At 46.7% G+C, this 40,466-nt stretch carries 38 protein-coding genes, 2 tRNA genes and 3 pseudogenes (1 of these 43 only partly in view); 20 read left to right on the top strand and 23 right to left on the bottom strand.

Annotated features, from left to right (window positions below; translation table 11 throughout):
* The 10 genes and pseudogenes from A3842_RS10090 to A3842_RS10045 all read right to left on the bottom strand — a co-directional run.
* Window positions 1–362, bottom strand: a pseudogene (locus A3842_RS10090) (hypothetical protein); the annotation flags it as partial.
* Entirely contained in the window at window positions 349–588 is a 240-nt protein-coding gene (locus tag A3842_RS10085) for a hypothetical protein (protein WP_074101262.1), read from the bottom strand. The pseudogene A3842_RS10090 and the gene A3842_RS10085, both read right to left, overlap by 14 nt.
* 715 nt (window positions 589–1,303) lie before the next feature.
* Window positions 1,304–1,807, bottom strand: a complete 504-nt coding sequence (locus A3842_RS10080; protein ID WP_074101260.1) for a hypothetical protein — start codon at window positions 1,805–1,807, stop codon at window positions 1,304–1,306.
* On the bottom strand, window positions 1,794–2,015 hold the full coding sequence (locus A3842_RS10075; RefSeq protein ID WP_074101258.1) for a DNA replication complex GINS family protein: 222 nt from the start codon (window positions 2,013–2,015) through the stop codon (window positions 1,794–1,796). The genes A3842_RS10080 and A3842_RS10075 overlap by 14 nt, the downstream gene beginning before the upstream one ends.
* Window positions 2,016–2,113: 98 nt before the next feature.
* Window positions 2,114–2,305 carry a hypothetical protein gene (locus A3842_RS10070; RefSeq protein WP_074101257.1) on the bottom strand — a complete coding sequence of 64 codons (192 nt, stop codon included), beginning with the start codon at window positions 2,303–2,305 and terminating at the stop codon, window positions 2,114–2,116.
* 82 nt (window positions 2,306–2,387) lie between these two features.
* Window positions 2,388–2,795: a hypothetical protein gene (locus tag A3842_RS10065; RefSeq protein WP_074101255.1), complete on the bottom strand. Its 408-nt coding sequence runs from the start codon at window positions 2,793–2,795 to the stop codon at window positions 2,388–2,390.
* 232 nt (window positions 2,796–3,027) lie between these two features.
* A complete protein-coding gene (locus A3842_RS10060; RefSeq protein ID WP_256701642.1) occupies window positions 3,028–3,264 on the bottom strand; it encodes a hypothetical protein in 237 nt (78 codons plus the stop codon).
* Complete coding sequence (locus A3842_RS10055) at window positions 3,264–4,019, bottom strand: TNT domain-containing protein (protein WP_218618671.1); 756 nt, start codon at window positions 4,017–4,019, stop codon at window positions 3,264–3,266. The genes A3842_RS10060 and A3842_RS10055 overlap by 1 nt, the downstream gene beginning before the upstream one ends.
* 413 nt (window positions 4,020–4,432) lie before the next feature.
* Window positions 4,433–5,236, bottom strand: a pseudogene (locus A3842_RS10050) (IS256 family transposase); the annotation flags it as partial.
* A gap of 598 nt (window positions 5,237–5,834) precedes the next feature.
* Window positions 5,835–6,227 (bottom strand): MerR family transcriptional regulator, encoded by a 393-nt coding sequence (locus tag A3842_RS10045; RefSeq protein ID WP_074101252.1) that lies wholly within the window; start codon window positions 6,225–6,227, stop codon window positions 5,835–5,837.
* 90 nt (window positions 6,228–6,317) lie between these two features.
* On the opposite strand from A3842_RS10045, the gene A3842_RS10040 reads away from it, so the two are divergent.
* From A3842_RS10040 to A3842_RS10020, 4 genes are all read left to right on the top strand, one after another.
* A complete protein-coding gene (locus A3842_RS10040; RefSeq protein ID WP_083609545.1) occupies window positions 6,318–7,154 on the top strand; it encodes an oxidoreductase in 837 nt (278 codons plus the stop codon).
* A 636-nt stretch (window positions 7,155–7,790) separates the two neighbouring features.
* The gene (locus A3842_RS10035; protein WP_074101249.1) at window positions 7,791–8,801 is read left to right on the top strand and encodes a zinc-dependent alcohol dehydrogenase family protein; all 1,011 of its coding nucleotides are present in this window, start codon (window positions 7,791–7,793) and stop codon (window positions 8,799–8,801) included.
* Window positions 8,802–9,040: 239 nt separating this feature from the next.
* The gene (locus A3842_RS10025; RefSeq protein ID WP_074086324.1) at window positions 9,041–9,829 is read left to right on the top strand and encodes an SDR family oxidoreductase; all 789 of its coding nucleotides are present in this window, start codon (window positions 9,041–9,043) and stop codon (window positions 9,827–9,829) included.
* A gap of 134 nt (window positions 9,830–9,963) precedes the next feature.
* Window positions 9,964–10,036, top strand: a tRNA-Lys gene (locus A3842_RS10020).
* Between the two features lie 221 nt (window positions 10,037–10,257).
* Here the strand turns inward: A3842_RS10020 and A3842_RS33285 are convergent.
* The 8 genes and pseudogenes from A3842_RS33285 to A3842_RS09980 all read right to left on the bottom strand — a co-directional run.
* Window positions 10,258–10,392: pseudogene (locus A3842_RS33285) on the bottom strand (transcriptional regulator); the annotation flags it as partial.
* A 180-nt stretch (window positions 10,393–10,572) separates the two neighbouring features.
* A complete protein-coding gene (locus tag A3842_RS10010) occupies window positions 10,573–11,880 on the bottom strand; it encodes a TerD family protein (protein WP_074101247.1) in 1,308 nt (435 codons plus the stop codon).
* 54 nt (window positions 11,881–11,934) lie between these two features.
* Window positions 11,935–12,501 carry a hypothetical protein gene (locus A3842_RS10005; protein ID WP_074101246.1) on the bottom strand — a complete coding sequence of 189 codons (567 nt, stop codon included), beginning with the start codon at window positions 12,499–12,501 and terminating at the stop codon, window positions 11,935–11,937.
* A 105-nt stretch (window positions 12,502–12,606) separates the two neighbouring features.
* On the bottom strand, window positions 12,607–13,095 hold the full coding sequence (locus A3842_RS10000) for a GNAT family N-acetyltransferase (RefSeq protein ID WP_074101244.1): 489 nt from the start codon (window positions 13,093–13,095) through the stop codon (window positions 12,607–12,609).
* Window positions 13,096–13,098: 3 nt separating this feature from the next.
* A complete protein-coding gene (locus tag A3842_RS09995; protein ID WP_074101243.1) occupies window positions 13,099–14,097 on the bottom strand; it encodes an ABC transporter ATP-binding protein in 999 nt (332 codons plus the stop codon).
* Window positions 14,094–14,876, bottom strand: a complete 783-nt coding sequence (locus A3842_RS09990) for an ABC transporter permease (RefSeq protein ID WP_074101241.1) — start codon at window positions 14,874–14,876, stop codon at window positions 14,094–14,096. The genes A3842_RS09995 and A3842_RS09990 overlap by 4 nt, the downstream gene beginning before the upstream one ends.
* Window positions 14,877–14,904: 28 nt before the next feature.
* Window positions 14,905–15,723 carry an ABC transporter permease gene (locus A3842_RS09985; protein WP_074101240.1) on the bottom strand — a complete coding sequence of 273 codons (819 nt, stop codon included), beginning with the start codon at window positions 15,721–15,723 and terminating at the stop codon, window positions 14,905–14,907.
* On the bottom strand, window positions 15,723–16,913 hold the full coding sequence (locus A3842_RS09980) for a serine hydrolase domain-containing protein (protein WP_074101239.1): 1,191 nt from the start codon (window positions 16,911–16,913) through the stop codon (window positions 15,723–15,725). The genes A3842_RS09985 and A3842_RS09980 overlap by 1 nt, the downstream gene beginning before the upstream one ends.
* Before the next feature lie 213 nt (window positions 16,914–17,126).
* On the opposite strand from A3842_RS09980, the gene A3842_RS09975 reads away from it, so the two are divergent.
* Both A3842_RS09975 and A3842_RS09970 read left to right on the top strand, forming a co-directional pair.
* Window positions 17,127–18,062, top strand: coding sequence for a helix-turn-helix domain-containing protein (locus tag A3842_RS09975; RefSeq protein WP_083609544.1), 936 nt, complete (start codon window positions 17,127–17,129; stop codon window positions 18,060–18,062).
* Window positions 18,063–18,187: 125 nt separating this feature from the next.
* Window positions 18,188–18,622: a VOC family protein gene (locus A3842_RS09970; RefSeq protein ID WP_178382034.1), complete on the top strand. Its 435-nt coding sequence runs from the start codon at window positions 18,188–18,190 to the stop codon at window positions 18,620–18,622.
* A gap of 150 nt (window positions 18,623–18,772) precedes the next feature.
* Here the strand turns inward: A3842_RS09970 and A3842_RS09965 are convergent, their stop codons facing one another.
* Complete coding sequence (locus A3842_RS09965; protein ID WP_074101238.1) at window positions 18,773–19,141, bottom strand: VOC family protein; 369 nt, start codon at window positions 19,139–19,141, stop codon at window positions 18,773–18,775.
* Window positions 19,142–19,345: 204 nt separating this feature from the next.
* Between A3842_RS09965 and A3842_RS09960 the strand changes: the two genes are divergently transcribed.
* Window positions 19,346–20,215 carry a LysR family transcriptional regulator gene (locus A3842_RS09960; RefSeq protein WP_074101237.1) on the top strand — a complete coding sequence of 290 codons (870 nt, stop codon included), beginning with the start codon at window positions 19,346–19,348 and terminating at the stop codon, window positions 20,213–20,215.
* A gap of 130 nt (window positions 20,216–20,345) precedes the next feature.
* Window positions 20,346–21,005 carry a type 1 glutamine amidotransferase domain-containing protein gene (locus A3842_RS09955; protein ID WP_074101236.1) on the top strand — a complete coding sequence of 220 codons (660 nt, stop codon included), beginning with the start codon at window positions 20,346–20,348 and terminating at the stop codon, window positions 21,003–21,005.
* Window positions 21,006–21,089: 84 nt separating this feature from the next.
* Here the strand turns inward: A3842_RS09955 and A3842_RS09950 are convergent, their stop codons facing one another.
* Window positions 21,090–21,977: a fructose bisphosphate aldolase gene (locus tag A3842_RS09950; RefSeq protein WP_074086336.1), complete on the bottom strand. Its 888-nt coding sequence runs from the start codon at window positions 21,975–21,977 to the stop codon at window positions 21,090–21,092.
* A 132-nt stretch (window positions 21,978–22,109) separates the two neighbouring features.
* On the opposite strand from A3842_RS09950, the gene pyk reads away from it, so the two are divergent.
* The 6 genes from pyk (at window position 22,110) to A3842_RS09920 (ending at window position 30,056) form a co-directional block, all read left to right on the top strand.
* On the top strand, window positions 22,110–23,219 hold the full coding sequence (gene pyk / locus A3842_RS09945; protein ID WP_074086337.1) for a pyruvate kinase: 1,110 nt from the start codon (window positions 22,110–22,112) through the stop codon (window positions 23,217–23,219).
* A gap of 195 nt (window positions 23,220–23,414) precedes the next feature.
* Window positions 23,415–25,490 carry a serine hydrolase domain-containing protein gene (locus A3842_RS09940; RefSeq protein ID WP_143186231.1) on the top strand — a complete coding sequence of 692 codons (2,076 nt, stop codon included), beginning with the start codon at window positions 23,415–23,417 and terminating at the stop codon, window positions 25,488–25,490.
* 46 nt (window positions 25,491–25,536) lie between these two features.
* Complete coding sequence (locus A3842_RS09935) at window positions 25,537–26,220, top strand: response regulator transcription factor (RefSeq protein ID WP_074101235.1); 684 nt, start codon at window positions 25,537–25,539, stop codon at window positions 26,218–26,220.
* Window positions 26,217–27,287: a sensor histidine kinase gene (locus A3842_RS09930; protein ID WP_083609542.1), complete on the top strand. Its 1,071-nt coding sequence runs from the start codon at window positions 26,217–26,219 to the stop codon at window positions 27,285–27,287. Before A3842_RS09935 ends, A3842_RS09930 begins: the two co-directional genes overlap by 4 nt.
* 86 nt (window positions 27,288–27,373) lie before the next feature.
* Window positions 27,374–28,159, top strand: coding sequence for an ABC transporter ATP-binding protein (locus tag A3842_RS09925; protein ID WP_074101234.1), 786 nt, complete (start codon window positions 27,374–27,376; stop codon window positions 28,157–28,159).
* A complete protein-coding gene (locus A3842_RS09920; RefSeq protein ID WP_256701639.1) occupies window positions 28,143–30,056 on the top strand; it encodes an ABC transporter permease in 1,914 nt (637 codons plus the stop codon). The genes A3842_RS09925 and A3842_RS09920 overlap by 17 nt, the downstream gene beginning before the upstream one ends.
* Window positions 30,057–30,073: 17 nt before the next feature.
* Here the strand turns inward: A3842_RS09920 and A3842_RS09915 are convergent, their stop codons facing one another.
* Window positions 30,074–30,964 (bottom strand): helix-turn-helix domain-containing protein, encoded by an 891-nt coding sequence (locus A3842_RS09915; RefSeq protein WP_074101233.1) that lies wholly within the window; start codon window positions 30,962–30,964, stop codon window positions 30,074–30,076.
* 145 nt (window positions 30,965–31,109) lie between these two features.
* Here A3842_RS09915 and A3842_RS09910 point away from each other — a divergent pair, with 145 nt between their 5' ends.
* From A3842_RS09910 to A3842_RS09900, 3 genes are all read left to right on the top strand, one after another.
* Window positions 31,110–32,024 (top strand): nucleotidyltransferase, encoded by a 915-nt coding sequence (locus tag A3842_RS09910; protein WP_074101232.1) that lies wholly within the window; start codon window positions 31,110–31,112, stop codon window positions 32,022–32,024.
* Between the two features lie 27 nt (window positions 32,025–32,051).
* The gene (gene uvrA / locus A3842_RS09905) at window positions 32,052–34,919 is read left to right on the top strand and encodes an excinuclease ABC subunit UvrA (RefSeq protein WP_074101231.1); all 2,868 of its coding nucleotides are present in this window, start codon (window positions 32,052–32,054) and stop codon (window positions 34,917–34,919) included.
* Window positions 34,920–35,138: 219 nt separating this feature from the next.
* A tRNA-Lys gene (locus A3842_RS09900) sits at window positions 35,139–35,211 on the top strand.
* A 220-nt stretch (window positions 35,212–35,431) separates the two neighbouring features.
* Here the strand turns inward: A3842_RS09900 and A3842_RS09895 are convergent.
* Both A3842_RS09895 and A3842_RS09890 read right to left on the bottom strand, forming a co-directional pair.
* Window positions 35,432–36,199, bottom strand: a complete 768-nt coding sequence (locus tag A3842_RS09895; RefSeq protein WP_074101230.1) for an ABC transporter ATP-binding protein — start codon at window positions 36,197–36,199, stop codon at window positions 35,432–35,434.
* The gene (locus A3842_RS09890; protein WP_074101266.1) at window positions 36,199–37,305 is read right to left on the bottom strand and encodes a FecCD family ABC transporter permease; all 1,107 of its coding nucleotides are present in this window, start codon (window positions 37,303–37,305) and stop codon (window positions 36,199–36,201) included. Before A3842_RS09890 ends, A3842_RS09895 begins: the two co-directional genes overlap by 1 nt.
* 196 nt (window positions 37,306–37,501) lie before the next feature.
* Here A3842_RS09890 and A3842_RS09885 point away from each other — a divergent pair, with 196 nt between their 5' ends.
* The 3 genes from A3842_RS09885 to A3842_RS09875 all read left to right on the top strand — a co-directional run.
* Complete coding sequence (locus tag A3842_RS09885; protein WP_074086344.1) at window positions 37,502–38,569, top strand: ABC transporter substrate-binding protein; 1,068 nt, start codon at window positions 37,502–37,504, stop codon at window positions 38,567–38,569.
* 372 nt (window positions 38,570–38,941) lie between these two features.
* Window positions 38,942–39,997 (top strand): LLM class flavin-dependent oxidoreductase, encoded by a 1,056-nt coding sequence (locus A3842_RS09880; protein ID WP_074086345.1) that lies wholly within the window; start codon window positions 38,942–38,944, stop codon window positions 39,995–39,997.
* A 62-nt stretch (window positions 39,998–40,059) separates the two neighbouring features.
* Window positions 40,060–40,466 carry the 5' end (the start) of an SMI1/KNR4 family protein gene (locus tag A3842_RS09875; RefSeq protein ID WP_074086346.1) on the top strand. Its footprint extends 874 nt past the window's final position, so only the first 407 of its 1,281 coding nucleotides appear in the window; its start codon is at window positions 40,060–40,062; its stop codon lies beyond the right edge, outside the window.

Here is a 40,466-nt window from a genome sequence, read left to right as displayed (position 1 = left end):
TTAATATTTCGAATTATAGGGCCTAAATACATCTCGACTCTTATAATATCATTTAAATTTCTTTCAATATTGGTTATATTGTATATTACTTTCTCGACATCCCCTTCCACCTTAGTATCGTTACCGAACATCTCACCAAGTGATGAGTAATTGGGTTGTCCCCTTCTAAATATTTCAACCAATCCTATAACTAACTCCTGAAAAGAACTTTCTGAAAATTTAACTTTTAACAATTCCCACGAGTTATCAACCATCCAACTCATATCATCGGGATCATTATCACTATCGTCCAATATCCCAATAACTCCAGGTTTTCTATAAAGAAATCTCGCATTAATGCTTTCGTCATTATTTATAAACATTAAACTGCCCTCTAATTTTTTCCGCCATTTTACTATATAGTATATCCCATACTACCTCTGTGTTACCTTCTTTAAATAATGCTTGAGCCACAGGGTTACTAGAAAGTTCTCTTTGTGTTTGTTTTAAAATATTCTCTACATCAAGCGGATTGATATTCCACCCACCTGTTCCTCGCTTAAGACTAAACGTTACCCCATTTGGAGTCACAGCCCTTATTTCTGCCATATCGAAATTTGCTTTAGCTTCGATTTCCGCTAATCATTAGATCTCCCGCACTAGCAATAACGGTATTGATTCCCACAGCCGCTATTCGCTCACCCAGGCTTTACTTTCCATCATCCCTGAAATCATTGAACGCGTCCATTGCTTCGCCCACGGTCCCGCTGATGGCTCCCGCTACCACCTACTTTATTAAGGTGGGTGAGAAGTTCCCCACTGCACCTGCGGTTTTTCCGTACAGATTATCCGTTGGGTAAACATAATCTTCCGGTTTCGGTCCCATGGTCCAATCCGTGATTGTCCATGCCATTCCATACGATGCCGTTTCGATTACATTCACCAGGATATTACTTCCGCCTTCGAGTATATTGGCAAGCGTCTGTTTTCAGACACCAATTCGCCGTATCTACATGAAGACGAAAATAGCGAAAAACAGTTCAATCATGGTGGTATCTAACCATAATCGACCTGTTATATGTAACGCTTTAGCGTAAATTGGGTTTTACTAATCAAGCATTTACGTACGTACAAAGGAAATCAAGAAATCTTGTAGCGGTATTACATGGGTTAAGTGTGCTATTGGTTGTATCATGGGTTCAATCGGCACTGGGTAGCCCACAACCGCCCATACCTTTGATAAAATTTTATAACATTCTATGTATCTACTAATACATAAGAAACCACAACACGGCGATTAACTCGCATTGTGGATTACTTTTACTTAATAACTTTTAAGTATTAATTTAAAATCACTATCAATAATCACAAACTCATTGCTAACATTAACAATTAAATCAGAATAACTCTGCTGTAATCTGCGTTTGAGTTCATTCATTTGAGGCAATACTTGTACATATATATAAATTTCTGTGATTTTGTGGCTATCAGGAACAAGAAACATTGTAACATTAGTAATGTCGTTTTCCTTCCGATTCACCTGATTAACACTGTAGATAATCTTATTCTTGTCTTCAACTCTCTTTTTTTCAATGCCAAATAAGCTACCTAAATTGATGTAATTGGGACTCCCTTCTCTAAATATAGAGACTAGATCAACTAACAAACCATCGAGAGGCTTTTCAAAGAAATCTTTTTGTAGTGCGTCCCATTCATGATCAATAAAAGTAAACCAATTAGGGCTTACCGATGAAATATCAATCATCCCAGGCTTTGATTGTTCGTATAAATCTCTTTTCAAGCCGATTTCATCATTATTTGAAAACACTATAGATTCCCCCGATTTTATTAGCTATTTTTTCCATCAACATATCGTTTACTTTAGCATACCCTTCTTCTCTATAAATTCGCATTATTTCAGGATTATTCCTAAATGAATTTTGAATGTCTGCAAAAATATCCCTTACATCGTTATATGGGACACTCCAACCGTTTGGTCTCCTTTTCATACTAACCGCATGATCTTGCTGCCACATTGTAAACCCAATCTATATTTTTGCATGGGTTGCTGGTTGAATGATTGTTTTAAACGTCACTAAGTAGTTCAATCAATATTGAAAAATGTAACAATAGTTTACTCGGCACAACCATCATCTAGCGCATCCAAAGTTTCATCACTTATATCTAGTGGTTCCTGTTCATCCCAAGCAACATCTGCAATTATAATAGAACTACCATTTATATATATATATCCTTCCCTTCTGTAGAAAAAGCCACCTCTTTCATATAGCTTTATTGCCGGCTCAAACAAATCCTTGTTATCCATAGCAACATAGTTTCCTTTTCTCCAAGACTGCCCCAATCTATTACGGAAATACGTTTAATCGCCTGGTTTAAATATCCCACATTCATTCTCCTTTTTCTTTTTCTAGTTGTTTTTCTATTTTACCTTGTTCTTTAAGATTATAGCTAAACGCCCCATCAAACTCACCTTTAGGTTGAGGATCAGCTGAGTCGTGTGCTTCTGGAGGCTTAGAACCAAAGGAATTCGAGTAGGGATTGTATGCCCCAGGATTTTTATATGGATATCCTTGATTCATAAGTTTAATTTCCGTAAGCTCATGTTTAATCATTTGTTGAAACCACTCTTTTTGTGATTGTGTTAATTCTTTCTCTTTTTGTGCTTGCTTCCATGCGTAACCAAAATAAGCATCTGAAGTAAATTGCCATACTCTATAGCTTTCCGCTATTCGCTCACCCAGGCTTTGCTTTCCATCATCCCTGAAATCATTGAACGCGTCCATCGCTTCGCCCACGGTCCGCTGATGGCTCCCGCTACCACCAACTTCATTAAGGTGGGTGAGAAGTTCCCCACTGCACCTGAGGTTTTTACACTGTTCAAATACTTTAGCGGTAGGCCTATGCTGATGAGGTTCCCCGCCAATTGTCCTGCATTCTTTCCATACGGATTATCCGTCGGGTCAACATAGTAGCCTTCGGTTTCGGTCCCATGGTCCAATCCGTAATTGTCCCTGCCATTCCATTCCCTTAAGTTATTTTAAAATTGCGTTTAATCCATGTTAGAAAATAATCACAAGCTTCTCCTTCATTATCAAATAATTTCGTTCCAGATTTAGAACCCCTCTCACTGTAATAAGTCTCCCACTTTCCATCACTCTCATTAATACAAAATGCTTCATTGGGTAATCCACCATTTAATAAATATGCATCGTTTGGAATGTTAATCTCTAAAAGCTTTTTCTCTAGTTCATTTAATGTCATCATCAGTTAAAAACCTCCTTCAAATAGCCTTCATCAATCAATTCTTGAATCGTCGTATACAGTTTAAACTGTATACCTTCGCCAGTTTCATCAAACCACGGACCAATTGTTCCTTCGAGAGCGTCTATTTCCTTCATAACTTCGTACACATGGTAAGGCTTAGAATATGTACCATGAGTTAAAGACCTCATTTCATATGAAATATACTCTGGTGAAACAAAACTTCCGCTTTCAAAACCATATCTATCAATTCTTGTACCTATTTTTAAAGTTGCTTTATTAAGAACGCCATCGAATCCATCATTTTCAGGCCACTTAATGTCTCCAGTTAATTGGTCATAATATTTTGGATTATCAAAGACCTCTTTGTAATTTATGCACAACTCATCTGATGGTCTATACCTCCATTTTCCCAATTTTAACCTATCAGCATCAGATATAACTTTACCTGTCCTTTCAATATGGGGTTCTTCTACCTCCTTTAGTTTAACTTCGATTTCTGCTTCGGGTTTTTCTGCCACCTCAACCTTTTCCACCTTGATATCCGGCAGCTTCCCTCGCACAAATCTCATCGTACTGGCAGCCACTTTACTTCCTGCTGTAATCATTAGATCTTCCGCACCAGCAATAACGGTATTGAATCCCACAGCACCTGCGGTTTTTACACTTTTCAAATACTTCAACGGTAGGCCTATGCTGATGAGGTTCCCCGCCAATTTGCCCTGCATTCTTTCTGTAAGGATTATCCTTCGGGTCAACATAGCCTTCCGGTTTCGGTCCCATGGTCCAATCCGTAATTGTCCCTGCCATTTCATACGATGCCGTATCGATTGCATTCACCAGGATATTGCTTCCGCCTTCGAGTATATTGGCAAGCGTCTGGTTTCCGGCACCACTTCGCAACATCTACAAGAAGACGAAAATAACGAAAAACAGTTCAATCATGGTTGTATCTGACCATAATCGACCTGTTTCTTGTAACGGAATAGCGTTATTCAGGGTATAAAATTAAAGCATTGATGTCAGTTCAAGTAAAACTTAAATCCAGTCTGCTTAGGCTTAGCCGCTAGACTTACTCAGCACTGGATGGGCTAGGGTCTGTCAATAATTTTGTGTAAACTCTTTTAAGCATATTTCCCCTGAGGGGGAAGTCGCGAATCTAACGCAAATGTTAACCGACTCGGTCGGGGAAAAAAACCGAAAATTGGAGCAGCATTTGGCCCAGTTTAGGACACTTCCCGTCCATTTCCGGGTGACATCGACGATGACCAGATAGAGCAGCAGTGCTTCATCCGTAGGAAAGATGCTTTTACCCTTAGTTACTTTACGAAGCTGGCGGTAGTAACTCTCGATCATATTTGTGGTTTAGATCAGTTTACGGATCTCAGGCGGGTACTTGAATAAGGTAGCGAGCTCGTCACAATTTGTTCGCTATGAACGGCTAATCAGTGGATACTTTGTTCCCCAAACTTCCTCGAAACGATCGAGTTCAAGTAAGGCGCCTTTCTCGGTAGGTGCCTTGTAAATAGGCTTTAAGTCGGCAGTTACTTTCTTAATGTCCTTGTACGAAACGTACCGTGTAGAACTGCGAATTTGGTGGAAAATACACTTCTGGATTTCGTTTTAAGGATAGCAGGCGGCAATCGCTTGAGAGAACCCGGACAGGTTGTTTATACAGATTATGAGAATGTCCCCTACCCCGAATTTTTCAGCTCATTCAGCACGTTAAGCCAGAACTTGGAGGACTCATTCTCACCAATCTACATACCCAGCACGTCTTTGTTTTCGTCCAGATCGATGCCAATGACCATGTAGGCGGCCTTGTTGATAATGGCCCCGTCTTGCTTGACCTTGAAGTGAATCGCTTCCAAATAGACGACGATGTAGCCGCCTTGTAAAAGATGGTTTTGCCATTCTTTAATGAGAGGCACAATCTTATCATATTGGAAATGAGCGTAGGAGAGACCTCAATACCCTACATCTGCCCCTTCAGACAGGTCTTTTTAAGGCGTTCTGTGCATCTTGCGCGGTCACCAGATTTGTTGTCTTAATGAATTCCCAAAGTTGTTGTTTTGACCAAAGTCCCATGTGTTCTCCCCAACCTCTCTCTTACTTCCATTTTAGTGGGTTTGAGAGTTTACACAATATATTTTACAGACTCTTTTCATTTCCGGACCGTTTGGTAGCTCATTGAATTTAAAAATGCTTATTCCATCTGTGGGGATCTTCATGCTTATTCACCAAACATTAATTAAATCGAACGACAGCCGTTGAATAGCATATTCATTTAGGATTCTTAATAAAAAGCTTACAACAACATTAACCATCTCTATGCTCAGAGCGATGAGGTCAGGGGTTCGAGCCCCTGAGAGTCCATCCTAAAGAAACGGCAGAAATGCCGTTTCTTTGCTTTTTCGGGAAGCGGGAGGATGAAGCAGAAGTGGGGAACACAGATCTGTTTAAAACCACTGGTCTACTTCTTCTTAGAATAGAACGTTCATTATTTCACAAAACGTTTGTTTCATGAACAGTTGAGACAATTCATTTTTCACATCACTTTTGTCTTTCAACTTTCATATGTGAGGATTCCAAATTATATTTTCTTCACCCTCCTTAATAGCTTGTTGATAATAATTAACTTTTTTTCGTAGCAACATAATTTGTTGTGTGACTTCTTGAAGGTAATCTTCTGCCAATAATTGTTGATCTCTTATGATGTTATAGCGTTCTTCCACGGTATCTGATCCCTGTTCGCATAAATCGATGTATTGTTTGATATTCTCAAGCGACATACCTGTCATGCGCAGTGCTTTGACCATTTCAACATATTCCACGTCCTTTGAGGAAAAAAGACGTACATTCTGATGATTTCTGATTATATTTGGAAATAGCTCTTTTTTAGCATAGAACCTTACCGTATGGGGAGATAACCCTGTGAAATTTGCTACCTCATTAATAGTGTACATGATATGCTCCTTTCTCTTGACTGAGAGTAACTCTCAGGTTGTATATTTATCATAACTTATAAATGCTTGATAGAGAAAGGATAATGATTGGTGGAAAATAAGGTATGGTTTGTTACGGGAGCTTCGACTGGACTAGGGAAAGCCATAGTTTTAGAGCTAATAGCTAAAAAGTGCAAAGTTGTAGCAACATCGCGTAATCCGCTAGACATAGAACATTACCTGCCTGGCGCACAGGACAATGACAATCTTTTGGTTTTACCGTTAGACGTCACAAACAGTCAGCACATTAAAAGTGTTGTTGAAGCAACCAAGCAAAAGTTTGGCGGAATTGATGTTCTTGTTAATAACGCAGGTTATGCCTACTTCTCACCTGTTGAAAATGCTGATGATCAGCAAATTGAAAATATGTTTGCTGTTAATTTCTGGGGAGTCAAGCACATGATAGATCATGTGCTACCAATTATGAGAGAGCAAAAGAGCGGAACTATTTTAAATATATCTTCTCTAGGCGGTTTACGTGCATTTGCAGGTTTCGGATACTATCATGCCACTAAGTTCGCTTTAGAAGGCTTTTCCGAAAGTTTAAGTCAAGAAGTTAAGCCTCTAGGAATTAATATTTCCTTGGTAGAACCAGGGGATTTTAACACGGATTTTGCAAGCAGATCTGCAACTGAAAATGTAAATATTATAGAAGCATATCAAGCAACGGCAGGTGAAAATATCAAAAACCTTAGAGAATTATCTGGACACCAGCCGGGAGACCCTAACAAAGCTGCCAAGGTAATATATGATCTGGTGAATCGTGGTGATGTTCCTTTGCGAATTCTTTTAGGGAGTGATGCCTATCAGCGGGCAATGGAAAAGTTAACGGGAATGCAAAAATTATTTTCGACCTACCATGATATAACAATTAGCACCGATTATTAAAAGTAATGGGGGATTTCCTAAAGCCATGAATGGCTGATTGGAATATCCTCTTTTTTTGACAGGATTGACGTAAGCGCTTGGTGTGGACGCTCCGCGAACGGACCGGTGTTCCAATCGTTGATATGAACGAGACTGTCAAACGCAATTAAAAATTTAGCATATGCTGTGCTGGATCAGCAGCTTACGGCGTTCTCTTGAATTCGTTAGTGAGGAGCTTGCATCCGTCCAGATACAACTGCTGTGCAAGCCTTCTTTATTGACAAACAAGCTGTAATTGAATTTTGTTGAGCAATTCATTATTGGTTGCCGCAGCATCAACAACGAGCTTGTGGAGATTTTCAGTATTTTGCATGCGAACTTCTTGGTAGGTTTTCAACTTTCGTGTGTTCGTATTGGAGGAGGCATCTTAGCAGGAATTGTATACAGTTGTCCTTCACTAGTCTATAAAACGATGGAGGCTCAAAGATCATATTGACTTTCTAAAATCGGGTGGGTACAATGATACCGATAGGAAACATCGTTACCGTAAATGCGTGGTACTTAACTTTCATAAGAATCGAAAATTACTTCTGAGCAACGGTAACGGTGTTTCTATATTATAACATAGTAATTTTATCTTGCAGGGAGGAAAATATGATGAAAGCTATACAACTGACAAACGGCTTCGGCTTTGAGGAATTAACCATGACGGAACTCGACAAACCAACGCCAGGTCCTAAGGAGGTGCTGATCCGTATGAGGGCAGCTTCTCTCAATTATCGGGATTTAGTGGTCCTCGGCGGATTAATGCCGATCGAAGTCAAATTTCCCTTCATTCCATTATCAGACGGAGCGGGAGAAATTGTAGCCATTGGCCCAGAAGTAACCAGATTTCAGGTCGGACAACGAGTAGCAGGTAATTTTCAACAGCGCTTCATTGGCGGCAACCCAAGACCAGGGGTGTTAGAAGAAAGTCTGGGAGGTCCGTTGAATGGAGTAGCGGCCGAGTATGTCGTGCTACATGAAGACGGAGTCGTCCCTATTCCCGATCACCTCACTTATGAGGAGGCCTCCACCCTGCCGATCGCGGCATTAACCGCATGGAGCATGCTAATCGAATACGGTGGTTTGCAAGCGGGTGATACTGTGCTGCTGCAAGGAACAGGCGGTGTCTCCATCTTCGGGCTACAATTCTCGCTTATGGCCGGAGCACGAGTCATCATCACGTCGAGCAGCAACGACAAGCTGGAACGAGCAAAAGCTCTTGGCGCATGGCAAACGATCAACTATTCGGAGGTTCCTGATTGGGATAAGGCAGCGTTAGAGTTGACTGGCGGCGTCGACCATGTTCTGGATGTTGGAGGAGCGGCAACGATGGGGAAATCCATAAATGCACTTCGTACAGGTGGGACCGTGAGTATGGTCGGGTTCTTATCGGGCTTGACCATTGCGGAATACGATGTCTCCAGTATCTTGCATAAAGCCGCAACGGTGCGCGGCAGTCAAGTCGGCAACCGGGATCACTTTGAAAAGATGAATCGAGCGATTGCCCATCATCGTTTACATCCCGTCATCGACTGTGTATTCCCTCTAGATCGAATTGGAGAAGCATTCGCGCTCTTGGCTGAAGGAAAGCAATATTTTGGTAAAATCGTAGTCCAAATCTAAAGTCTCTCAAAAATGACATTGGAGGCGCAAGCTCACCGGCGAAGCATGGGCTTGCTGGGGAGTTCAGTCCGCAGGGAGAGTTTATCGGAAGCTAGCATGATCAGGAAGGCAAACTGTATGGCGTAACTACGGCTACAAGCCATAATGGATATTTATATATAGGAACGGCACCCGGAGGCAGCAAGGGCGTTCATCGTGTGCTTTTAACAAAATAAGGTTGGAATCTGGGAGGGTGCGAAATGAATCTGGATGATTTGGAGCTATCTTGGAATGAGAAGGAGAGTCTGTCCGGCAAAGTGGCCTTGGTGACAGGCGCTAGCAGCGGAATCGGGGCATCGATCGCCAGAAAACTGGTAAAGCACGGCGCCCATGTGACTGTAGTGGCACGTCGACGGGATCGATTGGATGAGCTGGTACAGGAATTGCAAAAAGAGGGATTGTACGAGGTTATGGCGGTACCTGCTGATATTCAAAAGGCTGAAGAAGTACAGCATGTGGTCAATGAAACGATTAATCGCTGGGGCCGTCTTGATATTATAGTTGCCAATGCCGGATTCGGGTATCGAAGTCCTTTGGTAGAAGTGGATCTGGAAAGATGGGAGGAGCTGTACAGGACGAATGTACACGGTCTAATGTTGACGCTGCACTACGGGCTTCCGCCAATGCTGGGTCAGGGCAAGGGAGATGTCATCATCATCTCCTCCATTGCCGGCAAGGAAGTGATTGCCGGAGGAGGTCCATACAGCGCTACCAAATACGGCGTTAACGCCATAGCGTCTGCATTACGTTTGGAGACAATCGATCAGGGGATTCGCGTTACGACGATTCAGCCCGGGGCGGTGGCAACGGAATTTTCTCAGGTGGCCGGGTATTCCGAGGATGAAATACGCGCGTTTGCTTCGAAAGTCCTGCCGTTACATCCCGATGATGTTGCTGAGGCGGCACTCTATGCATTGGAGCAGCCTGAGCATGTCAGCATTCCGGAACTAACCATCATGCCCTCAAGGCAAGCCCAGCGGTTCAAATAAAACGATGCCCAAGTAGTAACAAAAGGTCCGTCCAGATTTGGCAACGGATCTTTTGTTTTTCCTACGCCGATGATTTTATCCAGAAGCTCCCGTGCGACTGCGATACCCTATTGAACGAGGGTGCTGAATCACATGGACTCTTAGCTCAGATGGTAGAGCAGGAGACTCTTAATCTATTTGTCCAGGGTTCGAGCCCCTGAGAGTCCATCACAGAAAATAACGGCAGAGATGCCGTAATTTTGCAGTTTCGGGAAGCGGGATGGTTATGCAGTGAATGGAGTGGAGTGGGGAGATTACAGACCTGCAACCGTCAATGACAATCGTCAACGGCAACCGCCCACTATTGCCGCCCACTGCTACAGGCAATTGCTACCGTCCAATGCGGACGCTCAATAATGGAACTGACACCGCCAACCCCAACCCCACGCGAACCATACCGTGCGGAGGAACTCAACTGTTCCGTGACCTAAGCCTTTGCCAAGTAATTCTCTGCGCCTGTGGTTGCTCTCATTCTCGAGATTGCTTCTTAACCATTCCCCGTACTGCTGCTCAAATCGCGACATACCGAACTCCTTCTTAATTCATAAACCCCAATTTAATGTATCCCACAAAAAAACCGCCTCAAAACAATACCTCCCGAAGTATTATTCAGGCAGGCATTGTATGAGAGCGGCGTGTGCTTCACAACCTACGTCTTGTAACGCGAACAATTTTATGAATTCAATCTAAAATGAAAAGAGTCACTATTTGCTGCCGGCTTCCCATCTCAGATTCCAGTTATAATACTGATCCAATTCCTGGTGCCCGGCGAAATATTCTACGAGTCTCTCCACGCTGAAGGTCTCATCCTTCTGATTACGGATCATAGCGATGGCACACATCCCCTTATGATTGTTATGCTCATCCAGCCGGACCTCGATTTCTGGTCCGCCTTGCTGCTTAATGGTTACAATGGCGTCAGCCTCAGACCAGTTCGTGATGCCTTCATAGATAAAAGCAAAGATCACAATTCTGCTGATTTCGGAAAGGTAATGGCCATTGATCCGCAGATTCTCGCCCGTGGCTATGGATCCGGTGCGGTCATCCCCGTCCAGGGAGATGTAAGGCGGCCTGTTCAAGCTTCCGAAGGATTCACCGAGTGCTTGGACAGAGCCCTTAATGCCATTTTTTAATTCAAACAGACAACCAAGGTCAAGGTCGATTCCTTTACTTCCGAACCATCCCGATGATTTTTTTTGATACCAGTTGAGATTGATCAGGATCTCGCCCAGGGATTCAGTCCCTTTCTGGAGATTGATCACCTCCCCGCGTTTCTTAAGCAGGATGGTATTGAGATTTAAAGGAGCGGCTGAAGGTGATGCTGGTGAAGAGGGGGGCAAATGGCCCGCCGTCTTAGGCCGTGACCGCAGCTCTGGGAGAGAGGGGGGGGACTGCTGCGATTGAATTACTGGGCTGACGGGTTGAACTGACGGGAGGATGTTGTTGACCTGTATCCCATAACTTTTACATAAGGCAGCTAAGCCTCCTGCATATCCGGAACCCACAGCGCTGAATTTCCATTCATTATGATATCTATAGATTTCTCCTACAACAATGGCGGTCTCTACCGAAAAGGCTTTACCAAGCTTGTAGCGCAAAAGTTCCATTCCATCAGCAGCGTTGACGATCCGTAAATACACATCGCCCAATAGCGAGAAGTTTTGCAGCCGTTTCTCACCTTCATATATCGTTAGTGCAAATGCAATCCGTTCGTAGTCTGCAGGGATTTGACTGAGCTCGACAGCGATCTGTGTGTTATCGGCTAACCCCGAGCAGACTCTTTGATCGGACGGCAATATAGCTACGGATTGGTTCGAAGTAGAAGGATTACCATAATAAATAAGGTCCTCATCTTTAGAGACAGTCTGGGACGACGTAAGCAAAAACACAGAAAAATCAACCTCAACCTCAGATCTTGTATTGTGCCAGCCCATTCCTACTATAATACGGGTAAGGAGTGGATCGTCTTTTGTTAAGTTGCATTTTTGTCCCTTTATTAGCTCAAATGTCATTAGAACCAGCCTTTCAAAAGATTAGTAGAACCTGGACAAAACCTGGAGAGGTTATTATCTGCCGCGTCTTCCGGCGTCGAGATTCGGACCATTCAGACTGGATAACATATCCAAGGACTGTTCGTAAATACGGACAATATCCTGTACCTTTTGGAATTCAGGATCCGAGGGACCCAAATTGTCCATGAACATCCGCTGCAGGATTTCTCTATAAAAGGAGATGCGACTTCCGATAAGGCTACATTCGTAATCAATGACCTCTTCAACCGAGTGCTGCTGAACAAATTCCATCAGGTCATCAGCCGGGTTATCGTTATCGTAAGGCTCCCGCTCATTGCGTGCGGCAATCGGAGTGTTCACATTATCAAGGTTAACCGTGGAACGTATATCGGTGAAGAGAATACCTTCTTTCGCCAGCATGACCTGAAAAGGCTTGTGCTTGAACAACTCTTGTGCGACAAGAGCACACATCGCCTGATTCCTCAGGAGGATACCGTCAAAGGGGTGAAGAACCCATCCTCTGTCATCCCGATACAGGCTGAACGTGAAGTATTCGCCTCCATACTCATATTTCAGATTGATATTCGTCTCTGAAGTAAGCTCATATTGAAATGCATCCATTCAAAATTCCGCCTCCTGCTTCTTCTATGTGATTATATTAGCATAGCAGAATATGGGAAATCTTGGGAGAGAGGATTAGTAATTTAGTAATGACAAACACTATTCTCACTTTACAAAATATACATAATCTATGCGTTCACCCGCAATATTTGCAACATTATGATTCTCTCTTTTTTGATCTTTTACGAATCCGACACGCTCATACATTCGTTGAGCTGGGATTAGGTCATCATTCGTGAATAAAATAATTTTTCTCACATCATGTTGGAGAATTCTATTGACCGCTTCTTGAAGCTGCATGTTACCATAACCTTTGCCTTTATGTTTTGACGTAATGCAATTATGGCCAATTTCCGCATACTCAGGCATATTTCTCGGGTCCCATGAAACAAATCCGATAGCTTCATCATTTAGTGTTGTGATAAGCCCATATTTATCAGCAATTTCTAAATGGTCAAAGAAAAAGTTATCAAAATCCTGCCAATCAGATGTACAGCTTTGTTCATATCTGCGATCAAATGAGTACGCATCTGTCAATAATTCAAAGAGTATTCCCCGGCTAAAGTCGCTCACTTTTTTAAATTCAACACTCATGGTCTAATAACCCCCTGCATTCTCATAAATATTCATAACCACCTGCTGGATCGGGAGCTCCTTGACCGAAATGTCGGAGAACCGGTGCTTCCGGGAGATATCTTCTAGGAAATCGCTGATTGAGATATAGGCCGTATCCACTTCAAGCGTAATTTGAAAATCGGAAGGCCTATCGATTACCTTGGTATAGGCATTGTCGAAGACGGTGCCCTGTACGGACTCCGAAAAAGTAAAACTGACCCGTTTCTTCTCACCCAGGAAAAGCTTCAACCGCTGAAGCGAATCATCAAAAACCTTCTCTCCGTGGTTAATGACTATGACCCGGTGCGCGAGCTCCTCCACATCCTCAAGATCATGAGTGGTCAGGATACATGTCATATTCTGCTTTTTGTTCATCTGGTGAACGAATTCGCGGATTTTGACCTTGGCAATCACATCCAGCCCGATGGTAGGCTCATCGAGGAATAAAATATCCGGCTGGTGCAGCATAGCCATGACGAATTCGCATTTCATGCGTTCGCCAAGAGACAGCACTCGAGTGGGCTTTTCGATCACATGGGCAATATCCAGCAGCTCCGTTAGCTCTTCCAGACGGCTTTTAAAATCCGGAGTGGCGATCCCGTAGATTGCTCTGTTCATGTTAAAGCTGTCGATAGGGGGAATATCCCAGATAAGCTGGGATTTCTGACCGAATACGGCTCCAATTTTGCCGACATAGCGCTTTCTGTCCCGGGCAGGCGAATAACCAAGCACCTGAATTTCCCCGCTTGTAGGATACAGTGCTCCGCAGAGCATTTTGATTGCCGTTGATTTCCCTGCCCCGTTGGGACCCAGGATGCCGCAAATTTCTCCCTGCTCAATAGCAAAGCTGATATCGTTGACCGCGTGGACCATGACTTCTTCGCGCTGGAAGAAGCTCTTGAAGGTCTGGCCCATACCTGCGCCACGCTTGTAGGTTTTATAAGTTTTGGTTAAATGCTTCACATCAATAACCGGCATCATCCGCCTACCCCCTCGTACAATCTGATCATATGCCGATAAATCCATACTCCCGCCGCCAGGAATAAGAAGCACGGCAGAATAGCCGCGAAATCGCTGGCCTGCGCCCGTCCAAGAAGAGCAGAGGCAGGGAAGAAGCCTATCATCCCCACCGGAATGATCATCGAGGCTACCGCCTGCACAGCCTTCGGGAAAATGGGCAATGGATATTTTCCAATGTGCAGCACACTGTCGGCAAGCTCGGAGATTCTCGAATTGCCTACCCATTTGAAGGACATAGCGGCCATTATTAGGGATAATCCTGCCAGGACAGCTGTCCCTGCGATGAATAATCCGGCGAACTGCAGCCAGTACAAGGCCGAAATAGCGCCTGCATGCGCAGCAGAGAATATAAATAGAGATATCCCGCCCAGTAACAAGCCGATACTGTCAGTAGAAAATGTAGTCGCAACAATATAAAACAGCGGATTTAGCGGCTTAAGAAGAATAACCTCGAAGCTTCCCTCACGGACATGCGACATGGTAGTCCATAGAACGCCGCCAAAAATAACACTTGAAAGCCCGCTGGACATGGTGAATACAGATTGAATTAGCAACACCTCATACAAGCTCCAGCCGGGAAAGCTGGTTCCCGCCCGGTAAATAAGCAGGGTCACCAGCGGAAATAAAATGTTGCCGACAAGTGTGATCAGGCTGCTGACGATAAAATTCATGCGATAGGCCACAGCGGATTGCGCAGCTGAATACATACACTGCTTGTAAACATCCAGATAGCGTTTCATGGTAAGAACTGTCCTTTCATGGGGTCATTCACGCACCGACAGCGGTAAACTGCTTCATAGCCTGGCGGCGAACGAGCTCGTTCAATCCGAACGTAATAAGCACTGCTATGGCCTGCATACCTACAGCTTGCTGTATGGATAGCTCAAGGCCTCCAAGAGAATAATGGCCGGTGAACACCATTGCCGGCAGGTAAGCCATGTACTGAAACGGCAGGAAGAACTGGATCACCTGCAGCGAGTGCGGAAAGAAATCAAGCGGAATAAGCGCACCCGAAAAAATACCCGACACCAGCATAAACGCGCTTCGTATTCCGCTCGACTGGACAAGCCAAAATGAAGTCAGGCCAATCATGTAGTTCACATAAAAATTCATTAGAAAGGCAAGCAGCACCGACAGAAAAGTCCATGGAAGGCTTGCCGGACGCATATCTACTCCAAAAATAAAAATAAAGATCAGAAGGCACGGCAAAAATTCAAACAGGAAGCCTAAAGACCGATGGCCGAGTTTCTGAAATAATGCGAACGAACGGTGATGAATCGGGCGCAAATGAAAGGTGAGAAATTTACCGGTACGCACAAGCATAGATAAGTTCCAGTCGGCAAAATCCATGATCAGGTAACCGATAAGCGCAGTAGCCCCAAAGTAGCGGATCATCTCGGGGAGTGCCATGCCGCCGAGCGAAGAATGACCTCCATATACCGCCGTCCAGATGAAATATTGCACCATAAAATATACAGGGCCGACGATAACGGACACCATAGAATGAGTGCGGTAAGCACTCCACTCTTTGTAGGTCACGCCCGCTACCGTCCGGCAAATCAGCCAATTGTGCTTCAAGCTGTTCATTAGATCAGTCCTGACCAAATGATATTGGTTACATTGAACAAGCCTTCCGCGTACCAATTATCACCGACAAAAGGCACAAACCATACGGCAGCGAGCTGTTCTGTAGGGTCAATGACCATGCAGCAGGCTCCCGCACCTTCATGGAAATAGCTGGTCTCTGAGTAGAGGAAGGCAGGGCCTCTTCTCATATCGAGACCAATGCCGTAGCTCCGGTCTTTGACATCGTTACCCCAGCAGTAATCGGGAACCCCGTGCAGGGTGCGGGTTGTGATTTTTTCGACTGCTTTGCGGCCGACAATACGGGTATCGCCCAGGGTTCCCATGCCCAGGAGCATGTTGGCGAACCGGATGAGGTCAGCGGGTGTAGAGGCCAGGCCTCCCCCGGTTTTGGAAACCGTATCCCACAGCTGTTCCATTTGCGAGTCTTCAGGCTGATTACCGTTGATTCGATCGTTCAGCCGCTTTTCATGTCTTTCATTTCTTATAATAGCGCGTTTGGCCAATTCGGGCGTCAGTTCCCAAACCGTGTCCTTCATACCCAGAGGCTTCAGGATTTGCTCTTCTATGTACTGCTCAGCGGTTACACCGGTCACTTTTTTAATAATTTCTCCGAGCAGGCAGAAGCCGAAGGAGCAATATTGCCATTCTTCGCCTAATTTTTTATTGACCCCGCAGCTCAGCGCGGCTGTGATCCAGTCGGGATCACCGTCCTCAGGGGTATATTTTTCGAAATACTCTTCAATGAGCTGCCAATAAGACTTATGATAGGGGATGCTCCCTGCACAGTCGGGAAACAGGCCCGAGGTATGGGTCAGAAGGCTATAGATATCGATTTTATCAAACGGGGCCACATTCAACGGTTCAAGTATGGCGCCAACCGGGATGTCAAACCGGAGAATACCGTCCTCCACAAGCTTGGCGATAGCAACTGAGGTAATGGCTTTAGTAATGGACGCGATATTATGAACGGTTGTTGGTAAAAGCGGATCCGCCCTATCTTCCCGGAAAGAGAGCGGTCCCATAGCCCCTTGCATAAATGTCTTTCCATACCTGGAGACGCAGTAAGATGCGGCCTGGATCTTTTTTTGATCGATCAGGGTCTGGAAATGGGCATTCAAAACCTCAATTCTTGAAGTGTCGTAACCTGCCTCTGCCGGTGAGCAGTCGGTAACTCCTGGTGTATACAGCATATGATATATGCCTCCTTATCTATTTTTACGTATGCGAAGTGGACCGCTCTAACTAAAGCGCTCTCAAAATAACTACGTTAAGTATATTTCCAAGGAATGGATGTTACAACAGAGAGTTTGTTTTATAACCAAACTTGCCCGGGGGATTATTCATCCTATAGGTGATAACGTATAGGAATTCATGATTTTATCGGGGAGATTTACTTCGTTGAAATGCTTTTTGAAATGGAAGGAAAAGGTTATATTAGATCTATGAGAGAATGCAGCCAAAGAGAGGGTGGAGCGGCTACATGGATTAATGTCCATAGCTCCTGTCAGGTAAACGCCATGCTGTTATGCACTTATATTCCACAAGCTCCTTTGTCAGGTTTTGTGGATTTTTTTTGGTATTTCGAAGGCTATACCTCACCTTATTCGCAGGAACTTACGCTGCCGGATGGTTCGATTGAACTTGTGTTCAACTTGAGTGGGGGGAAGATTAACCTATTAGACCGGGAAAATAAAGGCCTGGTGAGGGCATATGGCAGCTCTGTTATTTGTGGGCCACATTCGAAGTCTTTCATCATTGATACTTCTGTGAAGTCTACAGTTTTGGGAGTACACTTCAAACCAGGCGGTGTTTATCCATTTCTTAAAATGCCAGTGGATGAAGTACATAATATTCATGTATCCCTGGATGCATTGTGGGGAGTACAAGCCCATGATATGCATGAGAAGTTGCTTTTAACCAAAACGGTGGATGAAAAGTTCCAGCAGTTGGAGAAAAGCCTTATTAAGCTGGCTTCACAACCTCTGATACAGCATCCGGTAGTTCACTTTGCGCTTAACGAATTTCTGAGCTTGCCTTTAAAAAGACCCCTCTCAGATGTGATTGGACAAATTGGTATAAGCCATAGGAGATTTATTCAGATTTTTAAAGAAGAAGTGGGGTTGACTCCTAAGCTCTTCTGTCGTCTTCGCCGCTTTCAGGAGGTATTAAACCAAATAGACCAGGCTAAGAACGTCAATTGGCTAGATGTCGCTATGGCTTGCGGATATTATGATCAGATGCATTTTATTAAAGATTTTCAAGCGTTCTCCAGCCTCAATCCAACAGATTATTTCTCAAGACAAGACAGGCATCATAATCATGTTGGGATACTTAGCTAATAGCGGAAGGCCGGTCAATCATTAAATAAAGGTTCAATTTTTTACTATACACATATGGGGAGGTCCGTTAGGATATTCATTGAGATGGATTAGTTACATATTTAGAGAAAAGGAAGGTGTCAATAATGAATACAGCAACTCCATTCCTATGGATTAAGAATACTGCTGAGGCGATTGGATTTTATAAGGAAGCTTTTGGTGCAGTGGAGCATTATCGCTTGACGGAGCCGGGAGGTAAAGTGGCTCATGCTGAAATTACAATCGGCGGTGCTAAAATATCCCTTGCAGGGGAATATCCTGAATATGGCATTCTCGGTCCGGAAACTATGGGGAACACAACGGTGGGTATCCAGCTGCAGGTCGACGATGCGGATACGGTGTTTCAACAGGCGGTTGCGGCTGGAGCGATTATTGTTAATCCGATGACAGATCAATTCTATGGTGATCGAGCGGGAAGTGTAAAGGATCCGTTCGGACATTATTGGATGATCTACACTACTATTGAAGTCGTAAACCCGGAAGAAATGCAGAAACGGTTCGAAGCCTTATTTGAGAGTTAACACTATGAGTAGTGCTAAACCGCTTGAAAAAAACCGATAGCAAGGCGTAGTGATTTATATCGCTTACTTGGAAAAAGACCGCACTTCATGGTGAAGGCAGTCTTTTTCTTTTTGAGTGCAATGGAAATCAATAAGTAAAGGGTTGCTGCTCTAAATGTGCTCCGCTAGCTGTACCTCGAAGCCGTCCGGATCAAGAACATACAAGAACCTTAGGTGAGGGTTAGGCATGATCGGTCCGCGTGCTAACGGAATGCCCTGGCTCGTCAAATGATCGATTGCCTCATCCAGCGACGCCACCTCGAAACCAACAGAGACACCGCACTCGGGCTTCAGAACTGTCTCATCTCCCTGAATCAGCTCGATCTTCGGTTGTCCCTCTCCTGTACCTAACATGACAATTTGTCTTCCTCTGCTCTCAAACCTGCGTTCAACCGAAAGACCCAGAATCCTGTGATAGAAATCAAGGGAAGCTTCCAGATTGTGTACCCTAAGCGTAATCCAATTCAGGCTCAATTTCATAGATTTATATTCCCCCTTCATTTCAGCCAGATTCGTATAAGGATGTTGATCTCTTGAACATAGGTTCAATCATAAGTTGATTTGGCCGGTTTGTAAAATTGATGTTGACGGTAAGAATACTGGAGTTTATTTTTATATCCAAGACCCAGGTCAAATACAATCCGTCAACGATATAGATTGCTTGAAGCAAAGGAGCTATAAGAAATGATTGATTTTGAGTGGTACAGGAGCTTTTGCATGATTTATAAGTCCAACTCTGTGTCCGAAGCAGCAAAAGTGCGGATGATGACGCAACCGGCAATGAGCCAGCACTTGGCCTCCTTGGAAGCTGAGGTGGGTGAAGTGTTGTTCAATAGAACTTCGAGGAAAATAGTTCCAACGGAACGGGGGAAGCAGTTATATTCACAGCTGGCTCCGCTTATCGAATCGCTCGAGGAGACCACGATGAATTTTAAAATGGCTTCCTTACCTACGCTCACCTTTATTAAATTAGGGACGGCACATGAATTTTATACTGAAAAAGTACTTCCTCAGCTGCATAAATCCAATAGTTCGGTCATTTCAAATTTGGGAACCGCTGATCAATTGCTGGAGCTGCTGAAGGAAGATAAATTAGACCTCATTGTAACTTCGCAAAAAGTTCCTACCCCAGGTATTGAGTATCAATCTTTTATGGATGAAGAATTTGTTATTGTTGCCCCTATGCATTACAAGATACCGGATATAGATAGTCTGGAGCATAGTGAAGGTTGGCTCTCATCGCAAAACTGGATTAGCTATGGGCTTGATTTACCTATAATCAGAAGGATTTGGAGAGAGCACTTTAAGAAACGCCCTGTAATCAGGCCGATCCATATCATTCCTAATCTGCATATGATTCTAAAGGCTATCGAGAATGGAATGGGTCTTAGTGTGCTTCCAACCTATCTGTTAAGAAATCTGGATGAAGAGAAAATAAAAGTTCTTTTTCCGGAATTAAGAGTGAACAATGAGTTGTTTTTCGCCTATAAACTAAAAGATAAACAACTGCCACAGATTCATGAGATGATGACAATCATACGTGAAAGTGAGTAGAGAGCACGGCTAGTATTTATTCGATCTATAAGTATATTTATTTATAATCTACTATTTCATAATTTGTTTTATACTATTAACGGAATTAGAATGAAGGAGGCAGAAAAATAGTGTATTGGAGGCAATTATAATGGCAAAAAAAGTGTTGATCGTCGTAACTAATCATACGGAAATTCATGCAGGCAAACCGACTGGTATTTGGTTGTCCGAATTTGCCGAAGCCTATATGGGATTTACTAACCAAGGGTATGAGATTTTAGTGGCAAGCCCGCTTGGAGGAAAAGCACCAGTCGATCCTGGCAGTGTGGATGAGAATACACTCAAGGAAATTTTGGATGCCGAAAAATATCTGGAGAACACAACAAAGCTTGATGAAGTATCCGCCGAGGGCTTTAATGCTATTTTCTTACCGGGTGGTCACGGAACGATGTACGATCTGCCTGATAATCAGGCCCTTCAGAAATTGCTGCGTGATTTCTATGAAGCAGATAAGATTGTAGCTGCCGTATGTCACGGGCCAGCAGGGCTGGTTGGAGCTACTTTGTCTTCTGGTCAACCCCTTGTGGCCGGTAAACGTGTAAATGCTTTTACAGATCGTGAGGAGGCGGATACGACGCTCGATAAGCATCTGCCGTTCCTGCTCGAAAGCAAGCTGCGTGATCTAGGTGCTATCTATGTGGCTGCGCCGAATTGGACTTCTCATTACGAGGTGGATGGCAACCTGATTACGGGTCAAAATCCGCAGTCAACCGTAGCGGTCACCCAAGCAGTTATCGCTAAGCTGGGCTAATTCAGACCACAAGGTTTACAACGGCGTCAAGCTTAAAAACGACCCCTGAGCTGAAAAAAGCTCAGGGGTCTTCCTATTTCTCCCTTAAGTAATAGATGCTTCGTAGATGGCCTGGGTGGATTGTGCGAGCATGGTGCTAAACTCTTCGTCGGTTTGCTGATCGCTGAGCCCTTGTGATAATGCCCGGGAGAAGCTGGCAATCAGTCCATGGTTACGGGCCAGCTTGTCATTGGCCTCCGATTGAGTATAGCCGCCTGACAATGCAACGACCCGTACCACATGCGGATCTTCAATGAAATCACTGTAGAAATTGTCCTCTGTCGGTATGGAAAGTTTAAGCATAACCTTCACGTCTTTATCCAGAGCGGCTAGTTGGGTAGAGATCGCTTGTTTTAAAAGCTTCTCCGCTTGTTGTTTATCCTTACTATGGATATCCACTTCCGGTTCGATAATCGGCACCAGGCCAACACTGGCGATTTGGCGGGCGACGGCAAACTGCTGCTCTACAACTTTTTGTATGCCGGCCGGGTTCGCTTCCTTAATCAGTGAGCGCATCTTGGTTCCAAAGATATGTTTCTGGACAGCGCGCTTCAGAAGGTCATCCAGGCCGGGAATGGGTTTCATGAGCTGAACCCCGTTTTCAGGCTCGGCCAGGCCCTGGTCGATTTTCAAAAAAGGCACAATGCCTTTCTGATCCCAAAGATAATCGGCAGTGGCTTGCCCGTCAATGAAACGATCCATCGTATTCTCAAAAAGAATAGCTCCCAAAATGTACTTGGAATCAAATGCAGGGCTCTTGATAATACGTGTTCTCATCTCGTGCACCAATGCAAACATCTCTTCTTCATTGGAATAGCGGTCTTCCTGAATGCCATATTGCAGCAGAGCTTTTGGAGTACTTCCTCCGCTTTGATCCAAAGCCGCAATAAAACCCTTTCCTGTGTGAATCCGGTCCAATTGTTTCGTATTCATGAATGTGTCCCCTTTCCTTCGTAAAGTGAATGGCAGTGGTGTGCAATCATGTATAGTTTAGTTAGAATAAACGAACAATGCAAACTAGAGAATGAGGTATGAATGCCAATATGATATGGGAGTTGAATTCAATTGAGTATTGATTTGATCTGCACGATAGGCCCGGCAAGTTCTTCCCCCGCTGTTCTCAAGGAATTACTCCTGAGCGGTATGACCATCGCACGGCTGAATATGTCACACGGGAGCCATGAAGAGCATGGACGGGTTATTGAAGTATTGAGAGCCGCCGCCGCCGAATCGGGCCAGTCCGTGCGGATTATGGGTGACCTGCAGGGACCGAAAATCCGTCTGATGAGCGTGAAGGGGGAGCCCGTTCGATTGGAGGAGGGCCACACGTTTATCCTTGATCAGTCAGATGAACCGGGAGGGCAAGCGCGGGCAGCGCTCGATCATCCTGTCGTGATGGAAGATATTGTACAAGGTGCTTCCATCTTGATCAATGACGGTGAAGTGAAGCTTGAGGTGACGGATAAGCATCCGGGAAGGGTTACTACAAAGGTTATCGTTGGTGGAATGATCGGCAGCCATAAAGGCGTCAACCTTCCGGGAACGAAAATCCGCTTGCCGGCCATAACTGTAAAAGACAAACAGGATCTTGAGTTCCTGCTGGAGCATCATGTGGATTGGATCGCTTGTTCTTTTATCCGGGAAGCGTCGCATCTGGAGGAAATCCGGGCGTATGTTGCTGGACTGGGGAAATATAGCCAGCCGGGCCTTGTTTCCAAAATCGAAACCGTTCAAGCGATACAGAATTTCTCATCCATCATGGAGGCGTCTGACGGTATCATGATTGCACGCGGAGATCTTGGCGTTGAGCTGCCTTTTGAGCGAATCCCCTTCATTCAGAAAGCCATTCTTCGCGAGTGCAAGCAATCAAAGACCTATGTAATCACTGCTACCCAAATGCTGCAATCCATGGTCGAACATCCGGTTCCAACACGTGCAGAGGTAACCGATGTCTCTCAGGCAGTAATCGACGGGACTGATGCTGTGATGCTGTCAGCAGAAAGCTCTGTGGGCGATTATCCGGTGCAGAGCACAAGAGTCCTGAATACGGTCGCCAAATTTGCAGAGAACATGCGGGAGCAAGGGGAAAACGGTTATGAGCTGGGGGTGCTATGCACAGAGTCCCCGTTTGAGAATCTTTATAAGAAAACCGCAGTGAATAACCGGACGGACTAAATAGATGACCCGAGTTAATACATAATCACCCAACTCGTATTCCAAAGTGACAACAATGTCACGATCCCGCTCATGTCTATCATCTGAATCGCACGACAGTATGGGTTCCGGGCCATACAATTAGTGTGTTGGAACGGCTTGTTCGTTCTGATTGGGTTAACCCCAAATTTGAGAGAAGCAAGGAGAGGATCAGGTTTGAACCAGAATAGGAAACGAATATACCGTACGTGCTGCTGCCTAACCGCTGTGCTGATGCTGAGTTTTGCCGGGGAAGCAGGGGCTGCGACGCAGCAATCTCAACCTGACTCGCCGGCCTCCGTCCAGCAGAATGCATTATCCGGCAGGAATTCCAAGGGAGATTATACCGGCGGACCTCAGGATGCGAAGGAATTGAAGGCATTTCTCGACGCTTTTTTTGCCCGGGATGCAGTTAAGGGAAAAGCCGGGAATGCTGCGGTATCCGTTGTTCAGGGCAGTAATGTGCTTTTGTCCAAAAACTACGGGATTTCAGCTCCAGCCTTGAAGCCGGAGGAAGCGGGGATGAAGGATACATTTCGGATCGGCTCCGTCTCCAAAGTATTCACGGCTACGGCCATTATGCAGCTTGTCGATCAGGGGAAACTCTCCCTTCAGGACAATATTGAAAAATACCTGGACGGCTACAAGGTGACGAATCCATTCGATACCCCTGTAACGATAGAGAATCTGTTAACGCATACTACAGGATTTGAAGTACGTGAACCTTCGGATGCCAGCTATTTGACCAACCCCTCCCAGCAGCCGGTATCCTTAAAAGAAAGCATCTTCGACGTGTTTCCCCCAGTGATCCGCAAACCGGGAACGGCCTATATGTATGATAATTTCGCTTCGCGGCTGCAAGGTTATATTGTCCAGCAGGTAAGCGGAGAACCTTTCGGGAGCTATATGCAAAAGCATCTGTTTGGCCCGCTCGGCATGAACTCAAGCAGCTTTGGCATGACTAAGGATTTGACCCGGAGGCTTGTCCCTTCTTACGACGAATCGGGCAGCCCTATCCCGGTGTATGGTTTTTCACCCAGTGAATGGCCGGAGGGCAGCATGCTATCCAGCGCTTCCGATATGGCGCTTTTTATGACAGCATTTCTGAACGGGGGGAGGGCGGCGAATGGTACGGTGATTCTGTCTCCTGAATCGGTAAAGGCCATGTCTTCCTATCACATGGCTATCCATCCTGACTTGCCGGATACGACCTACGGCTTCGAATCGCCAGTGATTCCGTCCAAGACAAATGGTGAGCTTGTAATCTCCAAAGGTGGCGATATTATGGGCTATAGTTCGCTGTTGTGGCTTCTTCCCGACCGGAAGACAGGTGTTTTTATCACGTATAATACCAATCAGGATTTGCGTAACGACCTGTTTACCGCATTTATGGATCATTATTATGCGAAGGGCGAACCCACTTACGAAACCAAGGGTGGCAAGTCGCAGTCTGTTGATACCCTTGCCAAATTCGCAGGGTTATACTCCGATTTACGGATCAAATTAATGACCAGGGTCGAAGTGACCGGCAATGGCACGCTGAAGGTTAGCGACGTTTTTGGCAGCCACACGCTGCAGCAGATTGACGATCTGTTGTTCTTGGATAATGAGGGCAATCCGCTAGCATTCCAGATGGATGCTGACGGCCATATCACTTATATGAAATATACTAATCTGTATAGCTATGCAGCGAAAATCCCTGTGCAACTATCCACCTTCCCGGATGTTAGTGCAGATCATCCCTATGCGGGCTATATTCTGAGCCTCAAGTCACTCGGCTTCTTGACAGATGATTTGACTCAGCCGTTTCAGCCGCTCCAAACCGTCAGCCGCGGAGCATTCATTCATGCCTTCAATGCGATGTGGAGCATTCCCGGGTCCTCTAACCCAGACCTCTTCAAGGACACTGGACATTCTGAGTATCGAAAAGATATACAAGCCGCTGTTGAGGCTGGCATGTTGACTGGGACGGGGAACGGCCTATTTGAACCGGACCGTCCGATTCTCCGGGAGGAGGCCGCGGCTATTTGTTACCGCTTGCTGACGGTAACTGGAATCCGTGTGCCGGATTCTACAGCGGTACTGGCGCCAGGCACATCGAAATGGGCTGCGGATGCCGTCCGTTCTGTGGTAGCCTGGAAGCTTCACGGGCCTGAGGTAACAGAAGTGGATGGTGTGTTCGATTACGGCTCTCAGCGGGCAATTAACAAGCAGGAACTGGCCGCACTGATGTTCACGATGCTGCTTCCTTAATGGTATGATGGGGGAAGCACGGGAACCCGGGAAGGATTGAACTGCTTTGAATCTTACTATTTTTATTATAGAAGATGATGCGGCGATTTTTCGTGCACTTAAGGACAGATTAGAGCAATGGTCTTTTCATGTAACCGGACCGGAACGGTACGATGATGTGATGTCTACCTATATTCAAGTACAGCCCCAACTGGTCATTATTGATATCCAGCTCCCGATGTATGACGGATTTCACTGGTGCCGTGAGATCCGGGCGGTGTCGAAAGTACCGATACTCTTCCTGTCCTCGCGGGATCATCCTATGGATATGGTGATGGCGATGAACATGGGGGCGGATGATTATATCCAAAAGCCGTTTCATATGGACGTCCTGCTGGCACATATTAAGGCAATTCTTCGCCGGACCTATGATTACAGAGAAGAAGCGGACGATCTGATGGAATGGAACGGCACGATCCTTGATATGAAACGCGGTCTGCTCCGTAAGGAGGGGCAAGACGTAATCCTGACCAAGAACGAATTTTTCATTCTGGTTGTGCTTGTCAAAGCCAAGGATAAAGTCATCTCACGCCAGGATCTGATCCGCAAGCTGTGGGATGATGAACACTTTGTCAACGACAATACGCTGACAGCGAATATTACCCGGCTTCGTCAAAAACTTGCAATTTTTCATCTGGAAGAAGCGATTGTTACGAAAAAAGGGCTGGGTTATATGGCGGCTACGCTATGAAGGGAATCTCCTTGCTGCTCCGCTATTTGAATGACAGAAAAAGCTGGATCCTTTTTTATCTGTTTTCATTATTGTTTGTGGATTTGCTGATCTGGATAGATCACGGCATTGCCATCAGGCATGATTCGCTGCTGTATTTAAATCTGCTGCTGATTCTGGCCATGGCAGTGTTCCTGGGATGGCGTTTCCGAAAAGAAACGAAGTATGCGCAGGCACTGGCGGTACTGGCTGAAGAGATCCATGAGGGCTGGGTTGAAGCACTGCCGTCTGCCCATTTTCTTCAGGAGAACGCTGCAAATCAATTGCTTCGGGTAGTGGAACGCTGGTATATGCATAAGCTTTCGGACAACCAGACAGCCCAGGCCGTCGAGCAGGATTATATAGCGGCATGGGTGCATGAGGTAAAGGCGCCGCTCACTGCAGTGAAGTTAATGCTAGATGCCAACAGGGAGAATCCCGTGCTTCGTCAAATCGAGCCGGAATGGCTGCGTGTCCATTTGCTGATTGACCAGCAGTTATACATTTCACGATTGCCGTCACTGGAGTCGGATTATGTGCTGGAGGAGACAAGTATTCAGCGGCTTGCCGCGAAGGAACTCCGCGAGCTTGCTTCCTGGTGTGTGGAGAAAAATATAGCTGCCGGGTTTGAAGGGGAAGAAATTCGTGTTAGAACGGACAGCAAATGGTGCCGCTTTATTATCCGCCAATTGTTGACGAATGCGGTCAAGTATAGCCCGGAGGGGGGGATGATCCATCTGTCGACTGAGCGTACACCTGAGGGACAGGTCAGGCTGACGATAAGAGATGAAGGACCGGGCATCGCCCCGCACGACTTGCCGCGTGTCTTCGATAAAGGCTTTACAGGCGGAAACGGCCGAATGTACAATGCCGCCACTGGAATGGGTCTCTATTTAGCCCAAACGGTTGCGTCCAAAATTGGGATTTCATTAACGGTCCAATCAGGCCCTCCTCCGGGGACTGTAGTGCAGATGACTTTTACGGCCATCAACGCATTTGAATCCGTTCGTACATTAACAGATATACCAAATGATACAATTGTCACTTAAGGCTTCCTCGTTGTCATCTGATCCGGGCGACGGGCGAAGCCTTTTTCTCTACAATGAAAGGGATATCAGAGCAGGGAGTTGTCATGATGAGTCAAAATCATATACTGAAAACCGTGCTGCAAGCACAGCAGGTCCGTAAATCTTTTGGAGCCAGAGGCAATGTCCAGCAAGTGCTGAAGGGCATAGATCTTCGTGTAGTGGAAGGTGAATTTGTCGGAATTATGGGGCCGTCAGGGTCGGGCAAATCGACGTTGATCAATGTCCTCGCTACGATCGATACCCCTACGGAAGGGCGTATATTCGTCGAAGAGACGGAGATTTCAAGAATGAACCGTGCCGAATTATCTGCTTTCCGCCGCCAGAAGCTCGGCTTCATCTTTCAGGATTACAATTTGCTGGATACCTTGACTGTCAAAGAGAATATCCTGCTGCCCGTCTCACTCGGAAGGATGAAGAAGACAGCGGTGGAGGCAGAATATCAGGAAATTGCCGCTCAGCTTGGCATCGGTGAGATTGCCCACAAATATCCGCATGAAATTTCCGGCGGTCAGCGTCAGCGTACGTCAGCGGCACGGGCGCTGATCCACCGGCCGTCCATTGTATTTGCGGATGAGCCGACAGGCGCACTTGATTCCAAGGCAGCCTCAACGCTGTTGGGAATGATCGAATCTATTAACCTGCAGCGCAGCACTACGGTCATGATGGTGACTCATGATCCTGTAGCCTCCAGCTATTGCAGCCGGGTCGTGTTTTTGAAGGATGGCATCCTGTATTCCGAATTGTATCGCGGCAATAAGACGCGGCAAACGTTCTTCAAGGAGATATTGAATGTGCAGGCTGTGCTCGGGGGGGATCATGTTGACACTGTTTGAGCTCCTGATCCGAGGTATGCGCAAAAATATTAAATACTATTACCTGTATTACTTTGCACTTATTTTCAGTACAGGCTTATATTTCGTGTTTGCTTCCCTACAAAATGACTCGATGGTCATGGCGGCGTCCTCCGCAGATGTTCAGTTTTCTACCGTATTCAATGCGGCCGGAGTACTGGTGATTACGATCGTGGTTATATTCATGGTCTATGCCAACAGCCTTTTTCTAAAAAGACGCAGCAGGGAAATCGGTCTGTATCAGCTGGTAGGTCTGACGCAGCACGCGGTAGGGCGGTTACTCATTATGGAGCATGCTCTGCTTGGGGTGGGGGCGCTGTGGATCGGGATTACTGGCGGCGCGCTCTTTTCAAGGCTATTTGTGCTCATTTTGATGAAATTGACCGGTATTCAAAGTGAGGTCGCACTATCGTTCTCCAGTAAAGCAGCCGTACAGACGATCATTGTATTCGCTATACTCATAAGCCTGACCTTGATTCAAACCCTGTTCAAAGTCTACCGTACCACGCTGCTAGATCTATTCAATGCTGACCGGCAGGGTGATCAGCCCAAACAGCCGAAGACTTTCTTGTCCGCCCTGACGGGACTGCTCGGGATTATACTGATCGTGCTGGGCTACCTGCTCTCCAGTCAAACCTTGGGACAACATCTGTTTCTGCAAATGCTCGTTATTCTCGGCTCGACCATACTCGGGACGTACTTGTTATTTCGCGTGACAATCGGCTGGTTATTCTACCGGTTCCGTAAGGGTAAGAACGGCCAGCTCGGACTGAATAACAGCTTGTCGTTAGCCCCGATGATGCATCGCATGAAAGGCAATGCAAGCTCACTGACACTGATTACCGTACTATCTGCCATGACCCTAACGATGGTGGCTATCTCTTATTCGCTGTACTATTCGGCAGAGGGCGAGTCCCGCGCCATGCTCCCCTACGATTTTATTTTTGAAAATAAGGAGCAGGAGGCAAAGTCCTTTCAAGAGGATCTTGAAAAAGCAGGCTATTCTTATACTTACCAGCCCGTTGAGGCGGTCCGGCTCACAGGCAGATCCCTCAAAGGGGAAAGGGATGGAAGGGATATATTGCTGCTTACTGCTGAGCAACTCCAGTCAAGCGGTGCTGATATTCCCGTGCCTAGCCAGGGTGAGGGCATCTTTTACAACGGTTTGAGGAAGGGGTTAAGCGAAGTGGATACGGGGCAGTTACCTCCAGCACTGGATCTGGGCGCACCCGGCGGACACCTGGCTGTCCGCTTGATCCGGGGGGAGGACCGCTATGCCATGAATTACAGCGTACATGGACGTCAGCTGGTAGTATCGCGGGCGACGATAGGGATGATTCATGAGCAAATGCGGATCTCAAAAGAGTATGAGGATGTCCGCTTTGATACCTACCGGATGGCTGATCAGAAGCAGCGTGCTGCGGCATCTGCGCACTATGCGAAATATATCAGCGAAGAAGAGTTCAGTCCGGATTTCGATGCTTATTATAAGGAGTCGCTCCGCAAATTCGGGCTGATCATTTTCATCGCCGCTTTTCTGGGGCTGATTTTCCTGATTTTTACTGGCAGTATCCTGTATTTCAAACAGATGACAGAAGCAGAGCAGGAGCGGAAGAGCTATACAATACTACGGCAGCTTGGGTTCGGAGAACGCGAGATAATGGGCGGTATCGTCCGGAAGCAGATGCTGGTATTTGCATTGCCGCTGGTGGTCGGACTGCTGCATTCCATCTTCGCTGTGAAAGCGGCTTCTGCGCTCAGTCTGTCCGATCTCACCTTCCCGGCCGCGGTTGCCATGATGGCCTACACGCTGATCTACTTCGTGTTCGCTGTGCTTACTGTGGGTTATTATCACCGCATTGTGAAGGCTGCGCTCTAGCAGCTCCGCGGCTGTGTTCATATCTTCGAAATCGGATAATACAAATTACATTCACAATACTTCTTATTACATCTGGCGTAATTGATGAGCTCGAAGCTGAATTTCTCTTCCAGATCGAATTGTATGGTGGGCATCCAGGTGTCAAAGATGTGCTTCCAGATGAGGCTTAAGGACTTCGAATTGATCTCCTCAGGCCGATGAGGGCCCATATAAGTGAACACACCGTATCTGTGGGGTGCAACATGCTTGAGTGACATATCCGGCGGAATGATGCTGCTCTGATTCACTTCGACAGAGGGCTGGTACCAGGTATAGCCCTGAAACGGCTCCGGAACGGTGGTATACCCGATATAAGTATCTTTGTTGACTGGATTAATGATTCTTGGACGGTCCTTATAGAAGAAGGCGACACCCAGCCGGTTGGCCGTCTGATTTGCCATATTGTCGTTCACATCCACCTGATATTCCAGTCCTGCAATGGAAAAGGGAGGCAACACGCTTGTGGAATGGAAGTAGATAAGACCTTCTCCTGCCCGGTGCAGAAAATCGGCATTGAACCTGTCCATGATCTGCAGTGGAGAAGGACTTCGCCGCCATTTGGCCGGGCTGATGTTGAATTCCTCCTTGAAGACTCTGGAATAGGTGCGTTCACAACCGAAGGAGTATTTGGAGGAGATGAACTCGATGCTGTTCCGTTCATGGATCAGATCTCCCAGCGACAAGGCGATCCGCCTTCTGCGCACATATTCCATCAGGCCGGTTGCCGTGGCTCCTTTCCAGATGCGGAGTAAATGGAATTTGGAGATGTTCACCTGCTCTGAGATACGGTCCAGGCTTAGCTCTTCGAGCAGATGATCCTCGATAAATTCCGTTGTATGATTGATCGTTTCCAGGAGATGAAGTTCCATATTTGCTCCTTTGCAAGTTGAACTTGTTGAATGATAACCCAGCAATTTTTGTCCGGTTCTTTAAATCTCAGTGTAGTATGATTCTACCATAAACGGAAAACACCAAAAGGGAATTTTTATAAGAAGAGGGAGGAGAGCTGGAAGGATGGATATTGCAGCGCAAGCAGAGCTGAGAGCACGCTACATAGCCGCACAGAACAGTTTTATTGGCAAGGTCAGCAGCGATCCGAATGTGATTGCTATTATTATCAGCGGGAGTCTGGCCTATGATGTGATTTGGGAAAAAAGCGATATAGATATGACCATGGTTGTCCGGGACCAGCCCCTTGCCACAACAACCTATTGTATCGACGAGGACGGTATTCTAATTAATGTGTATCTTGTGGTTCGCAGCGATTTCAAGCGGGGAATGGAACGGGCGCTGGGCGGGTCCTTTGCCCAATCCTACTACTCCAAGGGTAAGATGGTCTATTCCACGGATGACAGCCTGATCGAATACTTCGAAGACCTCAAGATCATAGGCAGTGATGATATTGCGATTTCCGCCCTTCATATTGCAAGTCAGCTTGTATTTTTGCGCGACAAAACCCGGAAGTGGCTGACAGTCCGGCAGGATCTGCTGTATGCGCAGTATTACTTGTTAAAAGCTGCAGAGTCGGTTGCCCATATGGAGCTCTGCATCCGCGGTGAAGCCATATCCAGGGAAGCGATTCAGAGAGCACAGCTCTTGAATCCGGAGGTTCTTGCTCCATTGTATCAAGATGCGATGTCCCATCATATGACCATAGCGGAAATTGAGAGCGGATTAGAATGTTTGGACAAGGTGCTGGAGCGGCATCTCCCCATCTTTTCTAGGCCGGTGCTTGAATTCATGAGGGATCAGGAGATCAAAACCGCAACGCTGATCAATAAGCATTTTCATGTGCAGAGTGACCAGCTGGTTGGTGTTATGGACTATCTGGTTCAGCAAGGCATCCTTGAAAAAGTCACCCAGACGATTCGGATCACGCCCAAAAGCAAGCCGGCTGTTGAGGAAGCAGGCTATCTTTACATTCCGTAAATACGATTGCAGAAGGGAGCTTGAAGCATGTCCATTAGAACAACTATCGAGATCTCCGGGGCCAAGCAGAACAACCTGAAGAACATCTCCGTTGAAATCCCGCGTGACCAGTTAACGGTGATTACCGGGGTCTCCGGCTCGGGGAAGTCCTCACTCGCTTTTGACGTCATTTACGGAGAGGGGCAACGGAGGTTTCTGGATTCCATCTCCACCTTCGCCAAAAGCCGGATCAGCCAGCTCAAAAAGGCAAAGGTCGATTATGTGCGCGGCTTGTCCCCGGTCATCGCGATTGAACAGAAGAAAAGCAATAACAATCCGCGTTCAACTGTCGGCACGGTTACGGATATCAACGATTATCTTCGTCTGCTGTATTCCACGGCGGGTGTAGGCAAATGTCCGGAATGCAGTCATTCCCTGAAGCAGCTGTCTGCCGCCCAGATCGCCGAGCGTATTTCCTCCTTGCCTTTTGGAACTGTGGTAGAGCTGCGGGCCCCCGTCTATAAAGTATACGGAGAAGACTACAGCTTCACCTTCCAGCAACTCCGGGACAAGGGGTACAAGAATCTGCTGGTGGATGGCGAGCCATTTTCACTGGCAGAAAAAACAGAACTGGACGAAGCGCAGGAATACCATATAGAAATGGTCATTGACCGCTTTCAGCTGAAGAAAGATACCTATATTCAATTGACCAAATCCATCGAAGCTGCAATGCTGGCACTGGAAGAGGATATTATGATTAAAGTGGTGGTTCCGGGAGGCATTGATCCGACCTTCTACCAGGATTTCGGCTGCCTGGAGCATCATTTCTTCCTGTGTGACATGCAGCCTTTTCATTTCTCCTTCAACACGCCTGTAAGCGCCTGCCATACCTGCCTCGGGGTAGGGATGTCTTATGTGGTGGAGCCCCGTTTTCTGGTAGTGGCACCGGAGAGAAGCATCAACAAGGGTGCGCTCAAAAGTACAGTGTTCAACCCTGCGGGCAAGGACAGCTATCGTTCTGTGCTGATGTACAGCTTGTCCCAGAAGTATCATTTCGATCTCGACACTCCTTTCTGCGATCTGTCGAAGGAAATTCATGAGCTTCTCTTCTACGGGACCAAAGGCGAGGTGCTCCCCATGCTCCAGCCCCCTAATTCAACGAAGAAGAACTGGATGATCGGACGTGACCGTCCATTCTGGGGGTTCGTTCACGAGATGGAGAGCTGGTACAAGCATTACATACGGAAAAGTTCTACCTCGGAAGCCTTCGAACCGACGTTCATCAAGGATTGTATGATTGAGAAGATCTGCCCGGAATGCCATGGAGCAAGGCTCAAGAAACAGCGCCTACAGGTTACCCTCGGAGAAGAAAACATTGACCAGCTATGCCGCAAACAGCTGCCTGAGCTGCTACATTCGCTGGAAGCATTGACGTTTGGGGCAGAGATTCAGGATGTGGCCTCCTCGATCATTCACGAGATCCGCACCAGGGTATCCCTGCTCGTTGATATCGGACTGCACTATATCAGTCTTAGCCGGAGAAGCGACAGTATTTCGGGCGGTGAGATGCAGCGGATCAAAATGTCGACCCAGATCAGCAGTGAGCTGATGGGAATGCTGTACGTCATGGACGAGCCAAGTATTGGCCTGCATCCCCGGGATTCCAGCCGCGTGATTGACACCATGAAGAAGCTGCGGGATATCGGCAATACCGTAATTGTGGTTGAGCATGATATGGATACCATACAGAGTGCGGATCATATTATCGAAATCGGCCCGGGTCCAGGAATTCATGGGGGTCAGGTTGTAGCGTGCGGGACCATTGAGGATATTATAGGTGAGCCCCTGTCAGTGACAGGCCAATATCTATCGGGAAAAGCCAGCATTCCTGTCCCCTTCAAGCGCAGAAGCCTGGGAGACGATTTTCTGAGCATTCAAGGCGCCCGGGAAAACAACCTGAAGAATGTGGATCTGGATATTCCACTGGGTGTGTTCATCTGTATTACCGGAGTATCCGGTTCAGGGAAAAGCTCACTGATTAACGAGATTCTGTTCAAGCAATTGAAAATCGACAAAACGGCTGCGCGGATTGTTGCAGGCGAGCATGATTTTCTGTTCGGTGCGGATCTGCTGAACAATGTCATTAATATTGACCAGACCCCTATTGGAAGGAACAGCAAATCGAACCCGGCAACCTACATAGGCATCTATGATAAAATCCGGGATCTCTTCGCCATGCAGCCGGAAGCGGTGGACAGGGGATACCAGGCAATTGACTTCAGTCTGACCCATGCAGGAGGTACCCGCTGTGAGCAATGCGCCGGAGACGGAGTAATCGTCACCAATCTGCAGTTTATGGCCGATATCGAAACGATTTGTCCGGTGTGCAAGGGGCAGCGGTTCTCGGAGGAGGGTCTGGAAATTAAGGTCCAGGGTAAAAGTATCGCCGATGTACTGGAGATGACGGTGGAGGAAGCCCGTGAATTCTTCAGCGGCCATAAGTACCTGAAGCATAAGCTGGAGATTATGGATGAACTCGGACTTGGCTATATGCGCTTAGGTCAAAGCTCGACCACCCTGTCCGGCGGAGAGGCACAGCGTGTCAAGCTGGTGTATGAGCTGTCCAAAATCAAGAGGGGAGCCCGCAATTTGTATATCCTTGATGAGCCTACCACAGGGCTGCATCTGTCGGATATCCAAAAGCTGCTGCTGTCTCTGGGCAAACTGGTGGATAGCGGGCATACGGTTATCGTTGTTGAACATCATCTGGATGTCATGAAGTCCGCTGACTATATTATTGATATGGGCCCGGAAGGAGGCCATGACGGCGGGTATGTGGTTGCCGAAGGCACACCGGAGCAGGTAGCTGAAGTGGAAGCTTCCCACACGGGCAGGTTTTTGCGTTCGGTTCTGTGACCTGCTGGAATAGACTGCACTTCATATTCGGATGAAGGCAGTCTATTTTACTGCTCCAAGCAAGACGAATGTTATGATCCGCCGTAAATTATTCTTTTTAGAAAACTCGAAAAATAAACCTTGATCTATGTTTTGTATCATGATATAATCTTTTATACGAGAGATTTATTCCGTTCTTCTGCGAATGAGCTAAAGGCGGTATGATTCGACCAATGATGTGGACTCTTAGCTCAGTTGGTAGAGCAGTAGACTCTTAATCTATTTGTCCAGGGTTCGAGCCCCTGAGAGTCCATCACAGAAGAAACGGCAGAAATGCCGTTTCTTTTTTTGTCTCCAAAGAGCTAATTTCAGAAATGGGACTGATAAGATTGAGAACTTACAACCTATAGAGCGGTTATCGTATTTAAGACAGAGATTCAGTTCGAATGATCAGGACCCTGCCCCAAAACACGAATAAGCCCTTCCGACTTCTGATTAGGGAAGCGGAAGGGCTAAAAAGGTTGCTTTCGTAACTAGCGTGTCTCCAGATAAGCAATGCCAAGCGCCCCGGTCACGGGGTTGCGGTAGGTCTCACAGGCCACATCAAATACCTGGCCGATTAATTCCTTCGTCAATATATCCTCCGGCTTCCCGCAGGCGGCCACTTGACCCTTTTTCATGACGTACAGATAATCACAGTATTCCGCAGCAAGGGTGAGGTCATGGAGTGCGGCGAGAATGCCGATGTCGAGCTTTTTAACAATATTTAGAATTTGCAGCTGGTATTTAATATCAAGATGATTAGTCGGCTCATCCAGAATCATGAATTCGGGCTGCTGGGCCAGAACGCGGGCGAGGATGACACGCTGTTTTTCACCACCGGATAGTGAATTATAACTGCGGTCTGCATGGCCTTCCAGGTTGACCTTGCGCAGAGCGCCTGAGACAATGCTGAAGTCCTCTTGATTATCGGTCTCCAGCATCCCTTTATGCGGGGTTCTCCCCATAGCAACCATTTCCCGTACGGTGAAGTCAAAGCTGAGTTCGTTGAACTGGCCGACTACACCCAGCTTTTGCGCCACGATTCGGGGGCTTGATTTCATTACATTCATTTCGGACAGGAATACATCGCCTTGGCGGGGCTTGATCACTTTATAAATACTCTTGAGGAGTGTAGATTTGCCGCAGCCGTTCGGACCAATGAGGCCGACAAATTGCTTGTTTCTGACCTTCAGGGATACATCTTTTACAATTTTCGCATCGGCAAAAGAGACGCTCAGGTGATCAACGTTCAAGTTCATTAGCTTTTCCCTCCAAATGCGTAGCCTTTTTTGATCAGCATGTACATGAACATCGGTGCGCCGATTAAGGCGGTAATGATCCCGATGGGGAGCTCTACATTTGGCACAATCGTCCGCGCAATGACATCTGTCCAGATCAGAAAGATCGCTCCGAACAGAATGGACGCGGGCAGCAGTCTCCGGTGATCCGAGCCAACCAGTCCTCTGACTAAATGGGGGATGATTAGACCCACGAATCCGATCATGCCGCAGCTTGCCACCATCACCCCTGTAATCAGCGCAGTAATCATCATATAGGCTTTGCGGTAAGCACCCAGATGAATGCCCAGGGTGACCGCTGCTTCATCGCCCAGCATCATAGCGTTCAAGACCCGAAATTGTATCAGAAAAAAGAAAATGGCAAGAAGGACAGATATCGAGATTAGCGGAAGTTTGTCCCAGCTCGCAGCGGCCAGGCTGCCCATCGTCCAGAATGTAACGGTCTTGATGCCTTCTGCGTTGTTGGCAAAATAAACGATGAAATTGGCAAAGGCGGTGCACAAGGCGTTAATAACCATACCGGCCAGGACGAGCTTGACGGAGGTCATTTTGCCGCCCGCGCTTGCCAGAATCAGGACCAGCAGGGAAGCGCCGACCGCACCGGCGAAGGCCCAGAAGGCAACTCCTGTCTGGCCCAGTAATCCCATCGAACCAAAGCCGATCAGAATAGCGAACGTTGCTCCGAGGGAAGCGCCGGATGAAATACCCAGTATGTATGGATCAGCGAGAGGATTCTGAACCGCCGCCTGCATGATGGTTCCGCATAACGTGAGTCCCGCTCCGATGAACAAAGCCATCAGAACGCGGGGAAAGCGGATTTTCCAGATAATATCGACGAAGGAGCCGGAAGTCAGTTCCTGTACATCTCCGATTTGAATACCCGTGAGGTGGTGGAGCAGGATCCGGTAGGATTGGGAGACGGGAATGTCAACCTGCCCAAAGGAGACCGCAGCCCCGGCAGACAATATTGTAATAATAAGCAGAATACCAATGACGGTCATAAAGCCGTAACGGGTGTGGATAATAGACTTCTTAGGTTCAGATTGTGTAGCTAGATCGGTTTGCATGGCATTCATTGGGCTCCTTAATATATGTTTAATTTAAAATATAATCCATATTGAGAACCGTTGTCAATGAGAATTATTATCATTGACAACGGTTCTCACATTCTATATTCTACGGTTGTATCACCTGCCAGATATCGGCTTGACACAATAGTATGCAGGATACACAAATGTACATATAGAAAAGGGGATTAAGGCAATGAAGAATGTATTCAAAAGATATGTGCCGCTACTCGCGGTTTTGGTAATGGCGGTAATGATAGCAGCATGTTCTTCCGACACGAAGAACGCAAATAAAGCGGCGGAATCGGCTGCGCCTTCAAGCAGTCCAGCTGCCACAGAGGAAGCTGCTCCAAGTACCAAAACAGTATATCCGCTTACCATTGAGAACTACACCAATAATGGTGAAGGAACGGAATGGAAAGCCAAATCACAGACTTTTGATAAGGCGCCTGAAAAAGTGGTAGCCAATACCCAGGGAGCCGCTGAGCTGCTGATCAAGCTGGGCTTGACCGACAAAATGGTCGGCGTTGCGGCCCTTTACGGTGCAGGTGACCCGGCGGTGCAGGAAGAATTCAAGAAGATCCCTGTGATCTCGAAAGAATATGCCAGTAAAGAGCTGGTTGTTGGAGCAAGTCCTGATCTTGTTCTGGGGCGCAGCGACCTGTATGCCGATGCAGATTGGGGCGTTGGGACGGTAGAAGGATTGAACGAACTGGGCATCAAGACATTCGTGCAGAATACCAGCGTTAAGGGGTCCACACTGGACAGCCTGTACAAGGATATTGAACAGATCGGCCAGATCTTTGATGTACAGGAGAACGCTGCTGCCTATATCGCTGAATTGAAAAAGCGTGCGCAGACGCTTAAGGATAAGTCTGCTGTCAGCGGAGAGAAGACCTTTGCATATGTATCCGACGGCGGCAATGGGGCCATTGCCATTTACAGCGGAAATGTTGACACGTTTGCAGGTGATGTACTCGGTTTGCTGGGACTCAAAAACAGTTTTGGTACAGTTACCGGAGATATCAGCAAAGAACAGCTGATTGCAACTAATCCGGATGTCCTGCTGCTCTCGGTATATACCGGAGGTGTGGATCCGGAGCAGACGTTGAAGGCATTCTACGCCGATCCGTCGCTACAAAGTCTGAATGCTGTCAAGAATAAGACGATTTATCCGATCGACTTCAACCAGTTCTGGGGCTACAGCTACTCGATTTTTGATGGAGCTGAGAAGCTGGCATCCGAAATAACCGCTAATAAATAAGAGTAGTAGAGAAATCCGCATACTAAAAGCAGATTGGGCCGTCATCCATGTGACGGTTCGATCTGCTTTTTGCTGCCTGTATAGATTGATCTTTAAAATTACCAATAAGGAAAAGTGACGGAGGAGAAGTTTGGAACTGTAGGAGCGGAAGCGTCCGCCTTTGTCTGCGGATTTCCACCGCGAACAGCGGTATAAATCAAGAAATCTGCAGACAACAGCGGCCGGAAGTCCAAACATTCTCCGTAGTTACGCCCCGATCCTTATTAGAAATTCTTAAAACTCAATCTATTATTTTTTAATTTTGAATATTCAACTATAAAGATATAGAATATAGTGATTGATAATTCGAGAACAACTTGGGGGAACAAGATAGTGGAACTTGGAATTAGTACATTTGTCGAAACAACACCCGATGTAATTACAGGGGAAACGATGAGCCACGCGGAGCGTCTGCGCGAAGTGGTGGAGGAGATTGTACTCGCGGATCAGGTGGGATTGGATGTATACGGGGTGGGTGAGCATCACCGTCCGGATTTTGCCGCTTCTTCACCTGCGGTTGTAATGGCAGCGGCTGCATCCCTGACGTCCAGAATCCGGTTGACCAGTGCTGTAATGATTCTGTCATCTGCCGATCCGGTGCGTGTTTTTCAGGATTTCGCCACACTGGACGGTCTGTCAAACGGACGGGCTGAGATTATGGTGGGCCGTGGTTCCTTCACAGAGTCCTTTCCATTATTCGGCTGTGATCTGAAAGACTATGAAACCTTATTCGGAGAGAAATTGGATCTGCTGATGAAGCTCCAGCAATCTGAGAAGGTGAGCTGGGAAGGCCAGCATAGACCTGCCATACATAACCTGGGAATTTATCCGCGTCCGGTGCAGCAGCCTTTGCCCGTATGGATAGCCAGCGCGGGAAGTCCTGAGTCTGCGGTCCGTGCAGGTGAACTTGGGCTGCCTTTTGCGCTGGCTATGATTGGACCGGTGCAGCCCCTGGATTTTGCGTCACAGGTCAAGCTCTATCAAGAAGCTGCTGCGCGTGCAGGCCATGACAGCTCGCGGCTGCCGATTGCGGCCCATGCGCATGGTTTTATCGCGGAGAATAGGCAGAAGGCGATTGAACAGTTCTTCCCTTCCACTTATGCCCGGACCAATGTCAGAGCGGTGGAGAAAGGTCTTCCGCCATATCACCGTTCAGATTATGATGCGGCATGCAGCTTCGGCGGAGCTTTATATGTGGGAGACCCTGAAACTGTAGCAGAGAAGATCATTCATCTGCGTAAGCATGTGGGCATCACGAGATTTCTGCTGCATGTTCCGCACGGCACGATGCCCCATGCCGAGGTGATGGAAGCGATCAGGCTGCTCGGTACCGAAGTAGCTCCGCGTGTCCGTGAGGAAGTAGCGCTTTGGGAGAAGAACAATCTGTAAGATACGGCAATTGAAATGGCAGTTAAGCAACCTGGGAGGTGGCGGCTCTGATAAGAGAGCAAATGAATGTCTGGAAACGGCACTGGCAGGAGCTTATTCAGGCGCTTGAGCAAAAGGGTGCAGATACTCAATTCAGCGTGGGTCCTCCTGCGGCAGAAAGCGGGCTTGCTGAAGTGGAGTCGAGGCTCGGAATCCGGCTCCCGCCAGAGCTGCGCACTCTGCTGAAGGAGGGGGCAAGCCAAGCTTATGTCTATTGGAGTCTGCCGGATGCTGCAATTCTTCCCTTTGAGGTGAGCGGAGGGCTAGGCTGGGATGTGGACCAGCTGGATTTTTTTGTTTCTAACGAAGAAGAATATACCGGGGAGCAGCAGCGTTATCTGAGCTTTCATCTGGCAGGCAACGGGGATGAGCTGCTGCTGGATTTGCTTAGCGCTTCTGGAACCGCAGTCGTCCATTGGGCACATGAGAC

The sequence above is a fragment of the Paenibacillus sp. P3E genome (assembly GCF_001909045.1).
GTDB lineage: Bacteria > Bacillota > Bacilli > Paenibacillales > Paenibacillaceae > Paenibacillus_AQ > Paenibacillus_AQ helianthi.
Note: the sequence above shows the minus strand (reverse complement) of the source record. Positions and strands in the feature narration are given on the sequence as shown.

Coding starts and splice junctions, on each gene's coding strand:
- A3842_RS09995 (WP_074101243.1), bottom strand. CDS start 14,097: ATGATGCCGGTTATTGATGTGAAGCATTTAACCAAAACTTATAAAACC.
- A3842_RS09950 (WP_074086336.1), bottom strand. CDS start 21,977: ATGAATACGAAACAATTGGACCGGATTCACACAGGAAAGGGTTTTATT.
- A3842_RS09925 (WP_074101234.1), top strand. CDS start 27,374: ATGAGTCAAAATCATATACTGAAAACCGTGCTGCAAGCACAGCAGGTC.
- A3842_RS09955 (WP_074101236.1), top strand. CDS start 20,346: ATGGCAAAAAAAGTGTTGATCGTCGTAACTAATCATACGGAAATTCAT.
- A3842_RS10000 (WP_074101244.1), bottom strand. CDS start 13,095: ATGAGTGTTGAATTTAAAAAAGTGAGCGACTTTAGCCGGGGAATACTC.
- A3842_RS09890 (WP_074101266.1), bottom strand. CDS start 37,305: ATGCAAACCGATCTAGCTACACAATCTGAACCTAAGAAGTCTATTATC.
- A3842_RS09975 (WP_083609544.1), top strand. CDS start 17,127: ATGCTTTTTGAAATGGAAGGAAAAGGTTATATTAGATCTATGAGAGAA.
- A3842_RS10075 (WP_074101258.1), bottom strand. CDS start 2,015: ATGTGGCAGCAAGATCATGCGGTTAGTATGAAAAGGAGACCAAACGGT.
- A3842_RS09970 (WP_178382034.1), top strand. CDS start 18,188: ATGAATACAGCAACTCCATTCCTATGGATTAAGAATACTGCTGAGGCG.
- A3842_RS09910 (WP_074101232.1), top strand. CDS start 31,110: ATGGATATTGCAGCGCAAGCAGAGCTGAGAGCACGCTACATAGCCGCA.
- A3842_RS09885 (WP_074086344.1), top strand. CDS start 37,502: ATGAAGAATGTATTCAAAAGATATGTGCCGCTACTCGCGGTTTTGGTA.
- A3842_RS09990 (WP_074101241.1), bottom strand. CDS start 14,876: ATGAAACGCTATCTGGATGTTTACAAGCAGTGTATGTATTCAGCTGCG.
- A3842_RS09960 (WP_074101237.1), top strand. CDS start 19,346: ATGATTGATTTTGAGTGGTACAGGAGCTTTTGCATGATTTATAAGTCC.
- A3842_RS09985 (WP_074101240.1), bottom strand. CDS start 15,723: ATGAACAGCTTGAAGCACAATTGGCTGATTTGCCGGACGGTAGCGGGC.
- A3842_RS10025 (WP_074086324.1), top strand. CDS start 9,041: ATGAATCTGGATGATTTGGAGCTATCTTGGAATGAGAAGGAGAGTCTG.
- A3842_RS10005 (WP_074101246.1), bottom strand. CDS start 12,501: ATGGATGCATTTCAATATGAGCTTACTTCAGAGACGAATATCAATCTG.
- A3842_RS09915 (WP_074101233.1), bottom strand. CDS start 30,964: ATGGAACTTCATCTCCTGGAAACGATCAATCATACAACGGAATTTATC.
- A3842_RS10060 (WP_256701642.1), bottom strand. CDS start 3,264: ATGATGACATTAAATGAACTAGAGAAAAAGCTTTTAGAGATTAACATT.
- A3842_RS10010 (WP_074101247.1), bottom strand. CDS start 11,880: ATGACATTTGAGCTAATAAAGGGACAAAAATGCAACTTAACAAAAGAC.
- A3842_RS09965 (WP_074101238.1), bottom strand. CDS start 19,141: ATGAAATTGAGCCTGAATTGGATTACGCTTAGGGTACACAATCTGGAA.
- A3842_RS09920 (WP_256701639.1), top strand. CDS start 28,143: ATGTTGACACTGTTTGAGCTCCTGATCCGAGGTATGCGCAAAAATATT.
- A3842_RS10070 (WP_074101257.1), bottom strand. CDS start 2,305: ATGGATAACAAGGATTTGTTTGAGCCGGCAATAAAGCTATATGAAAGA.
- A3842_RS09930 (WP_083609542.1), top strand. CDS start 26,217: ATGAAGGGAATCTCCTTGCTGCTCCGCTATTTGAATGACAGAAAAAGC.
- A3842_RS09895 (WP_074101230.1), bottom strand. CDS start 36,199: ATGAACTTGAACGTTGATCACCTGAGCGTCTCTTTTGCCGATGCGAAA.
- uvrA (WP_074101231.1), top strand. CDS start 32,052: ATGTCCATTAGAACAACTATCGAGATCTCCGGGGCCAAGCAGAACAAC.
- A3842_RS09980 (WP_074101239.1), bottom strand. CDS start 16,913: ATGCTGTATACACCAGGAGTTACCGACTGCTCACCGGCAGAGGCAGGT.
- A3842_RS10045 (WP_074101252.1), bottom strand. CDS start 6,227: ATGTACACTATTAATGAGGTAGCAAATTTCACAGGGTTATCTCCCCAT.
- A3842_RS10035 (WP_074101249.1), top strand. CDS start 7,791: ATGAAAGCTATACAACTGACAAACGGCTTCGGCTTTGAGGAATTAACC.
- A3842_RS10085 (WP_074101262.1), bottom strand. CDS start 588: ATGGCAGAAATAAGGGCTGTGACTCCAAATGGGGTAACGTTTAGTCTT.